Source organism: Metabacillus indicus LMG 22858, from assembly GCF_000708755.2.
In the GTDB taxonomy this organism is placed as follows: domain Bacteria; phylum Bacillota; class Bacilli; order Bacillales; family Bacillaceae; genus Bacillus_P; species Bacillus_P indicus.
Map to the genome: position 1 here is coordinate 288,358 of NZ_JGVU02000006.1, position 57,671 is coordinate 346,028.

The window sequence follows — 57,671 nt, forward strand, 5'->3', positions numbered from 1 at the left end:
TGTCCCGTTAATTCAATCATCCCGCTTCTCCTTTTTATAGAAAAATGACAAACAAAAAGGAGGCCATACCAATAGAAACACTCAAAACGTGTTTTCTACTGATACAGCCCCCTGCTATCTCATAACTATGGGCGCATCTTATATGTGGTTAATTCCAAGCCCCATTGCCTCATGCTCGGAGCCTTTCACCGGCGCACCGATGGTTCCGTACAATGCAATCGCAATCCATTCGCCTTCTGTTTCTGCCTCGTACGGTTTGCCTCTGACAACCGCAAACCTGAGACCGACTGTCCTGAGCACGCTTCCAAGCTGAACCTGGCCGCGCGTCACACCATGAAGCGCTTCCATAATCGCATGGTACAAAGCATGCGTTTCCCGGTATCCGTCGGGCGAAATCACGCCAGAACGCTTCGCTGCCGTTTCAATGGCCGCCACTACTTTCTGCGTCTCCATTGATCCTGTCTTGCCCAAGCAAAATTGAAATCCCTGTTCTTTCAGCTTTTCGCCGTACAGATGCTCCTCTTCTTCAAGCAGAACAAGCTGCATGGCATTTTTTCCGATACGGTGATCTGGCTGTATGCTCATAAGTCATTTCTCACTTCGTACTGAATTTTCTGATAAACTAGTGTCTATCGTTAGTTTATGATTGAATGAGAAAAGTGTCAAGGGGTTAATTGATGTCTGATCCAGTGCTGCTGAAACGGACCGAAAGAATGACTTTTGTGATCGCCCAGCTGCCCAGATGAACAAATAGGAGCAATGACAGCATCATCGCAGGGCTCAAATCCACTCCGAAAAGCAGAAGGGTAAAGAAAAAATAGATGGCAACCATCGTAAAGATCCATGCGATCGACCGTGATTTCTGTTCGATGAAATGAAACACTTCATCTACACCTCTTTTTTTCTTCGCAAAATAAAGACCAAGCCACCAGGCAACCAGACCCGCTGCCATTCCCCCGTATACCCCGATAAAAGCCCCAGCTGATTCCATCAAACCTCTCCCCCATCCTCAAAAATAAAAATCTCTTCAATTCTGCACGTAAACGAGTTTGCAATCTTAAACGCAAGTTCCAAAGACGGATTGTACTTGCCGGATTCAATCGCAATAATCGATTGTCTTGAAACACCAACCTGAACCGAAAGCTGTTCCTGAGTCATTCCTTTTTCTGCGCGCATTTCCCTGATTCTGTTCTTCATGTTCATCCACCTTGTAAAGGTTCCTTTACGTTAAGCTTACTTTACATGGAATAAAAAGTAAACTATTTTTTCGGCTGAAATCAAAAAGAAGAGAAGCATACGCCCCTCTTCCTGCTTACCATTGATCTGGTTACCTCAATCCGTATGCCTTAATCACATCCTGCGTGATTTTATTGCCCGCATCATCCCAGGCAGATGCCCTTAGTGACACATGTTTGCTGTTTTTTGGATTGTTGATTTTAGCGGTCCATTTATTCTCTGCTGTTTGCTCAAGCTTTACAGTCTTCCATGACTTTCCTTCATTGAAAGAAACTTCGAGCGAAGCACCTTCCAATTTTCCGTACCCTTCGACTCCGTCAATTTTTGCTGCAGAGAGTTCCAGATTCGTTGATGGAGCGGCCAATGCATCTCCGTTCATATCCGTTTCAACCTTGTAGTCAAGAGAATAGAACGGAAGCAGCGTACGGTAGTTCCCGCCTAATCCAGACCAGAAGGTCCACTCTGTGTGTGTGCTTACAGATGTATCCCATCGTTCCGGATCCCGCTTGGCATCTGTTACTAAACGGTATTGCTTTCTTTCTTCTGAAATGCCGCTGAATACATTTAAAGCCTGACTTGTTCCTTGTTTAATCAGGGTATCTCCCTGATATAGCTTGTGTGACTGATTTTTAACCGATTCATCAAATTCCGTTCCGCCTGTATGGCCTTTTCCTGAATCTGCCCAGGCAGGAATGTTTAACTGGAACGAGTTTCCGCTGCGGAAAGGTGTCCAATAGCCTTCACCCAGACGCGGGCGGACGACCGGCGAGAACCACTCTTCCTGAAGTCTTTCCCCTTTTTTATACGTCACAGCCGGCTGGCGTACTGCCCAAGGACTGTCTAACACTTCAGCCTGGTGATACCAGCGTGTTCCTTCAACAGCTGAGACCCATTCGGTCCGAACAGAAGGAAATTGCATTTTATACATGAAACCGACCGCTCTGAATGTATGCGGACGCAGATCATAGCGGAATTCTCCGCCAGAAGTTTCCTGGTCAGACTTATAGCGTGCATCAATTTTTACAAGTTCGCTATTCGAAGGAGCATAGGTCAGGTCCTTTGGAATGTTTTCACCATGAACGTCCGTTAAATCATAGACATATGGCGTGTTCGTTTCGCCTTCAACAAACAGCTTCAGGTTGCCTGAACGTGCAGCCTTAATCACTTTGTCTCCTTCGCTCTTGCTTATTCCGGCAACAGCAAGAGGAATGTTCGTGTAATCCGGATTGCCTGCATATACGCTGAACTCCGTATCTTCATAATTGACGATGATTAATAGCTTAGCTCCTGCTGCATGTGCCGCGGCAGCCTGCTCTGAAGGAGTGACATCCGCATTGCGGTCAACAACGACAGCCTTACCTTTTGCATTCAATCGCTCAAAATCAGTCTGGGATCCGCTGCCTGCATAAACCGTTGATAAGTTATATTTTCCATCGAGCAGCGTGCTGCCTGCTAAAGGAATATCATCAAGCACTTTATCTTTAAAGTGAATTTGAAGAAAAGGCTTGATTAAACGCCAGCGGGTCAGCATTTCAAATTCTCCGTTTTTCACTTTCTTTGTTGGAGCAGCATACAGTTTATCAATCCATACCGGCGCCAAGTACACGTGGTTCATCGTTTTGCCGTCAAGAGAGCGGTAATATTCCAGGCGCTGATAGCTTGGCTCTGTCTCTTTTGGCACATTCACTTTTATTTCGTTTGCTTTCCTTGCGTCAAATTCTACGGTTTTAGGTCCATCCAGTACAAATTCAGGGTTTCCGACTAATGCAACCCCGTGGTGGTCTGTAGTTGCATCTACTTCCATCATGGACATAGCGGAGTAAGTTCCAGGGCGCAGACGGAATTCTGCTTCTCCATTTACAGCGACGAACTCTGGAATCATGTCCTTGTTAACGAGACCAACGTATGCAAGGGCAGGATTGCCGCTGCGGTCTTTAGCTGTCATTTTTAACGTGTATTTTTCCTCTTCTTTCACCGTGCCGAGTGAAGTATGAGCCACTTGTTTGCCGTTTTCAAGTGCCGTCAAATGACCTTCATACCGGGCTCCGGCTTCACCAAGCTGCGGATTAAGCGTGAGGGAAACGGTTTTAGTGCCTCCAGCCGGAACCACAATCTCGCTTTCAGATATCGCCAGCATGCCATCTGGTGCAGCGTTGCCGTTTGTATTTTTAAAATCACCCTGAAGAGTTAATGTAACCGCTGTGTCCGAATCATTTGTATACGTGACCGTTTTTTGTACAGGCTGTGCATCCGCGTTCGGCCATTTAAAGAAACCGAATGACAGAGAACCCGTTGCCCTTACTTTGCCTGCTGCTGCAGCCGGCAGATCCAGACGGCCTGTACCAATGTGATACGGAGAATATGGCAATTTTTTTGATGTGCTCATCAGTGCTTCTTTTAACTGAGTGCCGCTCCAGCCAGGATTCTTCTGCAAAAGAAGCGCGGCAGCACCTGCAACGTGCGGTGTAGCCATTGACGTTCCATTTAAACTTTTATAATAGCCTGTTCCGGCAGAAAGTCCTGAGCGCGCGGCAACGATGCCGACTCCCGGAGCTGATAAGTCAGGTTTTAGCGCCTTATCCCCATAGCGCGGTCCTTTAGATGAAAAACCTGCAATCTTATCAGACTTATCAACTGCTCCAATTGTTAGCGCAGCATCTGCAGCTCCAGGTGATCCAATCGCCCCTTCCGCTGAATAATTTCCTGCTGCGATGACAAACAGAGTTCCCTTTTCTTCACTGATCCGGTTGACTGCCTGTGCCATCGGGTCCGTTCCATCAGAAGGTTCAGAGCTTCCGAGACTCATATTCACGATCTTCGCGTTTTCAGCTGCCCATTCCATGCCGTCGATGATCCATGAATCAAGACCGCTTCCTGAGTCATCGAGCACTTTGCCAACTACTAAGCGAGCATCAGGGGCAACCCCTTTATTCTTCCCTTCAGAAGCAGCACCTGTTCCAAGAACGGTTGATGCAACATGTGTGCCATGGCCGTGTTTGTCGTCAACCTGCTGGCCTGGAACAAAGCTTTTTGACGTTTCAATCTGGCCCGAAAAATCTGGGTGAGCCGGATCAATACCCGTATCAAGCACAGCTACTTTTACGCCTTCCCCTGTATAGCCGGATTCCCATACTTGCGGAGCACCGATCTGCGGCACGCTTTGTGCAAGAGATGCTTCTACTTTTCCATCCAGCCAGATTTTTTCAATTCCCTGTTCAAAAACAGCTGTTTCCGGTTTTGCTTTTGCTGAAGCTGCTGTCTCAGGGGTGATATCCTCCCAGAATGTTTCTGCCTCTTTTTTCGAAGCAGACAGTGCAGCTCCGTTTATACTTTCAAGAGTACGAACTTTTTTAGCTCCTTTTGGGTCTGATTTTACTTGAGCTGCCCGTGCTTTCGTCTCTTCATATTCCACGATTACGGGAAGAGAAGTGAGGCTTTTGTCGTCATAGCCATTTTCAATTAGTTCCGTTACGTTAAATAAATCCTTGTCCAATTTGTCAGCTGCCAAGTAAGGCATGGCCGAATTTGGAATCACGTACGTATCTTCACCGATGGTCAGAACTTGCGCTCCTGCACCGCTTCGATCGGCAGGCTCAACATTAATGGCGCTTTTGCCGTTTCCAATCTCTTGAACGGTCACCACGTCTCCTGTAATGAGAGTGATCTTGCGCTCGCCTTTCCCCGTTGTCTCATGAACGATGGCAGATTGATCCTTTTTTTCAGCACTTGGCTGATCAACAGCTTTGACGCTGCTGAACGTTGAGGACAGCATAACGGCAGATACAGATGTTGCGATTAGCGACTTTAAAACAGATTTTTTCACCAAACATCCCCCTAAAAAATTTAAATTGGTCCACTGCGCTCATCTGGATGCAATACACTTGAAAGAATGCGATCTCATAAGATGATTTGAATATGTTACTAGAATTGTATATTGCCGGAATGGAAGGTACAATCGGGGTTATTAAGCAGATATAGAGACCTATCTCGTATAAAAAATGAGAGGGATTTGAATAAAAACAGGAGGTATCTGATTCTAAATATCTAGTAAACGGGGTTTAAAATTGGGGTTTTTGTTTAATCGACCTTTTTTTACACATGAAAAAAGGAATCTCCTCTGACTGGAGATTCCTTACGTTTCGTATTTTAAAGAGGAGATGATGCTGCCGCTTCTTTTTCTTTTAATAAAAGGCGGAACGTCTCCTGGTCTGAACCTGCAGGAAGCTCGTATGAATCTTTATACGTTTCACTTCCCTTGCCGGTCACAAGAATCCAGTCACCCGCTTCAGCCATTTCCCATGCTTTTTGTATCGCAAGTGTCCGGTCAGGAATGACAAGGTCCTCTTTTTTTCCGCAGTCGGCAAAATATGTTTTTAATTCCTCTGTCATTTCGGCCGGGTCGACACCATTCAAGTCGTCATATGTCAAAATTGAGCAGTCACTCTTCGCTGATGAGATTTCCATCATTTCCGCCCGTTTGCTTTCATCGCGTCCGCCTCTGAATCCAAACACATGATAGATTCGCTTTGCTCCGCAGTCTCTTGCGGTTTTCAAAATGTATTCAAACGCATCTGCCGTATGGGCATAATCAATGACAGCTGTGGCGCCTTCGGGATGATCGTACATTTCAAAACGCCCGGGTACATCTTTAAACGTTCTGAAGCCTTCAATCAGCTTCGCCCGGTCCACGCCAATTTTACGCCCTGCCATATACGCCATAGAAGCGTTATAGATATTATGAAGACCCGGAATGCTCATAGAAAAATGAAGCTTTTCGCCCTTTTCTGTCACTTCAAAATCAGAGCAGTGAACGTCATTTTCAGATGTGAACTGAAGGTCATCACTTTTCGAAGAACCAAATGTGGATACCTCAATATTCCGCTCCCGCAGTATGCCGGTGAGCTTTTGACCCCATTCATCATGCGTGCTGACAATGGCCTGTCCGCCCTGCTTCAGTTTTGAAAACAGCTGCTGCTTAACTTCAAAATATTCCTCTATCGTATTGTGATAATCGAGATGTTCATGAGCAAGGTTCGTAAAAAGACCAAGATCAAATTCGATGCCCTCGAGCCTTTTTTGCGAAAGCCCGTGAGAGGAAACCTCCATGATGACAACCTCGTCTTTGCTTTCAGCCAATAACCGCTGCAGCTCAAGCGCATCCGGGGTCGTATTCTTGGAACTGTATGCCTGTCCATTGATGACATTGTGAACCGTGCCGAAAAGCGCACATGAATACCCTGCGTGCTGCAAAATATGTCTCAGCATGAAAGAAGTGGTCGTCTTTCCGTTGGTGCCTGTAATGCCGATCATGATGTGTTTCCTTGAGGGATAGTCATAAAAATGCGCCGCCAGATTGGCAAGTGAGTCTCTGCTGTTTTCCACCCTTATATACGGCACAGGCAAACCTGTCAGGTCTTTTTCTCCAACAACAGCCGCAGCCCCTCTTCTGATTGCATCCTCTATATAATCATGGCCATCCCGTGCATAGCCTGAGATCGCTGTAAATAAGCAGCCTTCCTTGACTTTGGCTGAGTTTGCTTCAATTCCCGTAATTTCACAAGCTCCCAGATCATCCTGATGAAAAATGGAATGACCGGTCTGCTCAAGCAAAGTTAGTAAATTCATCGTTGATCTCCTTATTTCATGGCATCCGTTCTGTTATGTTGCATCAAAAAGAGCATTGTTATCAATTATGCGTTTTGTGATACCATATTTGTTCGAAACCATTCCGTTTTTTTGAGGGAAGCGGAGGATGAAAATGTTGGATATTGTCGAAACAGGTCGTAAGGCGCGGACTTCAGGGTCAATTTTAGGCTGAAGGGTTCATGTATGATTGGCACTAACGGACAAAATGGAGCTAACTGTCCAAATCAGAGTTCTAACAAGCGGAAACTACTGTCTAACAATCCAAACTACTGCTCTAACAAGCGAATTTGCCATTCTAACAGTCCAACCTCGCATCCTTACAATCCAAACAGAAAAAACGGCTCCATCCAAGGAGCCGCCAACAAAAGGGGGATCTATATTAACTATTCACAACCTCTTTTTGAGAAAGCTTCACCTTTTCAGTGACCTTCTCTCCCTGCCGGTAGAATTCTACGTCTATTTCATCCCCGATCGCCGTTTGTGAATAGAGGAATTTGCGCAGTTCACCTGAGCTTTTGATCTTCGTGCCGTTCATGGCAACGATAACGTCTCCTTCTTTCATGCCTGCTTCAGATGCAGGAGAACCCGGGCTGACACCCTGTACAAACACACCTTCTGTCACATCGTTTGGAAGCTTTAGCGTATTTGTGCGGTACTGCTCCGGCACCTGGCTCAGATCAATCAGGCCGACCCCAAGAAACGGGCGGTCAACTTTTCCCTTTTCAAGTAGTTCATCCACAATCGGCTGCAGGTCATTGCTTGGAATCGCAAAGCCGATGCCTTCAACACCGTCCTGCGTAATCTTCAGGCTGTTGATGCCGATGACCTGACCGTTCATATTCAGCAAAGGGCCTCCACTGTTTCCCGGGTTAATCGCAGCATCCGTCTGGATGACGCTCAAATCCCAATTTCCTTCAGACGTTTCAATCGGTACAGTCCGGTCTGTTCCGCTGATGATTCCTTCTGTCACTGTGCGGGAGAAATCAAGGCCGAGCGGATTACCGATCGCTACAACCCGTTCACCTGCGCGAAGCTTGCCTGAATCCCCGAACTGCGCGACAGCTTTTGCATATTTGCTGTCAATTTTCAACACAGCCGTATCTGTCAGCGGATCCGCACCTACCAGTTCAGCTTCTGATTTCTCGCCGTCCGAGTACGTTATTTCAATGCTGCTTGCGCCTTCAATGACGTGATTATTTGTAATGATGTAAGCCGTGTTCCCGTCTTTTTTGAAAATAACCCCGGAGCCGGTACCTGCTTCAGCGCTCTGCGTGCCGCCTCCAAAGCTGCGCTGCTGCTGTTTATTGGAAATACCGACAATCGCAGGGGACAGGTTTTCAACCATATCAGCAATATTATTCGTTGAACTGAGCGGCTGCGTATTTACCTCATTCGTGCTGTTTTCCTGAGCGGTGTTGGAATCAACAGAATAAGAAGGCTGATTGCTGCCGGTCTCTTCTTCAAAATACGGCTGAACACCAAGAACAAGCGCCCCGCCCACTACACCGCTGATAACCGATGAAAGAATGCCTCGCATTCTGGACGGCTTCTTCTGCGGCTGTACGTATCTGTTGGTCTCCCGTGATTCCTGCTCCATTGCCTCTTTCCGTTCCGTATCATCGTAATATCCCATCTTCATTCCTCCCGGTGAATTTCTTTGTTGACTCTACTATAAGAAATCTTTTTGGGAGAAAGATGAGAGAAATGTGGGAAATTGTAAGAAAAGCGAAATCGCTCGTTTAGCTCCGGGAGCCAGATAAGAATCCGGCGGAAAAGTCCGGGTTTGACTTTTTTGACGGATTTGTTCTGGCAGAGGAGTTGAGCGATGGAGCTGGACACCACGAAAAGCGGAATCAGCCGTTTAGCTCCGATAGGCAGATAAGAAATCACCCGAAAAGTCCGGGCCCCGCCTTTTTGGGGGATTTTGTCTGACAGAGGAGTTGGCTGATTGAGCTAGACACCACGAAAAGCGGAGCCGACCGTTTAGCCCTGACAGGCAGAAAAGAAATCACCCGAAAAGTCCGGGTTTGACTTTTTGGGGGATTTTGTTCTGACGGAAGGGCTGGGAGGCGAAGCTAGACATCAAAAAAATGATTTCCCCTGCTCCCCCATAGTATAATGACCAATAAGAGGAGGGTGAATCAGAATGACATATTCGATTTTCCTTGTTGAAGATGAACAGAATCTCAATGATTTACTGACAAAATACCTTGAAAAAGAAGGATACAGCGTGACTGCTTTTACAGACGGAGAAAGCGCGCGTGCGGCAATAGACAGAACGCCTCACTTGTGGGTGCTCGATATTATGGTTCCCGGTGTAGACGGATATCAGCTTATCAAAGAGATCAAAGCGGCTTCACCGGATACCCCGGTTATTTTCATATCCGCACGGGATACGGATATTGACAGGGTGCTCGGCCTTGAGCTCGGAAGCGATGATTACATATCAAAGCCGTTTCTCCCGAGGGAGCTCGTCATCCGGGTTCAGAAACTCTTGACCCGTTTGTATGAATCCGCCCCGGCGAAAAATACGGTGACGCTGCCGCCATACACAATTGACGAAAGCATCCGTTCTGTTTCGCTTGACGGGCAAAATCTGAACTTAACATCAAAGGAATTTGACCTGCTTTTACTGTTCCTGCATAACAAAGGACAGGCCTTTTCACGCGAGCAGATGATTGAGCACATTTGGGGAAGTGATTATTTCGGGACGGACCGGGTCGTGGATGACCTTGTCCGGAGACTAAGAAAGAAAATGCCGGACTTGAAAATTGAAACCATTTACGGGTACGGATACAGGATGCTGACTGCCTGATGAAAAACAAATCCCTCGCCTTTCAGATCTGGATTGTTATTTCAGGCATCCTTTTATTAATTTCGCTTGTTTTAATGATCATTTTTCCGACAACCCTGAGAAACTTTTTTACAAATGAAATCTACAATACGATTGAAAACGAACAGCACATCCTGACCGAATACCGCCTGCAGGGGGATATGGATATGGACCCGCTGAATCCAAACGGCGAGAAGCTGTCTCCGGACCGCTCGGTTCAGCACATTATCCTTCCTGAAAATGCTCCTTTCTTTTATAACGAAAAAAAGCTTCCGCTCCGCTTTTTGCAGGAGACACAGTCTCTTGCAGCGAGACAGGAAGCCATTACGGAGGAATATTCACGCGTCATAGGCGATGAACGGCTCTTTTTTGTCATCAAAAAAGTCTCGCTCGACGGGCAGCCCGCCTTTTTGCTTTCCTATGCATGGGACTCCTACAGAAACGACCTTGTGCTGACCCTGTTCAAACAGCTTGTCCTTGTCATGATCATCGTCTTTCTGTTCAGCTGGCTTCCATCTATATGGCTTGCAAAATACCTGTCGCGCCCGCTTGTTTCACTCGAGAAGGATGTCAAACGGATATCCAATGAAGACTGGCATGAGCCTGTCATTCTTGAGCGCAGCGATGAAATCGGAAAGCTTGGTTCTTCCATTGAACAAATGCGTCAGAGGCTTGTGAAAAAAGATGAAGCCCAGCGCACGCTTCTTCAAAACATTTCCCATGATTTGAAGACTCCTGTCATGGTCATCAGAGGCTATGCAAAATCCGTCAATGACGGCATCTATCCGAAGGGCGACCTGACAAGCACGATGGAAGTCATTGAAGAAGAATCAGAACGGCTTGAGAAAAAAATCAAAGACCTCCTTTACATCACAAAACTTGATTACCTCTCATCCCGGAATGCTTCAAAGGAAAAACTGTACTTGAACCGGATTGTCCAGGAGGTCATCGAACGCATCAGATGGAGCAGGCAGGAACTCGATTACAGCATCCAGCTTGAAGAAGCCGTCATACACGGAGACCAGGAGCTGTGGATGAAACTTCTTGAAAACCTGTTTGAAAATCAGCTGAGATATGCAGATACAATCATAGGTGCCAAGCTTACCCGGGAAGGCTCTGACTACCTGCTGAAAATCTGGAACGACGGCCCTCCGATTGAGGAGGATATTCTTGTGCACCTGTTCGAACCGTTCCACAAAGGAAGCAACGGAGAATTCGGCCTCGGTCTGAACATCGTCAAGCGCATTGCAGAGCTGCACGGAGGAAAAGTCTGGGCAGTCAATGAACATGGTTTGAGTACGTTTTATGTGAAGATTCCGGTGTGATAATCTGCAATTTATAAAAGCCCATGAGAAACGAAGCAAACCATTTCACACATGATATGGTTTGCTTTTTCATTACAAAATGAACGATTTGCTCAGAGCACTATGTTAACATGGAAATATCAGTTAATTAATTGGAGGGATGACAGATGGCTGAAATCATTTACCATGTTGCTATTTCACTGGACAACTTTATTGCAGATCAAGGGATGATAGATGGAAATATTGATAAATCTCTCTTTTTATTCGAAGGGGATCATGTCCCGGATTTTTTATCAGATATTCAGCAATACGATGCAGTGTTAATGGGCGGAAAAACATATGAGTTTGGGTTTCAATTCGGCGCTAAACCGGGTGAACCCGGCTATAAAGGCATAAAACACTATATCTTCTCGAACTCCATACAATTTGAGTCGAACGAGGAAGTCGAACTGATTAAAGAAGATGCTATAGAATTTATTGAAAATCTTAAACAAAAAGAAAACGGGAAGATATGGCTATGCGGCGGCGGCGCGTTGGCTGGTTCCTTGCTTAAACATAAACTCATAAATCGATTAGTACTTAAGGTTAATCCAATTATGGTCGGTGAAGGCATCTCTCTGTTTGGTAGTGAGAAGCCAGTTTACAAATTAGAATTAGTGGACATAAAACAATATTCCAGCGGAGTCTTTAAAGCTGCTTACGATATTATATATCCTTGATATTCATAAAAGAGCAGACCATCAGCTAAGCTAATTGGTCTGCTCTTTTATTTGATCTTTATATTGCTGAGCACTCTGCAGCTGAACCCGGCAGACATTTAAAAACCATTTAGCAGAATCCGTTGGTAGTACGGATGAGCTAATTAACATCTCCCAAATAAACCTTCTCCGGCTTTTCCCCAAGATGAAGCTTCATAATCTCATCTCTCACCGTGACGGGATACAGCCTGTAATCCCTCAATGCTTCTACAGGTAGCCATTCCACTCCAACCTGACCGTCATCCGGCACCGTTCCCGCTGCAGGTTCAGGCTGCCCCTGTTTGATGGTGCAGAGAAACATCATATCCAGCTGATGAAATCCCTGATCATCAAATCCGTGGTTTCCGCCGACATAATCCCTGACAAATACCAGCTCGTGAATGTCTACTTCTACCCCTATTTCTTCAAGACATTCCCTGCGCAGGTTTTCGTGCAGATTCTCACCCTGTTCCTGTCCGCCGCCAGGCAGAATGTAATAATACCCCTGATCATCCTCTTTTTTGATGGCAACAAGGTTTCCATCCTTTAGTATGATAGCTTTTGAAGCTGTCCGAACCATAGTGAAATCCCCCTTGGAAAATAATAGCTTTTTTATTATAGAGGACTTTCCTGAATTCGAACAGGTATTTTAATAGCCTGTCGGCCAATTGGCAAGCCTGCGCTCGCTTTTCGTTCCGTTTTTGTATGAAGCGTATTCCAGCGCCTTGCACAAATATTTCCTTGTATCTCTTGGATCAATGACATCATCGAGGTAGTGTTTGGAAGCTGCTTTATAGGGAGAACTGTCAAAAGCCCACTGCTCGAGCAGCTTTTTCCGTGCCTCTGTCTGATTGGTTTCTTCCTGCAGCTGTCTTCCAAACACAACATTAACCCCAACTTCAGGACCAGTGAAATTAATCTCGGCTGTCGGCCAGGCAAAAACGAAATCCGCTCCCATTGAAGGACCGCACATGTTTCCGTATGCTGCCCCGACACTTTTTCTGATGACAACTGAAATCTTAGGTACAGTGGACTGTGCAAGAGCCTGGTTCCAGATCATTATTTTAGTCGGCATTTTTTCGCGCTCAGCATCCTGGCTTATTCTGAATCCGGGAGTATCGTGCAGGAAAATCAGCGGAATATGGTAAGAATCACATAAACATATAAAATCAATGGCTTTATCGCACTCTTTCGGGCCAGCTGCACCCGCAAATTTCTTTGGCTGGTTGGCCACAATGCCCGCCGTTCTCCCTCCCATTCTCACAAAAGCCGTGATCAGGCCTTCCCCGTACGCCGCTTTATACTCAAACATCTCCCCTTCATCAGCGATGTCTTTAATCATCTCTTTCATATCATAGACTCTGTTTTTCTGTTTCGGAAGAATGTCAAGAACCCTTTCAAGCTTTCTGTACGGATCGTCATCTGTTTCTTTAAACATGGGTTCCTCCCCGCTATTCAGCGGCATATAGCTGAAGAATTTTTTCATCTGCAGGATGCATTCTTCTTCTGTATCGCCAAAAGAGTCTGACTGGCCTGTGTGATCCGCATGAACCCTCCATCCTCCAAGCTCTTCCGTTTCTACCTTTTGCCCGGTAGCCATAGAAAGCATTCTCGGACCTGCAATCGCCATGCAGGTCCCTTTCAGCATAGTGACGAAGTCAGATGAAACGGCCATCCATGTTGGGCCGCCGAAGCTGTCGCCTAGAATTGCCGTCATCAATGGAACCTGCCTCGAATGAGTCAGCATTTCCTGCGGGAAAAGCTTGTCGCTGATTCCGTCAGACCCCATTCCATCAGGCATTCTGAGTCCTCCGCCTTCGTTCAGGTTAAAAAGAGGAAGGCCCCTTTTCAAAGCATATTCATGTACTTTTTTAGATTTGCGGATATGGACGGCCCCCTCTGTACCGGCAAAAACGGTTTTATCACCGGCCATTACAACGGCAGGCCGTCCGTCGACTTTTGCAAGACCTGTAATCAGACCGTCTCCGTAGCTTTTTTCAGCTGCGCCTTCCTTGTCTGAATGATTCAGCATTCCGAGCTCAAGAAAACTGTCATCATCTGCAAGCAGGGCAATTCTTTCTCTCGCCGTGTAAAATCCGCTGCTGTGCTGGCGGTCTATTTTGTCCTGTCCTCCTCCAAGGAGTGCTTTTTGTTTTCTTTTGTGCAAGTCAAGTACTGCATCATCCACCTCGTTTGCATGTGTTTTCATTTCGCTGCCTCCCTCGTTGTTTTTAATTCCCTTCTCAACACTTTGCCTGAGCTTGTGGCAGGCAGGGCATCCAGAAATTCAACTTCTCCTGGTGATTTATAGATGGCCATATGCGCTTTTGCCCATGTTAAAATTTCCTTCTCGGTTACCTTGCCCTTATATTCAGGAGCAAGCACAATAAAAGCCTTGACGCGTTCTCCCTTTTCTTCATCGGGCATTCCGATTGCCGCACTTTGCATAACTGCGGGATGCTCGTTCAGCAGCGCCTCGACATCTTCAGGAAACACACTGTAGCCTGACGTTTTTATCATCTCTTTCAATCGCCCGTAAAAGTAAAGATAGCCATCCGGATCCAGCATTCCGATATCCCCTGTCCTCACATAGCCGTTAACAATTGTTTTCAGTGTTTCATCCGGTCTGTTCAAGTATCCTTTAAAAATTCCCGGATTGCGGACCGCGATTTCTCCGCGCTGTCCCTGGTCGCACGGCTGACCGGTTTCAGAATCCACGATAAGAATGTGATTTTGATAGACCGGTATTCCGCAGCTTCCAAACTTAATCTTATCCTTCGGCATGAAAGTATCGCATGTATGAGTTTCGCTCAGTCCGTATGATGCCTCATGCATCAGGCATCCTTTTGTAAACTCTCTCCATTTGTCAGCAAGGTTCTCTGTTACGGCCGTTCCAAAACTTGTCGCCGGATTATGCTTTAAGGAAGATAAATCTCTGTCTTTTGCTCCAGGTGTCTTCAAAATCGCCGCATTCATGGGGGCAATGCTGTACCAGACAGTCACTTTATAGGTTTCAATTGCTTCAGCGGCCGTTTCTGGGTCGAACCTTGTCAGGAGGATGCACGTGTTTCCTGTATAAACAGGAATGTTTACTCCCATGACCATCCCTGCGATATGGCAGAGAGGGGCTGCGGCAAGAGAAACATCCTGTTCCCCCATCTCATTTGCCTGAGCTGTTGCCGCCGTTTTATAAAGGGAACTTCCGCATGTGAGCAGGGCTCCTTTTGGTCTTCCTGTTGTTCCCGAAGTAAAAACCATCAGACCTTCGCCTTCCCATAAATCAATAGGAGCACTCTCTTCCAGCGGGTCCTCATACTGAAAAATATCCTGAATATCCTTGGCGGACGAGTCTTTTTGTTTTTGTCTTTCCAAATCGGAAGGGAGCTTAAAGATTGGAGCATTAGGCAGAAAATCCCCGTAGTGAGCCGTTACAGCCAATAGGTCGGTCTTATTTGATTCTGCGGCTGCTTTTACTCTTTGAAACAGCTCATCTCCTGCAATAACTGCTTTCATGCCTGACTCTTTCAGAAAATAAGACAGTTCGGATTCTTTGTACATCGGATTAAGAGGAACTGCCACACCGCCAATTTTTTGAATGGCGTAGTGGGCGATGATATACTGCGGACAATTTTGCATATACAGCCCAACAGCATCCCCCTGCCCAATTCCATTGCGGCTCAGATATGCTGATAATTGGCAGGTTTTTTTGTAGAGCTCTCTCCACGTAATCTTATTTCCATAGTAAATATAGGCTGCCGAGTCAGGCTTTTCTTCAGCGTGTCTCTTCATGTACTCATGAAGCGGCTTTTCTCCCTGTTGATAGATAAGCGTTTCAGAAAGATAATCTGGCCAATAAGCTGTCATCTTCATTCCCCATTTCATTGAGATCTTCAGACTGACCGGTTAGTATGTTATTCTCTTATTATACAAATAGATCGTTGTCAGAGAAATGATTATGTTAAATTTTTCTATAATCATGCTAAAATAAAAAGAAAACAACAGGAGGCTACACCACTTGAAACTTCCAGTCTGCACATCCTGCCGCTATTCCTTCTCCTGGAAGGAAACGCTTATAACATCACTGAAATTCACCCGAATCCTAACCTGCCCTAAATGCGGCACAAAACTGTATCCGACTCCGAAATCACGTACAAAAGGAACGCTGCTTATCGCCGGTCCGATTATTGCTGCAAGCGTGATCTGCACAATGTTTGGTGCAGCTACAGGTGTGAGAATAGGCGCCATCGTTGCTGCCGGACTTTTATCTGTTCTTTTATCGCCTTATTACTATGAATATATTGAAGAGGACAAGCCGCTTTGGTAGAGGCAGAGTTTTCTGGCAAAAGCCGTGTGACTTCCTTCGGCAGGCAGCTGCTGCTGCTCGTTTTGCAGATTCTTCTTTCCATCGCGGTTCTTATTCTTATAGGCTCACTTCCGGTATTTATTAATGGCTTTCAATTTGATCCAGCCGGCTACGCGGAAAAGACAGCAGAAATCGCCATGCAACTGCTCATGCTGCATGAAATGACATATGAAGGAGTGCCCATGGTGCCGATCATCGCGGAACGCGCCGGTATTACCATCCCGATCTTCCTCGGAGGCGTTGCGGCGGCATTCTTTTTTTCGTTTGTCACAGCATACGCTGCCCTTATGCTGATGCGAAAAAACCTGAAAAAAATCACTAAACTGCTGGGAATCCTGGAAGCCGTTCCGGATGTCATGATTTTCGTCCTTCTGCAGATAGGCGTCATTGCCTTTTTAAAAGCTACAGGCATCAAGCTTGCCCAGTTTGCAACAACAGGCTCTGAAAATCAGGCCGTCCTCCTTCCCATATTGTGCATCGCCCTGCCAGTCTCTTTTTTCCTTTCAAAAATGCTTATTCAGTACATAACGGAAGAGTTAGATAAGAGCTACATAGAACTGGTTCGCTCGATGGGTTTTTCCTATTCTTATATTCTGAACATGCATGTAATGAGAAACATTGCAGGCGCATTGTTCGGTTCGGCAAAAACAGTGTTCTGGTCCATGCTGTCTACCATGGCTGTTGTTGAATATCTGTTTAACTTAAACGGGTTATTGAGTTTTGTGTTCATTGCTTCGACACCTGAGGTTTTTACACTCAGCTGTATCACTCTTTTTATTCCGCTTTTCATTTTATACAGGGTTTTTGAGAGAATCAGCAGCTCTATCAGAAAGGAAACTCAGTAAATGATTGTCCAATTATTAAAGAAAAAGAGATTTCTGATCAGTTTTCTTTTTCTGTCTGCCCTTCTGCTTTTAAGTATTGGAAATACACTCATTAATGACGGCGAGATCCAGCAGATCAGATATGTAAAAGATTCGGATGGCGGAGTAAAACACGCTCCGCCCTACGCTCCTCTTGAAGTATTTCTGCTGGGCTCAGACCGTTTCGGATTCGATCTTCTTCACATGATAGTGGAAGGAGCAAAGTATACAATTGGCATGACCATTCTGATTGCGCTTTTGAGGATGATTTGCTCCCTGATTTTCAGTTACTTCATCTGCTCCATGAAGCCTTTCTTTTTTAAGCTCATCAAGACTCTAAGCGAACCCTTTTCAGTCGTTCCGCAGACCATCTTTGCCTTTTTTCTTCTGCATAGTGTCCTGTGGATGCCTCCGGAAGGATTTCAGTCCACGATGTTTGAAAGAGTTGCTTTTCATACGGCTGTTCTTGTTCTGATTGCTGTCCCGTCCCTTTCGATGCAGCTTTCAGGAGAAATTCGGATGACCTTGGATGAGAGCTTTATCGAAGCCTCAAAAACGCTTGGCGGAAGAAAATCACACCTTTTCATGAAACACATCATTCCTGTCCTCTATGAACGCTGGATGCTTCTTTTTGGCCAGCAGCTCATTCAGGTGCTTCTTCTTCTTGCACATTTAGGGGTCTTTAAACTTTTTTTTGGAGGAACCGTTGTCTCGTATGGAATGGGTGGTGATCCGCCGCGGACCTTTTCCTATGAGTGGTCCGGTATGATTGGAGACAGCCTCGGCTACTTGTATGTTCAGCAATGGATTGCCCTTGTTCCCATATCTTTTTTCGCTGTCACGGCCATCTGCTTTTCTTTGATGAATGATGCATTAAAAGAGGTTATTTTTAACGGAGACCCGAAGAGGGCACCTGACACAAGTGCTGAAGTAACGCCCGCCAGCAAGTCAGGGAGCGGCCCCTTTCACATTATTCAATAGCGAAATACCCAAAGGATTTACTTTGGGTATTTGTTTTTTAACGAGGAAGAAGAAAAAAATACTCTCTTTAAAATCCTTTAAAAAATGCATTGAGAACAAAAATCAAAACAAAAAAGAGAATAATAAAGAACGCCTCTGCCGTGTGTTTCTTTTCCGCTTTCTTTTGATTGATAATCTCTTTATATTTCTTATCTATGAGCCTTTTTTTATCGTTCCTTAGCATAAATTTCTCCTTCATTCCCGTGGGAGGAAACTGGTCTGAAAGTTTTTTCTTAGATAACGGCCTAACCTTCTTCTATGAATTCTTTCTTTCCTGATACCTCGGAATCAGCAAAAATCCCGCTATGAAACTAACAAACGAAGCGATTCTCACAGTATCGTACAGTTCGTGGTTTTGAAACCACAGAACATTGATTGCCATAACAATAGCACCAAGTAAAATAAGGACAGCTCCGATAAATCTCCTGGACATCATTTTCCATCTCCCTTCAGAAGTGATTATACACCAAGAGTAATATTTTTCCATAAAAAAATACCGCTCTATTAGCGAGCGGCACACCTGTCTATTCTCCTCTAGGTCCAATCATATCAAGCGGATTCACATATTCATCAAATTCGGATGCGGTCAGAAGATTCAGCTTTACGGCTGCTTCTTTAAGCGTTATTCCCTCTTTATGGGCTTCCTTGGCAATTTTCGCTGCATTTGCATATCCGATATGAGGGTTCAAGGCCGTGACAAGCATCAGAGATTCATTCAGATTCTTCTCAATGACTGCTAAATTTGGCTTTATGCCGATGGCACAGTGGTCGTTAAATGAGTGGATTGAATCTGATAAAAGCCTGACAGACTGCAGAAAATTATAAATGATCACCGGTTTGAACACGTTGAGTTCAAAGTTTCCCTGACTTGCAGCAAAGCCGATTGCTGCATCGTTTCCCATCACTTGAGCGGCGACCATGGTAATGGCTTCGCTTTGAGTCGGATTGACCTTTCCGGGCATGATGGAGCTTCCTGGTTCATTTTCAGGAATGGTAATTTCGCCGATTCCGCACCGTGGTCCGCTTGAAAGCCACCTGACGTCGTTTGCAATCTTCATTAAATCGGCTGCGAGCCCCTTAAGCGCACCATGCACAAACACGATTTCATCATGGCTTGTGAGGGCGTGGAACTTATTTTCCGACGTCTGGAATTTCGTCGCAGTATAGAGGCTTATTTCCTCAGCCACAAGCCTTCCGAAATCCGGATGCGCATTAATACCCGTCCCTACCGCCGTTCCTCCGATGGCGAGGTCGCGCATCTTTTCAACAGAAAGCCTGATCATGTCCTTGGACTTGTGAAGCATGTGAACCCAGCCGCTGATTTCCTGGCCAAGAGTAAGCGGTGTAGCATCCTGCAGATGGGTTCTACCAATCTTCACGACATCTTCATTTTCCTTTGATTTATTCAGGAGTGTCAGATAGAGTTTATCAATGGCGGGAATAAGAGAATCAAAAACAGCAAGCACTCCTGCGACGTGCATCGCGGTAGGGAATGTGTCATTGGAGCTCTGCCCCATATTCACATCATCATTTGGATGAACGGTCTCATCCGTTTCTCTCAGCAATTCGTTTGCCCTGTTCGCGATGACTTCATTGACGTTCATGTTGCTCTGGGTACCGCTGCCGGTCTGCCAGACAACAAGCGGAAAATGTCCGTCCAGCCTGCGGGCCAGAATATCGTCACACACCTGTACAATTGCCTGCTCTTTCGCGTCGCTCAGCATGCCAAGGCTGCTGTTCACCTTAGCAGCACTTCTCTTTAGAATCGCAAACGCATCAATCATCTCGATCGGCATGCGCTCTGTCCCAATCTTAAAGTTTTCTTTGCTCCGCTGCGTTTGGGCACCCCAAAACTTATCAGCAGGAACCTTGATCTCACCCATTGTGTCTTTTTCAATACGAAAATCCATGCTTCCACCTCCGTCTCTTTTTCTTTACCCTTTTTATTCAAGAAATGTTCATATAAACCTTTCATTCTCCCCATTTTCCTGCTGGATTTTTTGATAAAATAAAGAAGCAGAGGAAAATCTGCTCATATTAAAAGACCCGTATATCAAGCTTAAACCGGTTAATCAAACGTTTGTTTAAAAATAAATGAGGTGAAAAAATGGGAGATATCGCTGTTATTGCTGCTGCTTTGCTTCTGTTGGTTTTTTCATTGGACTCTCTTGCAAAAATAAAACAATCCGAGAAAAAAGAAGAAGGTATTCTTAAAATCTATCTCGGATTTCTTATTCTCGCTTCAATCTCTGTTATCCCTTATAAACTATGGCAGCTAGCCGGAAGCCACCATACTCCGGACGGAATGCTGCTAACAGCGGGTTCGGCTCTTGCAGTCGTCGTTTTCATCGGACGCTTTTACTCCCGCAGAGTGAAGAGTCATAGTCATGCCTGAACATTCAATACAATAGAAAGCGGGGCACTACGCCCCGCTTTTTTTAATATTCGCAAACAAATTCCCCTGGCTGTCCGCTTCCGCATAAAGCACATCCTTGCTCGCTGTTTTATACTGGGCCATCAGCTCATTGATCAGCCATTCTTTGGTTTGCTGTACAGACGCCAGGGCATGCTCCTTGATGTCGCCGTCAATGATGACCGCATAGGAGAGAGCATCCTGCTCCGGCTTGAGATTCAGGTCTTCAGGCGTAACCGGCCTTGCGTCAACTTTCGGAAGCACAGACAAATCCCCGCTCGGCTCCAAGATGGCGTACTCGACATCCTCCACCTTGAAATACCCCTGCACTCTCAGCATGGATAACAGAGAATAAATGCTCATTCGGTTCTTTTTCAGCTGCTGACGGTCAATCTGCCCGTTTGAGATGACAATGGCCGGTTCTGCATTCATTCCGTAAAACATCTTTGATAGGGATACTTTAGAAATCAGGATAATACTGATGCCAAGGATCACCATTCCAAACGCTGTTTTGAACGTATCAATGGATACGAGCGGCTGTGCCCCCACATTTGAAAGAATAAATAGAATCGCTATTTCATAAGGTGTCAGCTGTGCAATTGATTTTTTCCCGATAAAATTGGTTACGAGCCACGTCCCGGCAATGACAATCACAGAGCGGATAATATAAATTGATAAATCTGTTAAGAAATCGCCCATAACATCCTCCTAGAACCTTGGCGTAACAGAGGTCAGATTTTCAAACAGCATCATAGAAGTTTCGCCCTCCCTGATGGCTGATTTCAAGTCTTCTTCCTTGATCGCACCCTTCAGCTGTTTCAAAGATATATTGAGGAGAGCCTGGTTTGTTCCTCCGCTTTTAATTGAAATAATCACCTTGCCGCGCTCCCACATGTTTTCCACGTTCTCTGCTTTTTCCGCAGCCCTTGCCCAGTCGCCTTCTCTTGATGATTTCATGACAGCGTGCAGCTCATCGTAAAACGACTCTTGCTTCTGAAAAAAAACAGCCTGCTGCCAGGCAAACAGCCCGATATAAGAAACAAACAAAATGGCAAACAGGCTGATTGAAATCCGTCTTTGCGACATACTTGCCCCACCTTCTTTTCTTTACATTTTGGACATGTTTGGGCCCGTGTAATCAGAGAGCACATTAAAACTGTTCCTGCTGAAAAAAATTAGGTACTTTTTATATAGAAAAGTGATCTTTTTTTAATCAAATGACGTTTTACCTTTTATAAAGGTAAAGGATGGGATGATATGAAAAAACGAAATGTGAAAATCATCATGTCGATTGTGCTGATACCTAGCCTTGTCTTTGTCATGGTCAAGGGAGGCGAAGCCCTTTTTACAAGATCGACTGGAAGCACGCCGGTAAAAGCCAGTTATGAGGAAGAAGACCTTGAAGTGGCGACATTCGCAGGAGGATGCTTCTGGTGCATGGAACCGCCGTTTGAAAAGCTTGACGGGGTAGAGGACGTCATCTCCGGATATACGGGCGGTGAAGAGGAGAATCCTTCGTACAACGACGTTTCATCAGGTCAGACAGGACATGTTGAATCCGTCCAGGTTGTGTATGACCCGAAAACCATTTCCTATAAGGAGCTTCTGGACGTTTACTGGAGACAGGTAGACCCGACTGATGCGGACGGTCAGTTTGTGGACCGCGGAAAGCAGTATTCGACCGCCATCTTCTTCCACAGCGAAGAGCAGAAAAAAGAAGCGGAGTCATCCAAAACCGCGCTTGGCGAGTCGGGACGGTTTGATAAAGAAATTGTCACACCAATACTCCCTGCCAAAACCTTTTATATGGCAGAAGAGTATCATCAGGATTATTACAAAAAGAATGAAATCAGATATAAATACTACCGGGACAATTCAGGTAGGGATCAGTTTCTTGAAAAGGTCTGGGGGAAAAATGACGCCCAGGCTCCTGCTGATTCCGCCTACTCCAGGCCAACGGATAAGGAGCTGAAAGAAAGCCTTACAGATATCCAGTATGAAGTAACGCAAAAAGACGGCACCGAAGAAGCCTATAACAACGAATACTGGGACTTGAAGGACGACGGCATCTATGTGGACATCGTCTCAGGAGAACCTCTTTTCAGCTCAAAAGACAAGTATGATTCTAAAACCGGCTGGCCGAGCTTTACGAAGCCGCTTGTGAAAGGGAACATCATTGAGAAAGAAGACCGCAGCTTCTTCACGGTGCGGACAGAGGTCCGGAGCAAATACGGCGATTCGCATCTCGGCCATGTTTTTGACGACGGTCCGGAACCGATAGGCCTGAGATACTGCATCAATTCCGCCGCTCTAAGGTTTGTTCCCGTAGAGGATCTTGAGCAGGAAGGGTACAGTGAATTTGCAGATTTGTTTAAGTGAAAAAACTCAAAAAAACTTCAGCCCGCGGGCTGAAGTTTTATTTTTTTTAAAGGACGGTCACTTTCGTTCCTTTTCCGACTTCACTTTCCATTTTAAATTCGCCATTGTGCTCTGTAATGATTTTATTGCTGATTGTAAGCCCGAGGCCTATTCCCTTTTCTTTGGTCGTAAAGAACGGCGTCCCCAGCTTTTTCAGTCTTTTTTCATCGATGCCTGCCCCGTTATCTTCGAACGTAAGCTTATAAAGAGCGCCGTCTATGCTGCACCCGCGGATCTTCAAAGTGCCTCCATCAGACATGGCTTCAATGGCATTTTTCATGACATTGATAAACACTTGTTTCATTTGGTTTCGTTCACATTCAATGAGCGATTCCTCCGCATCAAATGCCGTTTCAATACGAACATCTCTCAAAGCTGCTTCCGGATTAAGCAGAATAACGGTATCCTTCACAAGCTGCACGAGATTTGTCCGCTCTTTCAGATGAATGGCCTGCGGTCTTGCAAGGGCCATAAACTCATTCACAATCTGTTCAATCCGGCTTAATTCATCGATAATGACATTCTGGTACGTCTGATCTTCTTCATCTCTGTTCTTTTCAGTCAAAAGTTTAAAGAAGCCTTTTATCGAGGTCAGGGGATTCCGGATTTCGTGGGCGACTCCTGCTGCAAGCTCCCCGAGGACCGTCAGCTTTTCATAATTTTTAATGTATTCTTCTACTTTCCGTTTTTCCGTAATGTCCCTTGAAATAAACACAATGCTTTCCGGTTCGCCTTTTTGGTTCATGACAGCCATCCCTCTGCCTTCAAAGAGCATGGCTTGTCCGGATCGGCTGATTTTATGATAAGGAAGAGTGACGGGCTCCTTTGTCGTAAAGACGGTGGACATAATGTCCTGCGTCTGCTCATGATCACTCTCCATAATATACTTAAAGACATTTTCACCAATCATGGCCTCAGGTTCATAGCCAAGGATTTTCCTGTAGGAAGGCGAAGCATACTTATATTTCCCCTCCAGGTCAACCACACAAATCAAATCATTGCTGTGTTCGAGAATAATCCTGTATTTGCTCTCGCTTTTTCTCAGCCGCTCTTCTGTCATCTTTCTCTGTGTAATATTTCTTGAAACGACTATGGCGTGTTTAAGCTCGTCTTGCTCCTGTACTGGAATTCCGTGTGATTCAAGCCAGATATAGGTTTGATCCTTGCAAAGATAGCGGTACTCAACCGTCATCTGCCTGTTTTCTGTCACCATCGTATAAAATTGCCCGGCAATCTGTTCCCTGTCCTCAGGATGGACGAATTTAAACGGACTGGATCCGATGACCTCTTCTGCCCCGTAGCCGAGCACTTCTTTAAAGGACGGCGAAACATATGTGAAAAGCCCCTCTTCATCAAGCAGTCCGACAATATCTCGCATGTTCTCCGTAATCAGACGAAATCGCTTAATTGTTTCTTCATGCTCTTTTTCAAGCAGTTTCTTCTCCGTTATATCCCGGATAATGACCTGGGTTGCCTGAGTATCCCCCCATACATTCGGGAGCGACGTTACTTCAACATATATAGGATGACCTGTCTTCGTATACCACAGCTGCTCCATCGCAGGCGGTGTATACCCGCACTTTGTATCCAGAATTCTCTGCTCGATGTTCTCTCTGTATTGGGGATCTATCGAATCCCATATGGGCTTTCCTATTAGCTCTTCCCTGCTGCCGTAATGAAGCATCGAAGCAGCAGAAGGATTAACGTACGTCCAATTCCGGTCTTCATGTATCAAAAAAGCAGTTGGAGAATTCTCAAGCTGATTTGTATATGCTTCCCTCAGCGCATCAAGCTTCTCCTGAGATAGGACCTTCCCGCCGCAGTCTTGCTCAAGGTTCTTCATCTGTGTCCATCCCCTCCACTTCTCTCTTTCCTATCCTTAATATATCAAAAATTCTAAAATTAAGGAACGAAAAGCGGAGCTGATGGGCAGCTTCGGGAGTGACGCCACTTTTTCACTATTCCCTCTGGACTTGTGGCACCACTAGACGGAGTGATACCACTTTTCACTCTTCCACCATCGGACTTGTGGCACCACTAGCCCGAGTGATACCACTTTTCACTTCTCCACCATCGGACTTGTGGCACCACTAGACGGAGTGATACCACTTTTCACTCTTCCACCATCGGACTTGTGGCACCACTAGGCAGAGTAATGCCACTTTTCACCTTCCCCCCCCCAGACTTGTGGCACCACTAGACGGAGTGATACCACTTTTCACTCTTCCACCATCGGACTTGTGGCACCACTAGGCAGAGTAATGCCACTTTTCACCTTTCCCCCCCAGACTTGTGGCACCACTAAGCGGAGTCACGCCACTTTCCTCACTTCCACCCCTGGACTTGTGGCACCATTCGGCGAAGTGTCGCCACTTTTCACTCTTCCACCCCTGGACTTGTGGCACCATTCGGCGAAGTGTCGCCACTTTTCACTCTTCCATCCCTGGACTTGTGGCACCATTCGGCGAAGTGTCGCCACTTTTCACCTTTCACCGCCCCGGACTTGTCGCATCACTTAGCAGGAGTAACACCACCATCAAAAAAACAGGGCCCGAAAGGCGAGGTATCCCGCCTGTCAGTCCCCTGCTAATTAATAATCCCATGATGCACAATCTCAACCGACACGTCCGGTTCGATCGAAATTTCAGGATAGTCTTTGTCCCAGTCAAGTTCCTTCCACAATTCCGGATGATAGGCAATGAGTTCCCTGCCGATTCCGAGATAATCGCAGTTTGCTTCCTGGATGATGGAAATGGCTTCTTCCACATTTTGCTGAAGCTTTTTCTCGATCCCTTTTTGAAGATTTTCAAGGACATTTTTTTCATATAAGCGGTCATGCGGGAATTCCATAATATCGAGCTCTGCTTTGAAAGGAAGCTTGACCTTAACTTTATTCAAGCCATCCTTCTCTATTTTCAGCTTGCCTTTTGAATGAGAGATTTCGTAGGATACCGTCAGCTGCTCATCTTTAAACGGAATCGTATCATTAATCATCATCGCTTTGTTTCGTTTATTGCTCAATGCAAGCAGCAGTTTCGTCTGATCTGTATTTACTGTAACTCCGGTAAATTTATCTTTATGGAAAAGGGCGGCACCTGCAACTTCTGCTGCCTGGTTGCTTTCATTAAGCTTCATATAAGGAAGCATCAAGCCTTTTCCTTCATCAAATAGAATGGTGCAGATGGATTGGATGGTTTCAGTCGGAACAGTTGATTCGATTTCCATTGTTTTGATTAATCCGGAAAGGTTTTCGCCAATCAGCTCATCTCCCACCTTCTGAAGTTCCAATATGGCCTTCGGGTCCTTCTCCACAACAATAAACTTTCCATTAAGCGGACTTTCAGGCGTGCGGTAGAGAACATCTGCGAATTGAAGCAGTCCCTTTTTGGCCAGGTCATCCTGCAGGAGGAAGATCTTGTTTTTTGCCGTCATTAAAAAGCCTGAAGCCTCTTGATTCAGTTTGATTTTTGCATCGCGGGATGATTTTGCAACTACCGAATATGTTTTATTGACCGGTCTTTGCTCCTTAGTTGTATACGTATGGATGGACGTGGTGACCAATACCTCATCTTCCGACTTTACCTGAAAAGCGGTCGCGGACATAAAAACTGTATTTTTTAAAAGTTTTTGGTCCCAGCACCCGCTTAGCAGCGTCACCGACAGCCCGGCTAAAAACAGCGGTTTAAGCTTGTTCATTTTCATTTTTCGCTTTCCCCTTTCTGACAAATGATAGTAGGAAGAGGATGAGAGGAATTGTAAACACAAAAACCAGCGATGACATGTTCACAATGTCCGCAAGCTTTTCTGTGAGCTGATCACTTTTAGCGGGAGTTAACGCAAGCAAAGTGACAGCAATAACGACGACAGGCACAAACGGACGGTGGTTCTTTTTCCCGGAAACGTTCTGCATGCCCTTGCTTGCAATGTAAATATACATTAGTCCTGATGTGATGACCGAAACAACCCAAATAGCGAGAAACACCAAATCTACTCGTTCAATGACAGAGTATGTAATAGCCTTCAGCAGATAAAGCGTTGGCTCAGGTACGATTGGCATCTCTTTTGGACTGAAAAAGATAAGGCTTGTAAACGTAATGTACGAATAGAACAGAGTGACAATCAGGTTGCTCAGGGACACCATCTTCAGGCTCTGAGCAGGCTTCCCTTCTACATATGGATAGAGAAAGAGCAGAATTTCAAATCCCATGTAGGACATAATCGCTTCTTTGCTGCCAAGCAGAATATTGACAATTCCGCTTTCTCCAACGGGAAATACATAGCGGATATCCACCGTTTTATAGGCATTGAGGGTCAAAAGAAACAAGAAAATAAGCAAAGTAGAGACAAGCACATAAAACCTGGCTAATTTTCGTATATTCTCCTTTGCAAAATAGAGGGCCACTGCAGATAGCAGCAAAATCAGCACCCAGGCAGGCGTAAAGTGATAAATCCATCTTTTTAGAACGTTGACATACAACACAGCAATCAAACTAGACAGGAATATATAGAAAATGATGTAGCCGTAATTTAAGAAGGTTCCCAAGTGTTTGCCGAGGAGCCGTTTATTGATGTCAAATAGACTGTGTGAGGGAAATTTCTTCACAAGCAGCCAAAAGAACAGAATAACAATCTGTGCGGCTGCACCGGCTATTAATGCAGATATCCACCCATCCTTGCCTGCAGTCTTATAAAGGTTATAAGGCAGGGAAAGAACACCGATTCCAATCTGGGTCTGAAGGACAAGGAACAGAAGCTGCTTGTGCGTAATAGTATGCTTCATTTCTTTTGTCCCGCCCATTTCCTCATTGACTTTTGGCGCCTGATTCTTTGCGGCAGCGTGTCCCTCGGCCGATCATTCATATACCAGTGGTGCATGCGCAGAACGGAATCTTTCATGTTATCAAACTGCATAGGTACAAGAGGGTAAAAATAGGGTGTTCCAAATGATTCAAGAAGACTTAAATGCATAATGATCAGGACAAAAATAAAGACAATCCCCAAATACCCAAAAATCGCTGCCCCGAACATCATCGGAAAGCTCAAAAGCCGGAGCGCTGTGCTCATATCATTCGAAGGAACAACAAAAGCTGCTATGGCTGTGAGGGCGATGACAATAATCATCATATTGGATACGAGATTTGCTTCAACAATTGCTGTCCCGATAACTAAACCGCCTACAACACCGATTGTCTGGGAGATAGATGTAGGCAGACGCAAAGCTGCTTCTCTCAGCAGTTCCAGAATGATAACCATGAGCAAAGCTTCAGCGAGAGGCGGAAGCGGAACATTCTCAAGGGAGCTTTTAACCGTCAGAATCAAATCATTTGGAATCAGCTCATAGTGAAATGAAATCGTTGCGATATACAATGCCGGTAGACTTATCGCAATGAAAAAGCCCAATATGCGGATCAGCCGGTAAAAAGACCCGTACAGCGAGCGGCTGTTATAGTCTTCGGGAGATTGGAAAAATGAAAAGAAATTAACAGGTGTTATAAGGGCTGAAGCACTTCCTGTAGGCAAAATCGCCACTCTTCCTTCCAGTAAATTTGACACAATTTTATCCGGCCGTTCTGTATTTAAAAGCTGCGGAAAAAAAGAGAACGGATTTTCTTCAAGTGACTCTTCAATGATTCCTGGAGAGTCCAGGGCATCTGTTTCAATTGTCTTAAGGCGTGTAATCACATCTTTAACTAATTTCTGATTTGTCAGGTGATTCATGTACACAACCGCTACTCTTGTTCTTGAAACACTTCCAATTTGCACATATTTCACAACTACACTTCCATCTAAAATCCGCTGCCTGACCAGATTCAGATTAATATCCAGATTTTCTGTCAGCCCTTCATGAGACCCTCTGATGACCTTTTCATTTTGAGGCTGCTGCACAGATCGTGCCTGACTGATGCCGGCATCTATGCAATAAATGATGTCTGTTTCTTCAATTAACAGCAGGCACGCACCTTTACATAAATAGTGAATCGCTTCGTGAATATCTTTGGTTTTTGTAATAGAGGCAATTGCAACTGCGTCTTCTACTTCACCGGATTTCGCCTGCTGCAGCGGACCAATGACATCCTGGTTGATTTTCTCAGATTGCATCATCGGAACAAAATAAAGGAGCAGTGCCTGCTTTCCCTGAAACTGTATTCTCCTTTGTCCAAGATCATCAGTGTGGTCGAGATGGGTAAGAATCTTAGCGATATTAACGTTAAAATGAGGAGAAACGGGAATGTTGACATCAGCCGGCGACACAACATTCTGCGGCTGCGGCTTCTTTTTTTCCGATTCCTTCTTCTTCATTTTTAAAAACGAAAACATTCTCTTCTCCCCTTTCTCCTAGATGTATGAGATTAGTTTCTATGTCAGCTGGCAAAAGTATGCATTTTATATCTTCACTTGTGAACCTGTTGCTTTAAGAATAGAAAAAAGGCGTCCGAATGTTTTCGGAGCGCCTTTATAAATTATGAGTGGATCGCCTGCAAACCAGCCTGATTCAGGAAGTTCCAAGGCTTGTTATAGTGAGGCTGGAAGAAGAAGTCGACAAAGCCAAGCTCATCAATAGTCATGCTGTTTTGTATGCAGACAGACAGTGTGTTGATCGATTGTGTCAGGTCTGCTTTGGACATCACCTGTGCACCGACAATTCTCCGTGTCTCTTCTTCATAGACAACTTTCAGCGTAACAGGTTCGTAGGTTGGCATGAATTCCGGACGATCGTTTTCTAAAATTGTGATACTTTTCACATTCATGTCTGCAAGAGAAGCAGCCGTTTCCGTCATCCCGGTTGATGCAATGTTCTGATCATAGATTTTAATGCCTGAGGTACCCTGTGTTCCCATATATTTAATCGTCTTTTTAACGAGGTTTCTTGCAGCAAGAGTTCCCATTCGAACAGCGTTGGTTGCAAGCGGGATATAGGCGTGCTTTCCAGTCGGGTTGTAGCGAATCGCACAGCTGTCACCGGCTGCAAAGATATCTTCATTGCTTGACTGCATATATTCATTCACGATAATGGCCCCGTTATCAAGCATTTCGACCTGTCCTTTGAGCAATTCTGTATTAGGCTTGAAACCGATGCAGAGAACAACCAGATCCGATTCATACTCACCATGGGTTGTCACAACCTTTGTCACTTTCCCGTTTTCGCCTTTAAATTGTTTGACGGTTTCCCCAAGAGCAAGTGTAACTCCGCGGTTTTCAAACTCCGTTTCAACAACTTCTGTGTATTCCGCGTCGAGGTATTTGCTCAAGACTCTGTCTTCGCTGTCAATCAGCGTTACTTCTTTTCCGTAGGATTCGAACGCTTCTACAAGTTCAATGCCGATATAGCCTGCGCCGACAACGGTAATTTTTTTCGTTTCTTTTGCTTTATCAATAATGGTATTGGCATGCTGATAATTTTTTGAAAGGACGATGTTTTCCAGATTGATGCCCTCAATCGGCGGAATAATCGGCCAGGATCCTGTCGTCATAATTAATTTGTCATACGTGTCGACAACTTCTTCGCCCGTTTCCAGGTTTTGTGCCGTCAATGTTTTTGCTTTAGAATCAATGGCCGTGACAGCATGTCTCATTTTCATCGCTGCCCCCATTTTTTCAAGTTCTCCGGGTGATGAATAGAAAAGCCCCTGTGCATCTTCAACGACTCCGCCTACATATAGGGCAATGCCGCAAGAGAGAAATGATACATTATCGTTTTTCTCATAAACCGTTATTTCTGCATCCGGATAAAGCTTTGCCATATTTGAAACAGCTGCCGTTCCAGCATGTGTACATCCGATAACTGCGATTTTCATAAAGCAATTCCTCCCTGAGAGTAACTTGTTAGTTTGTGAAGTTTTTCACATGATATTGTGAAGGAATTCACATATCCTTTATGACCCTATTATATCTCCGCTCCTTTCGAAATGCAAGAGATATTGTGAAGTTTTTCACAAATACTTTTGGAAATATTTTCTTATATTCTATGCACAAATCAAAAGTCATGGTAAAATTTTTACAATACTCAGAAAATGGATGTGTTTATATGCAAGCAGCTTTGGCCATCAGCAGGCATATCCTGCTGTTTTTCGTTATTGTCATCATCCTTATTTTAACCGTTCTACTGCCGAGGGATGTTGAGATCGGTGCAGAAGGGAAGCCTCAGACTGTCGTCTTCGAATACGAATTTACATGGGCTTTATATTCTGAAAATCTCACCGGTTTTTTCTTAGATATAATCCGTGAAAAATCGTTCGGCTTAACAAAGTATGAACGCTCAGCTGAGGATGAAGCCGTTCTTTATTTTTCAAGAAGTCTGAAAGTGATTGTTTTCGCTTTTTTTCTCAGTCTCTCGCTTGGCATCTTAAAAGGCATATATGATGCAAAACGCGGAGGGCCTCTTCGGCTTGTTTTCGGTAAAGGGTTTACGTGGCTGCTGCAGTCTGTGCCTGATTTCTTTCTGTTTCTTTCCCTGCAGTGGATTCTGCTGATTTATTTCAGGGACTATGTGGATCTTTTCGGGTACGAAAGCTGGTACAGTTTTATCTACCCCGCTTTGCTCGTGTCTATATATCCGGCACTGTACATAAGCAGAATTACAGCGGCTTCGATTCTTGATCAGGAAGGAATGCCGTATATTGCGGTTGCCCGCTCAAAAGGACTGCCTTCCGCCATGATTACCTTCAAGCATATGCTAAAAAACAGTCTCGTCCCGATTTTAACAAACATGGGCTCCCTGATGATTTATCTTCTGTCCAATCTGCTGATCGTGGAGTACCTTACGGATTATAAAGGAGCGGCCTACCGGCTTTTCGAAGCTTTTCATGTCACGCCTGTTTTAAGCGCAGGACTGAATACAGCGATTGAACCAAATGTCATTATTTTATTTGGCATCTGCTTTATGTTCATGGTTCTCACTGTTCAGATTCTGAGCGAAACAGCAAAAAGATGGATTGATCCAAGGGAGGGAAGCGCATGAGGAATATCCCTCTATTATCCGGCCTCTTCATGCTCGCAGTCCTTGTTGCTGTCGCATGGCTGGGTCCGGTGATTCCGTCTGTGAAGGAGGGGATCATTGAACAGAGAATGGTTTTTAAAGAGAGCGGAGCGTTTGAAAGGGCGCCCTTTCCTCCATCGCTGCAGCATTTGTTTGGGACAGATGAAGACGGACGGGATCTGTTAAGCCTTGTCATCATGGGTGCAAAGGAGACGCTGATGCTCGTTCTTGTCATCAGCATCATCAGGTATGGAGCGGCTATTTTGCTTGCGCTGCTCAGTTTGCCTGAAAAAAGTCCCGCCCGGGCACTTATCTACAGTCTGAACGGATTTGCAGCAAGCCTTCCGATCGTGTTCGCTGCCATTCTCTTTATCACGATGCCTGTCTTTACCTTCAGCCCCCACCGTGTTTATTGGATTGTCCTGATTCTCTCCCTTTCAGACGTCGGCCGGGTCGCCTATGTGTTTCAGCAGGCCATGAAGTCCATCTCGCATACGCAATATGTAGAAGCCGGAGTAACAATCGGAAACAGTCCGTTTGGCCTGTTTTCCCGCCACTATTTTCCGAATTTGCTGCCTGATGCTGTTACCCACTTTTTTATGGATTTGGGAAAGGTAACTCTTCTCCTCGGCCAGCTCGGCATCCTGTCCATTTTCGTTACGCAGGCATTTGTGCAGCTGAACTACGGGTACGGAGAATTGCAGAATACAAGTCTGAATTGGCCGATTCTGCTTGGCATGGCGAAGTCTGATATTATCAGTGGATTTTGGATTCCTTTTTTCCCTGCGCTTGCTCTGACCTATTTAATTTTAACGTTTAATCTTATTGGGGAAGGCTTGAGAAAGCATTTCAGCAGGATCTAATACTAAAAAAGGTGAGATCATGAGAGATCTCACCCTTTTTGCAGTCTTACCGGTTTTTTTTTGGATAGTAGGTGAAACCGGGAAATTTTACGACCGGCCATTTTTCTTTGCGGAGCGATTTCATTAATTCCCGTGAGGCATTCACATTCTGCTGCACGACCTCTTTAGGCGTCAGGGCCATCCATTGATTAAGTGACACGTCTTCAAACTTGCTGCTTTTAAACATCTCCAGAAACCAAAGACTCTGGTCGCCCGTATTCTGGATATAATGTCCAAAAGCAAATGGCACATAGCCCACATCCCCTGCCCGGTAATCAAATGTCCGCGCTGTTCCATTCCCTGCAAAAACCGTCATTCTGCCTGTTCCTGAGATATAATACTGCCATTCATCGTTATTCGGATGCCAGTGCAGTTCCCTCATTCCGCCAGGTTTGATTTCTACAAGTGCTGCAGCGACTTTCTCTGAGACAGGAAAGTTTGATGAATCAACAATTCTGACGGTGCCGCCGGGAAATTCAAGGGGCTTTTGCTGATAAAGCCGGTGTGTAAAGCTCTTTGGGACGTTGCCATAAGGATCTGCCACCTGCTGGCTCTCAAGAGATCCCGGAATATCACCCTGGAATATGTACAGCTCCTTTTCAGGAATTCCAGCCAATGTACTTTCAGGTATCCCGAAATTTGCCGACAGCACATCTTTTGGAGTATGCGCAAACCAATCAGAAATGGACAATGTGTTTAAGTCAGAAAACGTCCCGTCATCAAAAACAAGCAAAAATTCGCAGCCCTCTTCAAGTCCTTGAATGGAGTGCGGGATTCCGGGAGGGAAATACCACAAATCTCCTTCTCCTACATCTGCAATAAAATTTTTTCCGTTTTGATCGACCGCTGTTATGCGCGCACGTCCCACAAGCATCATCGCCCATTCTGTCTGCTGATGCCAATGCAGCTCACGGATGCCGCCGGGGGTCAGAGCCATATTTACTCCAGCAAGAGTCGTTGCAATCGGAAGCTGCCTGACCGAGATTTCTCTTGACCAGCCTCCATGATTTAATTGCATATGGGTATCTGAGAACGAAAATTTGAGGTTGGGAATGGTTCCGGCATCCGTTGCCGGCGGAACAAGCAGATCCGGATTTTCAAGGTCCCGCATCACGTTGCGGGGACCATAATCCCACCAGCCTGCCCCGTCTTTTCTTATCGGCTGAGGAATCTTTCCATTTTCGGACTGACCGCGTGCATCTCTGTTCATTAAGATCATCCTCTTTTCCTGGTAGGCTTATCTAAACATCCTATGCATTCCGGATGAGAAATTTGATCGTTAAATAAACGAATGGCTTTCCTTCTTTTATAAAAAAGAAATGCCGGACACGCTATGTCCGGCAGAAACTTAAGCTCTTATTCATCTGTTTAAATCGACACATCCCGCTTCGTAAAAGCTGCCCACGACGCCAAAAGGAAAACGAGCAAATAGACAAACAGAACGGTCATTGAAAAACTAAGTGTCATTCCTTCAAACAGCGGCCGGTTTCCTTCCAGGTGCTGCTTAAGGTTCGTGTTTGCAAACAAGATATATTTTCCCCAGTTCATTCCGTAGTGAGCCATCAGCTGCACCATGATTTTGCCTGAAAACGTCAGGACGATGGAAAGCCCGATGGCAAGAGAGCTGTTTCTGAATACAGAGGAAATCATAAAGGCAAAACCCGATATCAGAACGATTTCAATAAAAGCTGTCAAATAGTGCAGACCAATGCTTTCTGCCATCAGTTTGTCATCAGGCGCAACGGATGCACCAAAGAAAACAACCCCAAGAATGACAGAGAAAAGAAAGTAAGCCAGCAGGAAATAGACGCCGAAAAGCAGGGCCGTCAAAAATTTTGCCGCAAGGATCTTCGAACGGTTTTTCGGACGGATTAAAAGAAACTTGATGGTGCCCCAATTAAATTCGTTTGCCACAATGGCACCTGCAATCACCAGCGCGAAAAATGGCAGGACAAACAAAGTGCCGGTTGAAAACGAGAGATAGCCAACGACGTTTTCGCCCACTCCCGCTCCTGTGAACATCTGCTTTGAAACGGCGGCAAGCAGGAAACTGATCACAGCAAGCGCTATAAAAAGCGCAGCTGTGCTTTTCTGATAGAGCAGTTTTTGGTGTTCCATTTTCAACAGATTAAACATCCGGCATGCCTCCAGTAAGTTCAATAAATGTTTCCTCCAGTGATTTGGAGAGAGGCAGGATGGCAAACACATCAATTTGTTCTTTTATCAGCATTTTATTTATGATTGGGATCTCTTCTTTTTTAGCAAGAAGAACGATCTCGCTGTTTTCAGCAGCAGCTGAGTATTCCGGAAGAAGTTCCGCCGCACGGGTTGCATCGGACACTTCAAACTTTACCGTCAGAAGCTCTCCCTCCCTGCGGCCGATTTCCTGAACAGCAAGAATTTCACCATCTTGTATGATGGCGGCACGCGAGCACATCTCCTCAACTTCTTTCAGCAGATGTGAAGCAATCACGACGGCCGTTCCCTCTTTTGTGCAGAGTTCTTTCAAATACGTCCTTAGCTCTCTGATTCCCGCAGGATCAAGCCCGTTTGTCGGCTCATCCAGAATCAGCAATTTCGGTTTATGTAAAATAGCCTGCGCGATCCCGAGGCGCTGCCTCATTCCGAGGGAATAGGTCTCAACTCTATCGTGAATGGCAGGACCAAGCTTCACGAGCGATACTGCTTCTTTTATTCTGTCTTCATCTATGTTTTCATGCATACAGGCAAAGTGTGTCAGGTTTTGAAATCCTGTCATGAATGGATAAAATTCAGGATTTTCGACGATTGCCCCGGCATGCTTCATCGCTTCTTCAAAATGTGTCTTAATGGAATAGCCACTGACAGATATTTCTCCTTCGTCCTTTTTCACGAGACCAAGAACAGATCGGATCAGTGTTGTCTTCCCGGAGCCATTCGGGCCCAGCAGACCAAATAATTCTCCTTCGTATACAGTCAGGTTTACATTATAAAGCAGCTGTTTATCCCCGATTGCCTTGTTCAGGGCCTTCACGCTTAGTACGGCTTTTCTCACGGAGCATTCCTCCTCTCCCACCAAGTATATACTTGTTTATCTAATTACGAAATGCAAAAAATGAAACGAAAAAGAGCTGCCGATTTGAAAGAGCAGCCCGACTTGATTCTATGTATTTTTCGGCAGACCAGGCGGCTGGAAATAAGGCGGAACCTTCAGCCAGCTTCTTTGAATCATTAAGCTTTTCAGCCTTATACTGTACTGGATTATGGCCGTCATAAAAGTAAGGAAAAGGGTAGAAACATCATTTCTGACAGACTCCGATAAGGAAGTACCGCAAAACGTGATATAGGTAGCTGTCTTCACGCTCAGAAAATTTGCGATTTCATTGTCTGTAAATCTGACACCGAACGGTACATCAAGCGGCTCGGACTTCGGTTTTTCTTCTGACGTCGGCGGAAGAGGCACTCCTTCTCCGGCCAAAAATTCTTTCAGCTTCAAAACCGTATCTTCTGTCGATGTCTTGGCTTCTTCAATCATTTTAATCAGCTCTTCGTCTGTTGTTGTATTCAGAAATACACCATAAAAAACGACGGCTTCCTCCATCAATGTAAGAAGCGTCCAGAGCGCCATCACTTCTCCCACATGCAGAGGAGCTTTCGGCTCACCATCAGCAGAGAGCTTGATCATACTTTTAATGGTTTCGATTACCTTTATCATAAAACACCTCCATATCTATAATTGCCCTTTTTCATTTGAAATATAAGGGGCAGACGGACTGGACAGCGTGCAAAGAAAGATACTGGCTCCATATAAAAAGGACCGTGCCCCGTCAAAAAATTGACAGCTGCACGGCCCCTGCTCGGTCTCTGCTAAGCTCTGCTCTATTTCGCTTTTAAGCGTCTATGCTTTTAAGTGATAAAGTAACTGTTTCTATCTTATCCTGCTTCTTGATCAACGTCAAGGGTTTATTTTACCAGCTGCTTTTTAATAGAAAAAAACTCCGCACTCGGCGAAGTCACATTTGATCATTTGTTTTTTCTGATTCAGCCGTCAATGCATTCCTGTTTTCCTGAACCTTGGAGCTGTAAGTAAAGTCCCCGTAGCAGTATGGATACCTGAAGTTGGACTTGTCCCCTCCGCAATTGTACAGATCCGGCTGTTTTTTCACCTGAATCATTGAAAATTGCTTCGCGAGCTCTTCCGTGTGCATTCCGCCGTTTTTCACCACAAAGTCAATATAGCCGAGGCCCATATTATAAGCCTGCACGATGGTCATTTCATCTACCTTGCGCTCCTGGCCGTACTTCAGGCTTCTTTGAAAATACTCCACACCCTGCCTGATGCTTTCTTCCGGATCGGTTATGGCATTTCGCGGCAGACCGGCTGACTCTGAAGCCTGCATGGGGTCTCCCCCTCTGCCTTTGCTTTCCTGCTGCATAAGTGCCAGAACGAGCGGCGTATATTCTTCAAGCTGATAGGACGCAAGCTCCTGTTCAATGAGGGGCTCGTACTTTATGACTTCTTCAAACGCATTCTGCTGCATCACCGCCGGCTGTCTTTCTGCGGAATAAAACACGGTCAGCGCAAAAAAACCGGCAAACACAAGCAGCAGAAAGCCTATACTGGTTTTTATGAATTTCATCTCATCCTGCTCCGTTCTCTCATGCCCTTTGCCTACTATTATAATAAATCTGGCAATCTCTTCAACTAAGAACATGCGCCAGCTTCTCATCTTTTTAAGAATAAGGTAGAATGTACGAAAGCGAAACAGGCTGAAGACTATCAGCTTGTCGGGCCCTGGCCCTAGATGAAACTTTTGCCGGTCTGTTTTCGTCTATTCTATGAAACTTCTATTCCAAGTGAGGGATTACCATGTTTGAAATAAAACCAATACAAGCTGAACATACATATGCCTTGAGGCAAAAAGTACTGATGCCCGACTCCTCCGTAGAAGAGTGCGGCTATCAAAAAGATTTTGATGAAGATACGCTTCACCTCGGTGCATTTAAAGAGGAAGACCTGATCGGAACAGCATCCTTCTTTAAAGAAACACATGAAAAAATAAAAGGGAAACGCGCTTACAGACTGCGAGGCCTGGCAATAGATCCGGAGCACCGGAACCAGCTCCGTGGTCAGACATTGCTGTTGCTTGCTGAAAACAAATTATCACAGCTCGAAGCAGACACGCTGTGGTGCACAACTCTTGTCAACAACGTTGAATACTACCAGCATCTCGGCTTTAAAGAAACCGACTTCCGTTTCCATGTTCCTTCGAAGGGATTGAATGTGCTGATGGTGAAGGGGCTTTAAAGCGTAGGCGATACATGGAACAGCAGGCCACAGTGGGCCTGCTGTTTTTTTTGAACTTTTTGGAACGCTGATTCAGGACTTTGTGCTGTTAATCTGTTCTGGAGCACTTTCCTTTGTTCTCGGGCTGCACTTTCTGTTGCTAACTTCTCTTTAGCGCATTTTCCTTTGTCATCGGGCTGCACTATCTGCTGTTAACTCCGTTTTAGTGCATTTTCTTCCAGTCACGCGCTCCTCTTTCTGTTGTTAACTCCGTTTTAGCGCACTTTCCTTTATCTTAGCGCTGCACTTTCTGTTGCTAACTCCGTTTTAGCGCATTTCCCTCTAGTCACGCGCTCCTCTTTCTGCTGCTAACTCCGTTTCAACAAAAAAACACCCGCAGCTGCACCAGCCGCGGGCCTTCCTTTACTTCACTTCTTTATTCACAAGGACAAGCTGCTTTGTTCCGGCTCCTGATTCAAGCCACTCGGCTGCAGCACGGGCAAGGTTCTTTTCAATGATCCTGTCAGCAGCCGTCGGGCGGGAACTCATGCATTGGGATTCGTCGTAGATAAGCTCTTTGAAATCAAGCTCCATCTTTTCTCCCAAGTAAGCACCCAGCTTCTGCGGCGCAACCGACTCATTGATGATTAAAAAGGAATAGGTGATCCCTTTTTCATCTTTTTGCTTTAAGTAATCAGCGGCATGCTGCCAGGATGATTGATCTGCGGCAACCACATATCCGTCAACAGCTGCGGCTGCCTCCTTCATCAGGTCAGATACCTCATGCCCGGGCAGCTGCACGCAGCAGACTCTCTGTTTCAAGTATAAAAGAGAGCTGATTGTATCTTTTACTTTCAGTACATTCGTCACGACTTCATTCAGTGCCGTATCATATCCAAGAGCATGATACCCGAGGTATGAGACCGGCAAAAAGAGCACGTTCGTTTTTGCCTGTGAAAGCAGCTGCACTGCTTGATCTGATCCTCCGAGGACGAGAACAGCATCATAGGTTTCCATTACAGGCAAGAAGTCATATTTATTCTCTGCAACCGTTTTTTCCGGGATGGAGCGGATCCATTCTCCAAGCGGCTCTGCCTGCAGCGTTCCACTGTGCCATTCAAGTACGGATGCTTCCGTGTTTTTTTCCGCAGCAAATGCTTTAATGGCAGCTAAAATCATTCGTGTTTCATTAATGGTATCAATTCCGAAAACAGCGATGCGCATGTGATCCCTCTTTCATCTTGGAAGTTAAATGTGCTTTTGCTGAAAGGCAGCGATGCTTGCATATTCTTCCTTCAGCAGCCTCGAAAGACGTATATAAATCGGTGCCAGTTCCTGATAAACGGCAGCGTTTTCGGGAATTGGCTTATGATGATGAGCAGCCCCCACCATGTCAGAGACAACATCAAGGGAAGATACATGCCCAAGGCCGTACAAGCCCAGAATAGCAGCTCCAAGGCATGAGCTTTCAAAGCTCTCCGGTACAGAAACCTCCTGGTTGAAAATATCGGCCATCATCTGGCGCCAAAGTTCAGACCTGGCGAATCCGCCTGTCGCCTGAATGCTTGCCGGCTCTCCGATCAATTCTTCGAGCGCGAGAAGAACAGTATACAGGTTGAAAATAATTCCTTCAAGTACAGAGCGTATCATGTGTTCTTTTTTATGGTGAAGAGAGAGGCCGAAGAATGATCCTCTTGCGTTTGCATCCCAAAGAGGCGCCCGCTCGCCTGCCAGATACGGATGAAAAAGCAGGCCGTCTGATCCGGGCTTTACTCGTGCCGCAATTTCTGTGAGTACTTCATACGGATCTCTTCCAAGCTGCTTTGCCAATTCTGTTTCTTCATGACCGAGCTGATCTCTAAGCCACCTGAAAATCATTCCTCCGTTATTGACCGGCCCCCCGATGACCCATTTGTCTTCAGTCAATGCGTAACAGAACGTTCTGCCCTTAGGATCTGTAACGGGCTTATCCGTCACGGTGCGGATAGCGCCGCTTGTTCCGATCGTCACAGCTGCAGCTCCCGGCTGAACGGCGTTTACGCCAAGGTTGGAAAGCACGCCGTCACTTGCTCCGACGACAAAAGGCGTATCACCATGAAGCCCCATAAGAGACGCATACTGAGCATCGAGTCCAGTCAGGGAAACCGTCGTGCCGACCGGCTCAGACAGGTGCTCTGCAGTAATTCCGGCAACTTCAAGAGCCTCCCTGTCCCAATTAAGCTCACGAAGATTGAACAGACCCGTAGCTGAAGCAATGGAATAGTCAACCACGTACCGCTTAAAGAGCTTGTAGAAAACATATTCTTTTATCGAGATAAACTTAAAGGTTTTCAGGAACAGCTCAGGACGGTCATGTCTGATCCAGGTGATTTTGGATAGCGGAGACATTGGATGCAGAGGGGTTCCCGTTCGAAGATAAATCTCATGCCCGTTCATTTCATCCTTAATTTTCTCCGTCCATTTTGCACTTCGGTTATCTGCCCATGTTATGCAATTTGTAAGAGGATTTCCCTCCGAGTCAACGGGAATGACGCTGTGCATCGCAGAACTGAACGAAACGAACAGAATATCCGATGGATGAACATTCCCACCTGAAATCACTTCACGGATGGTTGTTACAACCGCCTGAAAAATTTCTTCCGGATCCTGTTCTGCCGTCTCAGGGTCCGGGGAGTGCAGCGGATATTCAATCCCATGCGTAAAAACAATGGTTCCATCTGTTTTAAATAGAACGGACTTTGTACTTGTCGTTCCTATATCCGTGCCGATCATATATTTTTCTCTCACGTTTATTCCTCCCCTGCATTTCGTACGTACAGCGTTTTCATTTTACCTAAATGAAAAAGAAGATGCTTCTAAATAAGCCTCTTCCCTTTCCATTTATGCACGTAAACGCGTTAATCTTTATTTACAACAGCGTGGCCGCCAAATTCATTGCGCAAAGCTGCTACTACTTTTCCAGAGAACGTATCCTCATCAAGAGAACGGTATCTCATCATTAGAGAAAGGGCGATGATTGGCGTTGCCGTTTGAAGGTCAAGCGCTTCTTCAACTGTCCATTTCCCTTCGCCTGATGAGTGCATAACTCCTTTAATACCGTCAAGTTTCGAATCCTTGGAGAACGCATTCTGAGTAAGCTCCATCAGCCATGAGCGGATAACAGATCCGTTGTTCCAGACTCTTGCCACTTGCTCATAGTCAAAATCAAACGGGCTTTTCTCAAGCACTTCAAAGCCTTCTGCGATTGCCTGCATCATGCCGTATTCTACGCCGTTATGAACCATTTTCAAATAGTGGCCGCTTCCCGTTTCACCGGCATACAAGTAGCCATTTTCAACACAGATGTCTATGAACAGCTGCTCGATTGATGCGAAAACCTCTTTGTCTCCGCCGATCATTGTGCATGCGCCGCTGCGTGCGCCTTCCATGCCGCCGCTTGTGCCGACATCAAAGAAATGAACACCCTGTTCTTTCATTTCCTTCCCGCGCTTAACGGATTCTTTATAGTTTGAATTTCCGCCGTCAATGACAAGATCGCCTGGCTCAAGCAAACCTTTCAGCTCAGACAGTACATTTTCTGTAATCACACCTGCTGGAACCATCATCCAGATCTTTCTTGGCGCCTCAAGCTTTGAAACTAGTTCCTCAATGGAAGAAGCACCTTCTGCACCCATATTTGAAAGTTTGGCTACTGCTTCTGAATCAATATCAAAAGCAACAACCTCATGTTTATGATCCATTAAATTAAGTGAAAGATTATAACCCATCTTTCCAAGGCCAATTAAACCTACCTGCATCTTTGAAAACTCCTTTTTATCACATGTTATGTCCTATCCCTATTATACGAATTTTTTTTCGTTTAGCAATCGCTTCCAAGAAATTTTTTTTCACATTTCCTTTGTGCTATACTTTTTTTAGTACATGTAAGCGAGGTCATTTTATATGGGGCAAAATTGTCTAGGTAGCATCCGTTCTCATTATGCAAGGTTGAGTGAAAAAGAAAAAAAGATTGCTGATTTTATTTTGGAAAACCCCAAGGAAATTATTCATAGTACGATAAATGAAACAGCTGACCGGCTCGGTGTTGCAGAAGCGACCGTTTTCCGCTTTTGCAAGCGCATTGATTTTAAAGGCTATCAGGCGATGAAAATCGCTCTGGCTTCAGAGATTATGAGTCCGATCCAGCAAATACATGAGGAAATTAATGAAAACGATAATGAAAAAGCGGTTGCTGAAAAAGTGTTTCAATCCAACATCCGCACCCTTGAAAACACCCTGCAGATTTTAGATTTTTCATCTATTGAGAAAGCTGCCCGCATCCTTGCAGGCGCGAACCGCGTAGATTTTTACGGAACGGGGGGCTCTGCCATCATTGCGATGGATGCCTATCATAAATTTATCCGCACCGGCATTTCCGCCTATGCGTTTATTGATTCGCATTTTCAGCTGATGTCAGCCTCGCAGCTGACGAACAATGATGCAGCAGTCATCATTTCCCATTCAGGGACCAATAAAGACACGATTAAAATCATGAATACAGCGAGAAAGAACGGAGCAAAAACCATCGGGATCACAAGCTTCCCCAAATCCCCTGTCGGCCAGAATTCAGATGTTGCGCTGTTTACAAGCTCTGAAGAAACCGAATACAGGTCTGAAGCTCTCGCATCGAGAATCGGCCAGCTCAGTTTGATTGATGCGCTCTATGTAAACATGATGATTCAAAATAAAGAAAAGGCGAATCTGTCTCTTGAAAAAATCCGGAGTGCGATTTCTGAAACGAGAGTATAGCGGAAGGCGGAATACTCTGCATCGCGAAAATACACCGGAAACAGCACTGAAATAAGCAGCCTATTCCAGCACCGTTTCTGCGGTGTTTTTTTTTTTGCATAGTAAAATCTAAATGAGATCGAAGAGGCAATAGACGTATAGATTAATAGATTCATAGCACTCACTTTATACAGGTTAAATTTGACAATACCAGCATGGTATTTTACATTGTGAATAATTGGGAGAATGAAAGGGAGGCGAAAAAGATGGGATTTTTTCAGCGAATGTTCAAAAAAGTAGAGGATGTTAATCGCGGAGAAGCAGCAGCCGCTGAGCTGGAATCGGAAATGGTGCTGATCACAGAAGAGGATGCCTACGATTTTTGGATTCAAATGGCCCAAAATATTCTCGTAAATGCTGTCAACGCAACAGGTTCGACAGTAGATCGCGCCTTTGTCATTCTCGATTTTCGCACTGAGCCGTCGTTTGAGCTGTTTTATCAGCAAAACGGCTCACTTTTAATGTGGGATCAGCTCGAGAACATGACGATTACAGAAAAAATCCGGACACAGCTTCTGCCGCAGGCGCCTGACGCAGCGAATGCGATAAATGAAAACTTCATCGCAGCAGGACACGTCCCAATTGCGTATGCAGAGCTTCAGTTTGAATGGGCTACGAAAGCGTGGTTTTCCCACATCATATGGGCGGACGGCGAGCACGCTGATATTTCAAGGGATGAGCTTCTACAAAACTGGTTTGCCCGCATGGAAAAAGAAACCGAGAATGTGCCGCTCGACAGTGACCATAAGCTTTCTTGGTATCCGGAATGAAAGTGAACTCCACCACAATCAAAGCCCTCAGACGTCTGCCTGAGGGCTTTTCATTTTCAATGTATCCATAACCGTCAGACTGACAGTTTCTTTCCCCCTGACATAGCTCAGAGCATAAAGGACGGATGCAAGAAAAATCGATATTACTAAATAAATCATCCAGTAGATTGCCGTGCCGGCATACGAGATGCCGAGCACAAACGCAGCTGAAAACCAGAGCATAAGATGAAGAAGATGCTGCAGCTTATACCTTTTTTTCTCTAAAACAGCCGTAAAAAAGGACGCGCAGTATAAAGCAGCTATTGCGGCATAAATACCTGATACGATGATAACAGCAAACAGCATAACCGATCATTCCTTTCCTTACTGACTATTTTCGCACAGGCTGCAGAATCAATAAAGCAAGAACTTTCGTTACCCAGGTAACTAAAAGCTATGATATAATTACCTAGGTAACTATTTAAAAGGAGAACCAACACATGACCGCCGAACAGAACCTTTTTCACGCCATTCAGCAGCTGTCGAGGAAGCTGACAAACCGTTTAAATGAAACGCTCCAGCCTTTTGGCCTTTATAGCGCTCAATGGACCGTGCTATTTACCCTCAAAAAATCAGGAACTCTTACACAGACTGAGCTCTGTGACTATTTATCGATCGAAGCTCCTCCTATGACACGTACCATCCAGCGCCTCGTGAAACAGGGATATGTTATGCAGCTTCAGGGAGCTGATAAACGGACGAAGCACATCAAACTGACTGACAAAGCCATCCAGGATTATGAAAAATGGGAATCAGCAGTAGCTGAAATGGAGAAGGACCTTCTTTCGGGCATGCCGGAAAGCACTCAGGAGCCCCTCAGGACTTATATTCAGCAGTGGCTTCTCCACATAAGAAGCACAGAAAGGAAATGACCCGATGAACGAACAAAAACTATGGACCCGGAACTTTTTGTCCATTTCTATAAGCAGCTTTTTTCTTTTTTTGACGTTTTACTACCTGCTCGTGACCCTGCCCATTTATGCCATTCACGATTTAAACGGAGTACCTGCACAAGCCGGACTGATTGTGACCATTTTTCTGGTCGCAGCCATTGTAATCCGGCCATTTGCGGGAAAATGGATTGAACGGCACGGAAAACGGAAAGTGCTCCTTTCCTCCCTTTTGATTTTTTTAATAGGATCCCTGCTTTATTCTTCGATAAACTCAATGAACGGGCTCTTTGCGCTCAGGTTCCTGCACGGAATCGGCTTCGGAATGGCCACAACGGCTGCAGGAGCGATTGTGGCTGATATCATTCCTGAATCAAGGCGCGGAGAAGGGATGGGCTATTACGCCATGTCGATGAACCTTGCGATGGTCATAGGGCCGTTCCTTGGCTTAACCGCAATGGACCAATGGGGCACGGGAATTATGTTCAGCATCTGCATCTTTACAGCTGTTTTCTCCTTAGTGTCAGGATTGCTTATGACTCTTCCAAAGGATGCTGCGGATGGAAGCAAAGTCGTTCCGGCTGCCGGCCGCACAGGAATAAAGGGACTGTTTGAGCCCTCAGCCATCTCAATAGCGCTGGTTGCCGGGCTATTCGCTCTTGTATATGCATCCATCCTTTCCTTTGTCTCTGTCTATGCAAGGGAGATCGGCCTGATGCAGGCAGCCAGCTACTTCTTTGTTGTCTATGCTGTGGTCATGCTCATCGCACGGCCTTTTACAGGAAAATGGTTTGACCGCTATGGAGCAAATGTCATTATCTACCCTGCCATCCTGATTTTTGCGGCCGGAATGGTGCTTTTGAGTTTAGCCGGCACATCTGTGAGCTTTCTCATCGCTGCAGGCTTAATCGGCCTCGGATGGGGCACTCTGTTTCCAAGCTTCCAGACGATCGCCATCCAGTCCGCCGAGCCGAAAAAAAGAGGCCTTGCCACGGCGACTTTCTTATCCATTTTTGATATCGGGATTGGTGCAGGTTCATTTATTGTCGGTGTTCTGACAGCGAAGATTTCGTTTAGCACCTTGTATTTTGCCAGTTCGTTCTTCATTTTGGGATGCCTTGCTGTTTATTACTTGCTGCATGGGAGAAAGGAAGCTGCTTTGCATGCGGCAGCAATGGTAGAGACGGAAAAGCAAAGTGCATGAAAAGTCATTTTGATAAAGACCATAAAAGAGCCGGCTCACATAGAGCCGGCTCTTCAGTTTTCCAGCAAGTAGTTAATTCTCTTCTCCAAAAGCCCTTCTCCGCCATATCCCATCAGGACGTTAACGATTTCTCCGTCCCTGTTGATAAAATAGGTTGTCGGCACAGCCGCTACCCTGAATAGTGAAGCTGCTTCTCCCGTTTTATCCAGCAGGACAGGAAACGTAAAGCCATAATCTTTCGCAAACATATAGGCGCCTTCTTCTGAATCCTGGGCTGTTAGATTCACGGCGTATATTTTTACTTTCCCTTCATACTTCTTTGAAAGCATGACTAGCTCCGGAGCTTCCTGTTTGCACGGACCGCACCAGGAAGCCCAGAAATTGAGAACAATGGGCTGATCGTAAGGCGGTTTTAATAGATGCTCCTGCCCTTTCATATCTTTGAGTTTGATTTCAGGAGCAAGCGGATCTTTTGCAAGTGCAGGATGGTGGAATGCTAAGCAAAAACACAAAGAAAGCAGTAATACGATTATTTTTTCCAACGTATTTCCTCCCTTTTTAAAGCTAGCATTCTCCTTATCAAAAGGGCATATTCCTAAAAAGACAAGCGTACACATGAGATAGGATGGTTTTCTGAAAGGAGCGGCTGGTTTTGCTTTCTAAAACAAGTTCAGCAGTGGTGACTTTTCTTTTTTTAACTCTGTTTATCGCGATGATGGCCTATTTGGATACACCCCAGGCAAAAAGTGATGAAACTGTAACGTTTCCAATAGCTGCTGAAGAAGAGGATCAGGAGACAGCAGCTTGGGAATCGCAGCTTGTCACTGTTTATGAGGACAAAAAGATCGGGACGAAATGGGAAGACGGCTACCGTGTAGAAACGTATCAGGAATTTGAGGTAGTGAAAGACTCAGACGGGAAAACAGTAGATGTCAGGCCGACGGGGAATTACAGTTATTTGAAGTATAAAGGTGATGAGGAATAAGAAAAGGGCGTCCCGGCAGCTGGCCGGAACACCCTTTTTTGTTTGGGCAATAGACTGTTGGAACAGCATGAAATATTGAGTGCTCCATTAGTTCACAGCATTTATTTTTTGATGGCACTTATCATGATTTTGAGTACAATCAAAAACCGGAATCCATTTCTTGATGGCACCTATCATGCTTTTGAGTACCACCAAACTCAGAAACCCTTCTCTTGATGGCACTTATCTCGCTTACAGGTACCACCAAACTCAGAAATCCGTCTCTTGATGGCACTTATCCCGCTTACGAGTACCACCAAACTCAGAGATCCTTCTCTTGATGGCACTTATCTCGCTTACAAGTGCCACCAACCCCAGAAATCCTTCTCTTGATGGCACTTATCTCGCTTACAAGTGCCACCAAACTCAGAAACCCTTCTTTTGATGGCACTTATTCCGCATACAGGTACCACCAAACTCAGATATCCTTCTCTTGATGGCACTTATCTCGCTTACAAGTACCACCAAACTCAGAATTCCTTCTCTTGATGGCACTTATCCCGCTTACAAGTACCACCAAACTCAGAATTCCTTCTCTTGATGGCACTTATCCCGCTTACAAGTTCCACCAAACTCAGATATCCTTCTCTTGATGGTACTTATCTTTCTTACAAGTTCCACCAAACTCAGATATCCTTCTCTTTATGGCACTTACCTCGCTTACAAGTACCACCAAACTCAGATATCCTTCTCTTGATGGCACCATTCAAACCGCAAATCATTTCCCTCCGGTAAACGATATCCCCTTAATAAAGTACCGGTTAAAGAACGCATAAATCAGCAGAACCGGAAGCGTGAACACCATAGATGCGGCCATAATGTAATTCCAGTAGCTGACGTACTGACCCTTAAAGGTATTAAGTCCGAGCGGAAGGGTGAACATTTCAATGTCGGTCATGACGATCAGCGGTCTCATAAAGTCGTTCCATGAGCCCATGAACACGAAGATGGCCTGTGCTGCAAGGGCTGGTCTTGCGAGCGGAAGCACAATTTTAAAGAACGTGCCGAGTCTGCTGAGTCCGTCCATTTCTGCGGCTTCTTCAAGTTCTTTCGGAAAGTTGATGAAAAATTGTCTCATCATGAAAATGAATGTAGCATTGATCATCGCAGGGACAATCATGCCCTGATAGGAATTGAGCCAGCCAAGCTCTTTCAAAATCAGGTAGTTCGGGATCATTGTGACCTGAGCCGGAATCATCAGGACAGCCAGAATCATGATGAACAGAGCTTTTTTCCCCGGGAAACTGAGTCTTGCCAGCGCATAGCCTGCCATGGAGTTGAACAGGAGATTGAGTGCCGTTCCAACCACTGCAATCAGCACGCTGTTAAACATCCATCTTGGAAAGAGCTCCTGCTCGATGAAGATTTGTTTGTAATTATCGAGTGTAAAGTTTTTTGGAATAAAACTTAAGGTGCCGCTTACGATTTCCTGGAGTGTTTTAAAGGATGAAGACAGCGCCCACAGGAAAGGCACAAGTGTTGTGATGGCATAGAGAATCAAGATCGCATAGACAATGATCCGTCCGGCTCCAAGCTTTTTCTTCATGTTTCTCCCTCCTTAATATAGCGACTCTTCTTTTGAAAATTTTCTCTGAATCAGTGTGGCCACGAGGATGACGATGGCGAGCATGAGCACAAGCGCTGCTGCGTAGCCCATCGTTCCAAGATTTTTGAACGCATATTGATAGACTAATAGAACGACCGTCAGTGTGGAGTTGTCAGGTCCCCCTGATCCTCCTGAAAAAATATACGACTGGTCGAACAGCTGAAATGTTCCAATCAGACCCATGATGGCGACGAATGATGTAACAGGACGCAGCTGCGGGACAGTGATCTTCAAGAATTTCTGAATGGTATTTGCCCCGTCCAGTTCAGCGGCTTCATATAAGGAGTCCGGTATATCCTGCAGGGCTGCCAGGTAAATGACCATGAAAAACGGTGCAGTTGACCAGATATTCATGATCATAATCGCATTAAGCGCAATGTTCGGATCCCCGAGAAAGTTATATGTCGGAAGTCCGATAGCATCTAGCACGTTATTGATCAGCCCGTTTTTGTTGTACATCCACATAAAGATCAGCGTCAGTACGGCTGATGAAGTCAATGTCGGCAGGAAGTACACAATCCGGAAAAAAGTCTGTCCTTTCATGCCGGCATTTAGAGTAGCAGCCAAAATCAGAGCGAGGATCGTCTGGCAAGGCACCACAATGACAACGTACTTGAACGTATTCCAAAGGGCAATTTGCGCCCTCGTATCATCCAGAATGCGCGCGAAGTTTTCAAAGGCTACAAAATCATAGCTTGTTGTTCCAAGCAGCTGAACCTTATGGAACGACATGAATATGACGTAAAAAATCGGACCGATTATAAACAGCAGCAGGACAAAAAGTGCAGGCGACATGAAGAAGTAGCCCTGCCCCGCTTCTCTTACTGTTCGTTTTGAAAGGTATTTCATTTGCTGGCCACGCTCCCTGTGCAACGGATTGCTGCACAGCCTCTTTCCATTGAAGCCATAACTTCAGCAGAAAGAAGCCGTGCAGATTTTTTAAAGGGAGAAAGGAAGATCACGCTTCCCATTCTCCCGATTCAGCAGTTTATTTTGAGTCAATCTCGCTGTTTGCCTGTTTTTCCGCTTCTTTCAAAGCCTCTTCAAGCGGCCGGTCTCCAAGGAAAGCACTCAAAAACTGGTTGTTGAAGTTGTTCATGATGATTGGCAGATTAGAACCCTCTGACCAGACAGTCGCATAGGATGCCCCGGCAACAAGAGGTCCTCTTAGTTCGTCTTGATCATAGCCAAGCTTTTCAGCCACTGATTTACGTGTAGGCAGTGCATAGCCTTTACTTGTCCACGTTTCCATTCCTTCTTTTCCTGTCAGATAAGAAAGCAGTTCCCATGAAGCTTCTTTCTTTTCAGAAGCAGCATTCATGACATAAGCAACACTGTAAGCCATAGTTGATTTTTCACCATTGATGGAAGGCAGCTCTGCTGTTCCGTATTCTACATCCGGGAATGTATCAGCAAGAAACGGAATCGCCCAGTTTCCTTCAATGACCATAGCAGCTTTCTGCTGGCCGAATACTTCTCCGCCCCAAGTTGCGCCGACCTCTTTAGGTTCAACGGCCGACTTGTCGACATTGTGCATATCAATGACAGGTTTTAATGCTTCTGCCACTTCATCTGATGCAAAGTTTGCCTGGCCGTCTTTTACCACATCTCCGCCGAGGGACTCAGCCACCCAGAACTGGCGTGCAAGCTCAGGTGCAACCCCGAAACCGTACTGTCCGTCTTTTGTAAGCTTTTTAGCTGCCTCGCGGAATTCATCCCACGTCTGCGGTACTTCTACACCCGCATCAGCAAGCATTTTTTTGTTGTAAAATAACGCTAGAGTCGAGTAATCTTTTGGAAAACCGTACGTTTTGTCATCCGCAATAAACGCTTCAAGCAACGGCTTTTCAAAATCCTCTACATCGAAATCTTCTGTTACATACTCATCAAGAGGTTCAATTACGCCCGTTTCGATTAACGCAGGAGCTTCAAAAGCATCCAGGTAAAACACGTCCGGACCCTCTCCGCCAATTAGACGGGTTTTAATGACATCCATGTATTGCTCCGTAATAACCTCAAGTTTCACATCAATGTTCGGATGCTTCTCTTCAAAGTCAGCAATGGTCTGCTTTAAAAGCTTTTCTTCCGTCGGATTTCCTCCCCATCCGGCAAGTGTCACTTCTGTCTTTTCTCCGTCTGCCCCTTCTTTAGAAGCTCCGTCTGAACTGCACCCTGAGAGCACACCCGCCATCAGCATTGAAGCAATTCCAAGTCCCGCCATCCATTTTCTTGATTTCATGTCCTTTACCCCTTCCAATTTTTATGATCTAAAGGGGGTTCCCCCCCAGAAGATAATGGGTTATTTCTGTGCGAGCTGCTTAGATGTGTTAAGTTGAAATCCTGTCGTATTGTTAAGCACTTCGATTTTGTAATCTGTTCCGCTGCGTTTGATCGAAAGAGACAGTTTTCCCTTTCCGATTGCGAGATCATGTACTTCAAGTGAATTCATTGTTGGGAGCAGAACAGGTGAAAGCGTGATTTCTTCCTTTATGCTGTCCGGAAATAACCCGAGCAGAGATTGAATAAACACAAGCGGTGTTCCGGCTGCCCAGGCCTGAGGCGAGCAGGCAACAGGATATTTTACCGCCTTGCCTCCCTCGCTGCTGTAACCGCAGAACAGTTCAGGCAGACGGTCATATTCAAAGTGTGATGCCGCTTCGATCAAACCGTTTATGACTTTGGCTGTTTCCTGATGGAAGCCCGTTTTGCTCATTCCAAGCAGTGACATGCTGTTGTCATGAGGCCAGATGCTGCCGTCATGATAGCTCATCGGATTGTAGCCGGCTTCGCCTTCCGCCATTGTCCTAATGCCGTAGCCTGAGAACATTTTCGGCGACACAAGCATGTCTGTTACTGATTTTGCCCGGGTGTCGCTGAGCATGCCTGAAAACAGAACGTGACCGGGATTTGACGTAATCGTTCCTACCTGGTCTTTCTTTTCATCAAGAGCGATGGCATAGAACTGAACATCCTCCATCCAGAACGCTTCTTCAAATCTCTCTTTTAAAGCTGATGCCTGTCTGCGGAGAAGTTTTGCTTTTTCAGAAAGATTCATTTTTTCATAGATATCAGCAAGCCCTGTTTTCGCCTGATAGACGTAGCCCTGTACTTCTGAGAGAGCAATCGGCGTTTTCGCATACTCCCCGTCACGGTGAACAACTGAATCACCTGAATCCTTCCAGCCTTGATTGGCTATGCCCTTGCTTGACTCCTGATGATATTCAACAAACAGATCATCATCGCGGTCTCCGTATTCATTGATCCACATTAAAGCGTTCTCAATTGTCGTCTCAAGCGATTCAGCAAGTTCGAAATCTCCCGTCCATTTCACATATTCCGATAAGAGGATTAAAAACAGCGGTGTAGCGTCAACCGTTCCGTAATATGGGGTAAACGGGATTTGCCCTGTCGCTGCAAGCTCTCCAAACCGGATTTCATGCATGATTTTACCCGGCTGCTCATCTCTCCAAGGATCCAGATTCTTCCCTTGGTAGTGCGCCATTGTAAGAAGGGTGCCTTTTGCAATCTCTGCCTGGAAAGGAAGGATCTGAAGTGCGGCAATCAGGCTGTCACGTCCAAATGGAACGCCAAACCAAGGAAGTCCTGCTACCGGGAAAGGTCCAAACCCAACGTCTGTCAAAAGCACTCTCATATCATTCAGCCCGCGGTCAACCAGACGCTGCAGCGGTGCAAAATCAGTTTTCACTGTCGCTGTGCCGTCATTCCATTTTTCATATGAAGCTTCAAGCTTTTGAAGAGCGTCTTCTTTTTTCACCATCTTATTTCCGCTGATGTCGCCAATTTTCGGCTGTACGGCAAGTGTCACCGAATCTGATTCCCCGTGTGCCAGTTCAAATTCGAAAACAATGGTTCCGTCCTCTTCAGCGCGTATCGCTTGTTTATCCCAGGTAATGACCGTGCTGCGGTTTACATGGTCTGCGCCTTCATAGTGAAACGAAAGGGTGTTTTCCTCAACCTTTTGTCCGGTTCTTTTGCCAAGATCGCCGTTTTGGAATCCGCGGACAACAAACATGTCGAGAAAATCAACATCTGCATGCACACTGATTTCAAATTTTACCGGTTTCGGAAAGTAATTTTTCACTTTCACTTCCTCGTACAGCACATCATCGTAGATAAAACGGGAGCGCTCCATTTCAACGGATTCTCTCCACAGAATCAGCTCGCCGTCTTTTTCCATATGGGGATTCGTTAATAGAATGCTTGATTTGTAGTTTTTATCCGCTTCAGATGAGAGAAGGATAGGATCTTCGCCGTTGATTTTCAAGTCCAGTTTGCTCAGGAAGCGTGTGTCCTTTGTGTAAAGCCCTAAGCCGTACGGATGGTTTTCAGGTATATTCCCGCTTGTGTCTGTCAGCAGAAACAGGTCGTTTTCTTTAATCACTCTGTAATCCATGAATGTCCTCCTTGATGGTTCCGAAACGTTTTGGATTTCATGCAGCACTTCCCGAAACGTTTCGGTTTTTAGCAGTACCACGTAAGTGGCTTTTATTTTGCAGACTCTCTTATGATTAATTCTGTTTCAAGTGTAATAACTTGTGCATCGCTTTTTTCTTCAAGCATATCTATGAGTGCATTCGCTGCTTTGTAGCCGAGGTCAAACTTGTTCTGGGCAATGGTCGTCAGAGGAGGTGATGAATAGGCTGCAAGCAGAATGTTGTCGTACCCGATGACAGAAAGCTGTTCGGGCACGGAAAGTCCCACTGCTTTTGCACTTTTTATCACGCCGAGCGCCATAAGATCGCTTGCGCAAAAAATGGCTGTCAGTTCAGGGTGTTCTTTTAAAAGCATCGTTCCTGCTTCCTCTGCTTTTTCCTCCGTAAAGTCACCGCTCGCGATATACTGCCCGTTTACTTGAAGTCCAGCTTCCTGCAGGGCTTCCATATAGCCTTTAAGCCTTTGTTTACTGACATAAGCCTGATCATGGCCATTCACCAAGCCGATGTTTTTATGGCCGGATTGAATGAGATGCCGGACTGCCCGTTTTGCCCCGAGAACGTTGTCAGTTGTGACATAGCCCACGCTCTTTGATGAAATCGGGATATCAATCAGCATACACGGAATGTCGCTTTCTACAACTTCCTTTAAATAAGGGTCATCGATTTTCATCCCTTGAAGAATGACTCCGTCAACTCTTCGTTCCCTGCACAGCTGCGAGTACGTTTTCTCCCGCTGCTTTGTCGTTGTTGTACTGAAAAGCACCAGATCATAATCACGTTCTGAAATGCATTCATTTACGCCCGAGAGAACCTCAAAAGTGAAATTGTCTTTGGAGCTGACACGGTTCATGCCGGATACAAGCATCCCGATGGTTCTGGACTTTTTCATGACAAGTCCCCTAGCCAGTGTGTTCGGGCTGTAATTGAGCTGTTTGGCAATATCCATTATCTTTCGTCTTGTCTTTTCATTCACATCGGAATAGCCGTTCAGTGCCCGTGATACAGTCGTTACCGACACGCCTGCCGCTTTCGCAATGTCTTTTATCGTAGTCAAAATACTTTCCTCCAAAACGTTTCGGATGCCTTTGATAGTCATCTTACCCGATTATGATAACGTTTGCAAATGTTTTTTCTCTGAAATTTTTTTCAGGTTCTCCAATTGAATATCAGGTTTATAGTTACTAGCACTGTCAATTGATTAGGCACGTACATATAGTAGGAAGACTACTCTAAAGGAGAATATGAACCTATGAACAATCGGATGATAAATGGTCATTTTGATGGGGGCTCCCTGTTGCCGTGGACCTGCACAAATGCATCACCTGCAGCACCTTCTGCTGCCAAACTTCATGGCGGAACCGTCAACAGCAGCATCTCACAGTATGTAAAAGTTAATCCCGGAGAGACGCTCGAACTTCTTGTTGCCTTATCAGATGTTAGAGCTCCGCTTACAATTTCTGTTGTTTATTACAGCGCTTCGTACGCTTTCCTTGGTTACGGCCTTATCAAAAACATTCCCTTTAATGCCGGCAATAAAGGAACGATGAACGTTCGTGAAACCGTCTCTGCAGCACCAGCAGGTACAGCCCAGGCACTGATCTTAATCAACAAGCTGCCTCAGGCGGGCTCTTCAGATATCATTGTAACTGGCGTTGAACTGTTTTCAGGCGCAGAGGAAGAACCGATGGTTGTGGATATTTTCAAACTGATTCAGTTCAGGGCAATCAGTCATTAATAAAGAGCTGAAGGGATGCTTTCAGAATGAAAGAAAGGGATGAACCATCCCTTTCTTTTTATACATATCTTAAGCCAATCCTATTATTGAATGTCTGATTCTTATTTTTAAAAACAAAAAAGTTGTTTGCGAAGTCTATGGTCAGCTCGTGATCATAGGCTTCTTCAAAATCATGATCAACCAGGATGCTGAGTTTTTCCACTTCCAGTATTTTTTCATAGTCTGCCGGATCGCGTTTAGGGACAACTTTCATTTCATAAAGGGTATTGACGATGTCACAGCTGCCGCGGTCAAACGAGAGCTGAAGCATTTTGTCATCCGGTATGCTTTTAAGCTGCTCCTTCGCCCGGTCGGTTACAGTCATTAACATTACTCTTCCTCCTTCGGAACCAGGATTTCAATGTGCCGTTTTAAGTTGCCCACTTTCACAGGCAGCTTATCCCCTTCATCCCCGTCAACATTTGCAATCATTTCGTATGTAGAGGAAACATCTACCTCGGGAACTTTTAAATAAACAACCTGCTCGCTCTCTGCCAGATCCCCTGTCATCACTTTTGGGAGCAGCAGAAGAAATTGAGGCAAGGCCATATCTTTTATGATCAAGACGTGCAGTTTGCCGTCGTTGACCTTTGCTTCTGGCGCAATGGTTTCAAACCCGCCCACAGAATTCGTCAGGGCGATCAGCATGAGCAGCGCCTCTCCCTCCCACACGCCCTCTTCATGCTTGACGCGGAGTTCAAATGGCTGCTTTTCTTTCATTTTTTTTACCCCTTCGACAATGTAGGCGAGCGGACCAAGCTTTGTTTTTTGCTCAACAGGCGTGGAAAAGGACGCTTCAGCGAGAGCGCCGACAGCTACAATGTTGATAAAATAGCGGTCGTTTATTTTGCCTACATCTGTCCATCTAGAATGCTGCTTCTTCATCAAGCTGATTGCAGCTTCCGGATCTAGCGGGATATTCAGCGCCCTCGCAAAATCATTGACCGTACCAAGAGGGATAAGGCCGAACAGCGGTCTGTGCTCCTGTTCAGCTATTCCGTTGATCGCTTCATTAATTGTTCCGTCGCCGCCCATTGCCGCAATAAAATCAAGCCTCCGTTCGCAGGCTTCGCGTGCAAAATCTCTGGCGTCCCCTTCCCCCTCTGTTTCACGCAATTCCGTTTCATAGCCCATCTTTTTCATTGTTTCCAGGGCATATTCCGTGTATTCGGCCCCTTTTTCCTTGCCTGAAGATGGATTAACAATCAGCATCGCCTGCTTCAAACCCGATTCCCCCTTGAGTGTGTTCTTTTCTATGGCTTTACCCTTATTCTGTATTATTTGAACCTGTTAGATTGATGGATTGCTGTTTTTTTCTATAAAAAGAAAAAGCACTGCCAAGTCACATGGCAATGCTTTTAACCAGCAGCAATCCGTTCATAAATATCCCGAAGGTTCCGGCAGCCCTCTTTTTTCACATCTTCAATGTACCCGCACCAGAGTTTGGCTGTCATGATGGCATCTCCAAGGGCATGGTGCCGGTCAGTGACAGGAATTGACCGGTGTTCGCACAGGTCTTCGAGTCTGACAAAATCCGTGTGGGGTTCAGCAATCCGCTGAAGAAAGGAAGTATCGACGATCCGGTGCTTGAAGGGTGCCCGGAAATGCTTCCAGCTTGCGTGCTGCATGAACTTTTTTTCATGAGCTGAGTGATGCGCTACAAGCGTATCCCCTTTCACAAATTTAAAAAATTGAATGAGCGCTTCCTCAAGGGCCGGTGCCCCTTCCAATTCCGCTTCTGTAATACCCGTCAGCGTGCTGATTTCATCAGGAAGGCCGTTTTCGTGCCTGACAAGTGTATAAAACCGCTTTTCTTCGAGCATCTCGCTTCCCTTCACTTTCACCGCACCAATTGAAATGATTTCATTTCCCTGTTCAGGAAAAAAGCCTGTCGTTTCAATATCAAACACGACAGCGGAAAACTCTTCTAAAGGAACAGACATCACTTCCTCCGCCTTCATTTCCCGCTGGAGCTGCCTCAAAAAGGCAATCTGCTGGGAATTTTGCCCGCCCTGTGCCGTTCCGAAAACACTCGTCTGAAACTTGCCGTGCACTTCCCTGATAAAATGAATAAACGGATTGGATTTCATGAATGAACACCCTTTTCAATGATCACTTGAACGTAGTGATGCAGTTTCTTCCCGTTCTTCAGAATCGTTTTCAGCTCTTTCTTTTCCGCACGGGTAAGGTCCTGTACAGGCAGATAATGCACATCATCATACTCTTTAATTCTCTTTAAATTCGACATCCTGAACTGAAGCAATCTCAGAAAACTGTCTTTATAGATTTCAAGTTCATTTTTATATTCACCCTGCCGGGAAAGGCTGTTTATCCGCTCAAGGGTGGAGGATTCCATAATCCCTTCTTTAATGGCAAGAATTCTGACCGCATTGACATATGGAAGAAATGCCGCCTGTTTAATGTTCAAGCACCCCTGATAATGGCCGCTGCTTTCTGTAAAAATCTGTCCGAGCGGTCCGACAGACGGTTTGATGTGCATGATGGTATCCAAAAACCTTTGCAGAAGCTTTGGCGTTTTCTTTTGATAACTGTCTACTCTCCGCTTTAAGCGGACAAGCAGCTTATCCTCCCCCGCCATCGTTCTTGCATCAATGAAGATCTGCAGGTATCTCATCGATTCAAAGCTGACATCTTCCATCCATTTGTCGAGCTGTCCTTCATATCCTTCTGCTGACTTGCACCATAAAGGATTTGAGCTCATCACTCTCCCTTCGCAATAAGGGTAGCCTGCAGCATGAAGTCCGTCCGATAGTTCTTTTCCGAGAGCCAGAAAGTATTCCTCTTCAGCTGCACCGCTTTTTTCATACACCATTCCATGATCCTGATCGCTTACGGCCCCCTGCTCAAATCTCCCTGCACTCCCCATGACAAACCATGCATAGGGCGAAGGAGGATCCCCTTTCTCCTCCTTCACAATCTGCAGAGACCGTTCGAAAACCGTCCGCATTACCCGGTCATGAAACACATTCAGCGAATGCGCATCAGACATATGATTCTGAATCTCTTTCTCTCTCCACTCCTTGATTGACCCGTAGCTATCTCCCATGAACCGCACGTCCCTTTCGCTCCATTACGAGCTGA

General features: G+C 45.5%; 56 protein-coding genes (2 of these 56 only partly in view). 17 read left to right on the plus strand and 39 right to left on the minus strand.

The genetic code is table 11. The features are described 5' to 3' along the window. From hutH to AZ46_RS15955, 7 genes are all read right to left on the minus strand, one after another. Positions 1-20, minus strand: partial view of a histidine ammonia-lyase gene (hutH, locus tag AZ46_RS15925; protein WP_051827381.1) — the beginning only. 1,513 nt of this gene lie to the left of the window's left edge; 20 of the gene's 1,533 nt are visible here — the first part of the coding sequence; its start codon is at positions 18-20; the stop codon falls past the left edge of the window. Between the two features lie 118 nt (positions 21-138). After that, entirely contained in the window at positions 139-585 is a 447-nt protein-coding gene (gene hutP, locus AZ46_RS15930; RefSeq protein ID WP_029284403.1) for a hut operon transcriptional regulator HutP, read from the minus strand. Between the two features lie 85 nt (positions 586-670). After that, the gene (locus AZ46_RS15935) at positions 671-991 is read right to left on the minus strand and encodes a hypothetical protein (protein ID WP_051827382.1); all 321 of its coding nucleotides are present in this window, start codon (positions 989-991) and stop codon (positions 671-673) included. Next, complete coding sequence (locus tag AZ46_RS15940; RefSeq protein WP_029284407.1) at positions 991-1,197, minus strand: helix-turn-helix transcriptional regulator; 207 nt, start codon at positions 1,195-1,197, stop codon at positions 991-993. The genes AZ46_RS15935 and AZ46_RS15940 overlap by 1 nt, the downstream gene beginning before the upstream one ends. 130 nt (positions 1,198-1,327) lie before the next feature. Next, positions 1,328-5,059 (minus strand): S8 family peptidase, encoded by a 3,732-nt coding sequence (locus tag AZ46_RS15945; protein ID WP_035319421.1) that lies wholly within the window; start codon positions 5,057-5,059, stop codon positions 1,328-1,330. A 323-nt stretch (positions 5,060-5,382) separates the two neighbouring features. Further along, entirely contained in the window at positions 5,383-6,861 is a 1,479-nt protein-coding gene (locus AZ46_RS15950; protein WP_029284411.1) for a UDP-N-acetylmuramoyl-L-alanyl-D-glutamate--2,6-diaminopimelate ligase, read from the minus strand. Positions 6,862-7,261: 400 nt separating this feature from the next. Beyond that, the gene (locus AZ46_RS15955; RefSeq protein ID WP_051865598.1) at positions 7,262-8,515 is read right to left on the minus strand and encodes a S1C family serine protease; all 1,254 of its coding nucleotides are present in this window, start codon (positions 8,513-8,515) and stop codon (positions 7,262-7,264) included. A gap of 513 nt (positions 8,516-9,028) precedes the next feature. Between AZ46_RS15955 and AZ46_RS15960 the strand changes: the two genes are divergently transcribed. The 3 genes from AZ46_RS15960 to AZ46_RS15970 all read left to right on the plus strand — a co-directional run bounded on the left by AZ46_RS15960 (position 9,029) and on the right by AZ46_RS15970 (position 11,738). After that, positions 9,029-9,697: a response regulator transcription factor gene (locus AZ46_RS15960; RefSeq protein ID WP_029284415.1), complete on the plus strand. Its 669-nt coding sequence runs from the start codon at positions 9,029-9,031 to the stop codon at positions 9,695-9,697. Then, the gene (locus AZ46_RS15965; RefSeq protein ID WP_029284417.1) at positions 9,697-11,040 is read left to right on the plus strand and encodes a sensor histidine kinase; all 1,344 of its coding nucleotides are present in this window, start codon (positions 9,697-9,699) and stop codon (positions 11,038-11,040) included. Before AZ46_RS15960 ends, AZ46_RS15965 begins: the two co-directional genes overlap by 1 nt. A gap of 146 nt (positions 11,041-11,186) precedes the next feature. Beyond that, positions 11,187-11,738 (plus strand): dihydrofolate reductase family protein, encoded by a 552-nt coding sequence (locus AZ46_RS15970; protein WP_029284419.1) that lies wholly within the window; start codon positions 11,187-11,189, stop codon positions 11,736-11,738. A 139-nt stretch (positions 11,739-11,877) separates the two neighbouring features. Here AZ46_RS15970 and AZ46_RS15975 read toward each other — a convergent pair whose 3' ends face one another. From AZ46_RS15975 to AZ46_RS15985, 3 genes are all read right to left on the minus strand, one after another. Beyond that, the gene (locus AZ46_RS15975) at positions 11,878-12,336 is read right to left on the minus strand and encodes an NUDIX domain-containing protein (RefSeq protein ID WP_029284421.1); all 459 of its coding nucleotides are present in this window, start codon (positions 12,334-12,336) and stop codon (positions 11,878-11,880) included. A 69-nt stretch (positions 12,337-12,405) separates the two neighbouring features. Continuing rightward, the gene (locus AZ46_RS15980) at positions 12,406-13,965 is read right to left on the minus strand and encodes an acyl-CoA carboxylase subunit beta (RefSeq protein WP_029284423.1); all 1,560 of its coding nucleotides are present in this window, start codon (positions 13,963-13,965) and stop codon (positions 12,406-12,408) included. Then, on the minus strand, positions 13,962-15,626 hold the full coding sequence (locus tag AZ46_RS15985) for an AMP-binding protein (protein WP_029284425.1): 1,665 nt from the start codon (positions 15,624-15,626) through the stop codon (positions 13,962-13,964). The genes AZ46_RS15980 and AZ46_RS15985 overlap by 4 nt, the downstream gene beginning before the upstream one ends. A gap of 145 nt (positions 15,627-15,771) precedes the next feature. On the opposite strand from AZ46_RS15985, the gene AZ46_RS15990 reads away from it, so the two are divergent. The 3 genes from AZ46_RS15990 to AZ46_RS16000 are packed head-to-tail and all read left to right on the plus strand — an operon-like array spanning position 15,772 to position 17,963. Beyond that, the gene (locus tag AZ46_RS15990; RefSeq protein ID WP_035207246.1) at positions 15,772-16,080 is read left to right on the plus strand and encodes a TIGR04104 family putative zinc finger protein; all 309 of its coding nucleotides are present in this window, start codon (positions 15,772-15,774) and stop codon (positions 16,078-16,080) included. Continuing rightward, positions 16,074-16,964: an ABC transporter permease subunit gene (locus AZ46_RS15995; protein ID WP_029284427.1), complete on the plus strand. Its 891-nt coding sequence runs from the start codon at positions 16,074-16,076 to the stop codon at positions 16,962-16,964. Before AZ46_RS15990 ends, AZ46_RS15995 begins: the two co-directional genes overlap by 7 nt. Beyond that, on the plus strand, positions 16,965-17,963 hold the full coding sequence (locus tag AZ46_RS16000) for a hypothetical protein (protein ID WP_051865601.1): 999 nt from the start codon (positions 16,965-16,967) through the stop codon (positions 17,961-17,963). Between the two features lie 295 nt (positions 17,964-18,258). On the opposite strand, the gene AZ46_RS22000 is transcribed toward AZ46_RS16000, so the two are convergent. Both AZ46_RS22000 and fumC read right to left on the minus strand, forming a co-directional pair. Continuing rightward, entirely contained in the window at positions 18,259-18,435 is a 177-nt protein-coding gene (locus AZ46_RS22000) for a hypothetical protein (RefSeq protein WP_158001644.1), read from the minus strand. 91 nt (positions 18,436-18,526) lie between these two features. Continuing rightward, on the minus strand, positions 18,527-19,912 hold the full coding sequence (fumC, locus tag AZ46_RS16010; RefSeq protein WP_029284433.1) for a class II fumarate hydratase: 1,386 nt from the start codon (positions 19,910-19,912) through the stop codon (positions 18,527-18,529). A 197-nt stretch (positions 19,913-20,109) separates the two neighbouring features. On the opposite strand from fumC, the gene AZ46_RS16015 reads away from it, so the two are divergent. Further along, complete coding sequence (locus AZ46_RS16015) at positions 20,110-20,397, plus strand: hypothetical protein (protein ID WP_029284435.1); 288 nt, start codon at positions 20,110-20,112, stop codon at positions 20,395-20,397. Positions 20,398-20,424: 27 nt separating this feature from the next. Here the strand turns inward: AZ46_RS16015 and AZ46_RS16020 are convergent, their stop codons facing one another. Beyond that, the gene (locus AZ46_RS16020; RefSeq protein ID WP_029284436.1) at positions 20,425-21,114 is read right to left on the minus strand and encodes a DUF421 domain-containing protein; all 690 of its coding nucleotides are present in this window, start codon (positions 21,112-21,114) and stop codon (positions 20,425-20,427) included. 9 nt (positions 21,115-21,123) lie between these two features. Further along, positions 21,124-21,501, minus strand: a complete 378-nt coding sequence (locus tag AZ46_RS16025; protein WP_029284438.1) for a DUF4363 family protein — start codon at positions 21,499-21,501, stop codon at positions 21,124-21,126. 171 nt (positions 21,502-21,672) lie between these two features. Here AZ46_RS16025 and msrB point away from each other — a divergent pair, with 171 nt between their 5' ends. Beyond that, entirely contained in the window at positions 21,673-22,794 is a 1,122-nt protein-coding gene (msrB, locus tag AZ46_RS16030; protein ID WP_029284440.1) for a peptide-methionine (R)-S-oxide reductase MsrB, read from the plus strand. 46 nt (positions 22,795-22,840) lie between these two features. Here the strand turns inward: msrB and AZ46_RS16035 are convergent, their stop codons facing one another. The 5 genes from AZ46_RS16035 to AZ46_RS16055 form a co-directional block, all read right to left on the minus strand. After that, a complete protein-coding gene (locus AZ46_RS16035) occupies positions 22,841-24,676 on the minus strand; it encodes a PAS domain S-box protein (RefSeq protein WP_029284442.1) in 1,836 nt (611 codons plus the stop codon). 743 nt (positions 24,677-25,419) lie between these two features. Beyond that, complete coding sequence (locus AZ46_RS16040) at positions 25,420-26,535, minus strand: Ger(x)C family spore germination protein (protein ID WP_029284444.1); 1,116 nt, start codon at positions 26,533-26,535, stop codon at positions 25,420-25,422. Next, the gene (locus tag AZ46_RS16045) at positions 26,516-27,613 is read right to left on the minus strand and encodes a GerAB/ArcD/ProY family transporter (RefSeq protein ID WP_158001645.1); all 1,098 of its coding nucleotides are present in this window, start codon (positions 27,611-27,613) and stop codon (positions 26,516-26,518) included. Before AZ46_RS16045 ends, AZ46_RS16040 begins: the two co-directional genes overlap by 20 nt. Next, a complete protein-coding gene (locus AZ46_RS16050; protein WP_051865604.1) occupies positions 27,610-29,151 on the minus strand; it encodes a spore germination protein in 1,542 nt (513 codons plus the stop codon). The genes AZ46_RS16045 and AZ46_RS16050 overlap by 4 nt, the downstream gene beginning before the upstream one ends. A 143-nt stretch (positions 29,152-29,294) precedes the next feature. Beyond that, on the minus strand, positions 29,295-30,629 hold the full coding sequence (locus tag AZ46_RS16055) for an FAD-dependent oxidoreductase (protein WP_029284450.1): 1,335 nt from the start codon (positions 30,627-30,629) through the stop codon (positions 29,295-29,297). Positions 30,630-30,859: 230 nt separating this feature from the next. Here AZ46_RS16055 and AZ46_RS16060 point away from each other — a divergent pair, with 230 nt between their 5' ends. After that, positions 30,860-31,792 carry an ABC transporter permease subunit gene (locus tag AZ46_RS16060; RefSeq protein ID WP_029284452.1) on the plus strand — a complete coding sequence of 311 codons (933 nt, stop codon included), beginning with the start codon at positions 30,860-30,862 and terminating at the stop codon, positions 31,790-31,792. Continuing rightward, entirely contained in the window at positions 31,789-32,673 is an 885-nt protein-coding gene (locus AZ46_RS16065; RefSeq protein WP_029284454.1) for an ABC transporter permease subunit, read from the plus strand. Before AZ46_RS16060 ends, AZ46_RS16065 begins: the two co-directional genes overlap by 4 nt. A gap of 46 nt (positions 32,674-32,719) precedes the next feature. On the opposite strand, the gene AZ46_RS16070 is transcribed toward AZ46_RS16065, so the two are convergent. The 5 genes from AZ46_RS16070 to AZ46_RS16090 all read right to left on the minus strand — a co-directional run bounded on the left by AZ46_RS16070 (position 32,720) and on the right by AZ46_RS16090 (position 37,406). Further along, positions 32,720-33,922 carry an oxalate decarboxylase family bicupin gene (locus AZ46_RS16070; protein WP_029284456.1) on the minus strand — a complete coding sequence of 401 codons (1,203 nt, stop codon included), beginning with the start codon at positions 33,920-33,922 and terminating at the stop codon, positions 32,720-32,722. Positions 33,923-34,080: 158 nt separating this feature from the next. Further along, positions 34,081-34,848: an ABC transporter permease gene (locus AZ46_RS16075; RefSeq protein WP_029284458.1), complete on the minus strand. Its 768-nt coding sequence runs from the start codon at positions 34,846-34,848 to the stop codon at positions 34,081-34,083. Further along, entirely contained in the window at positions 34,841-35,746 is a 906-nt protein-coding gene (locus AZ46_RS16080) for an ABC transporter ATP-binding protein (RefSeq protein WP_029284460.1), read from the minus strand. The genes AZ46_RS16075 and AZ46_RS16080 overlap by 8 nt, the downstream gene beginning before the upstream one ends. 108 nt (positions 35,747-35,854) lie before the next feature. Then, positions 35,855-36,406, minus strand: coding sequence for a DUF3231 family protein (locus tag AZ46_RS16085; protein WP_029284462.1), 552 nt, complete (start codon positions 36,404-36,406; stop codon positions 35,855-35,857). A 298-nt stretch (positions 36,407-36,704) separates the two neighbouring features. Beyond that, positions 36,705-37,406 carry a lysozyme family protein gene (locus AZ46_RS16090; protein ID WP_051865608.1) on the minus strand — a complete coding sequence of 234 codons (702 nt, stop codon included), beginning with the start codon at positions 37,404-37,406 and terminating at the stop codon, positions 36,705-36,707. A 155-nt stretch (positions 37,407-37,561) separates the two neighbouring features. Here AZ46_RS16090 and AZ46_RS16095 point away from each other — a divergent pair, with 155 nt between their 5' ends. Beyond that, on the plus strand, positions 37,562-37,999 hold the full coding sequence (locus AZ46_RS16095) for a GNAT family N-acetyltransferase (protein WP_029284466.1): 438 nt from the start codon (positions 37,562-37,564) through the stop codon (positions 37,997-37,999). 402 nt (positions 38,000-38,401) lie between these two features. On the opposite strand, the gene AZ46_RS16105 is transcribed toward AZ46_RS16095, so the two are convergent. The 3 genes from AZ46_RS16105 to gnd form a co-directional block, all read right to left on the minus strand. Next, on the minus strand, positions 38,402-39,202 hold the full coding sequence (locus tag AZ46_RS16105) for a 6-phosphofructokinase (protein WP_029284470.1): 801 nt from the start codon (positions 39,200-39,202) through the stop codon (positions 38,402-38,404). Positions 39,203-39,226: 24 nt separating this feature from the next. Beyond that, positions 39,227-40,750: a gluconokinase gene (gntK, locus tag AZ46_RS16110; RefSeq protein ID WP_029284472.1), complete on the minus strand. Its 1,524-nt coding sequence runs from the start codon at positions 40,748-40,750 to the stop codon at positions 39,227-39,229. Positions 40,751-40,875: 125 nt separating this feature from the next. Beyond that, complete coding sequence (gnd, locus tag AZ46_RS16115; RefSeq protein WP_029284474.1) at positions 40,876-41,775, minus strand: phosphogluconate dehydrogenase (NAD(+)-dependent, decarboxylating); 900 nt, start codon at positions 41,773-41,775, stop codon at positions 40,876-40,878. A 145-nt stretch (positions 41,776-41,920) separates the two neighbouring features. On the opposite strand from gnd, the gene AZ46_RS16120 reads away from it, so the two are divergent. Together AZ46_RS16120 and AZ46_RS16125 are read left to right on the plus strand one after the other, a co-directional pair. Next, positions 41,921-42,766 (plus strand): MurR/RpiR family transcriptional regulator, encoded by an 846-nt coding sequence (locus tag AZ46_RS16120; protein WP_029284476.1) that lies wholly within the window; start codon positions 41,921-41,923, stop codon positions 42,764-42,766. 245 nt (positions 42,767-43,011) lie between these two features. Further along, complete coding sequence (locus AZ46_RS16125; protein WP_029284478.1) at positions 43,012-43,575, plus strand: hypothetical protein; 564 nt, start codon at positions 43,012-43,014, stop codon at positions 43,573-43,575. Between the two features lie 27 nt (positions 43,576-43,602). Here AZ46_RS16125 and AZ46_RS16130 read toward each other — a convergent pair whose 3' ends face one another. After that, complete coding sequence (locus AZ46_RS16130; RefSeq protein WP_029284480.1) at positions 43,603-43,920, minus strand: hypothetical protein; 318 nt, start codon at positions 43,918-43,920, stop codon at positions 43,603-43,605. A 134-nt stretch (positions 43,921-44,054) separates the two neighbouring features. On the opposite strand from AZ46_RS16130, the gene AZ46_RS16135 reads away from it, so the two are divergent. Next, positions 44,055-44,486 (plus strand): MarR family winged helix-turn-helix transcriptional regulator, encoded by a 432-nt coding sequence (locus AZ46_RS16135; protein WP_035319422.1) that lies wholly within the window; start codon positions 44,055-44,057, stop codon positions 44,484-44,486. 4 nt (positions 44,487-44,490) lie between these two features. Continuing rightward, entirely contained in the window at positions 44,491-45,708 is a 1,218-nt protein-coding gene (locus AZ46_RS16140) for an MFS transporter (RefSeq protein WP_029284484.1), read from the plus strand. Positions 45,709-45,761: 53 nt separating this feature from the next. Here AZ46_RS16140 and AZ46_RS16145 read toward each other — a convergent pair whose 3' ends face one another. Next, the gene (locus tag AZ46_RS16145; RefSeq protein ID WP_051827314.1) at positions 45,762-46,250 is read right to left on the minus strand and encodes a TlpA family protein disulfide reductase; all 489 of its coding nucleotides are present in this window, start codon (positions 46,248-46,250) and stop codon (positions 45,762-45,764) included. A gap of 110 nt (positions 46,251-46,360) precedes the next feature. Between AZ46_RS16145 and AZ46_RS16150 the strand changes: the two genes are divergently transcribed. Then, a complete protein-coding gene (locus AZ46_RS16150; protein ID WP_029284488.1) occupies positions 46,361-46,693 on the plus strand; it encodes a hypothetical protein in 333 nt (110 codons plus the stop codon). A 757-nt stretch (positions 46,694-47,450) separates the two neighbouring features. On the opposite strand, the gene AZ46_RS16155 is transcribed toward AZ46_RS16150, so the two are convergent. The 5 genes from AZ46_RS16155 to AZ46_RS16175 all read right to left on the minus strand — a co-directional run bounded on the left by AZ46_RS16155 (position 47,451) and on the right by AZ46_RS16175 (position 53,849). Then, on the minus strand, positions 47,451-48,278 hold the full coding sequence (locus AZ46_RS16155; RefSeq protein WP_029284490.1) for a carbohydrate ABC transporter permease: 828 nt from the start codon (positions 48,276-48,278) through the stop codon (positions 47,451-47,453). 12 nt (positions 48,279-48,290) lie between these two features. Beyond that, complete coding sequence (locus AZ46_RS16160) at positions 48,291-49,187, minus strand: carbohydrate ABC transporter permease (protein ID WP_029284492.1); 897 nt, start codon at positions 49,185-49,187, stop codon at positions 48,291-48,293. A 139-nt stretch (positions 49,188-49,326) separates the two neighbouring features. Then, on the minus strand, positions 49,327-50,577 hold the full coding sequence (locus AZ46_RS16165; protein ID WP_029284494.1) for an ABC transporter substrate-binding protein: 1,251 nt from the start codon (positions 50,575-50,577) through the stop codon (positions 49,327-49,329). Between the two features lie 60 nt (positions 50,578-50,637). Next, positions 50,638-52,752, minus strand: a complete 2,115-nt coding sequence (locus AZ46_RS16170; RefSeq protein ID WP_029284496.1) for an amylo-alpha-1,6-glucosidase — start codon at positions 52,750-52,752, stop codon at positions 50,638-50,640. A gap of 92 nt (positions 52,753-52,844) precedes the next feature. Beyond that, entirely contained in the window at positions 52,845-53,849 is a 1,005-nt protein-coding gene (locus tag AZ46_RS16175; RefSeq protein ID WP_029284498.1) for a LacI family DNA-binding transcriptional regulator, read from the minus strand. Positions 53,850-54,044: 195 nt separating this feature from the next. Here AZ46_RS16175 and AZ46_RS16180 point away from each other — a divergent pair, with 195 nt between their 5' ends. Next, on the plus strand, positions 54,045-54,530 hold the full coding sequence (locus AZ46_RS16180; protein ID WP_029284500.1) for an NTTRR-F1 domain: 486 nt from the start codon (positions 54,045-54,047) through the stop codon (positions 54,528-54,530). Positions 54,531-54,588: 58 nt separating this feature from the next. Here the strand turns inward: AZ46_RS16180 and AZ46_RS16185 are convergent, their stop codons facing one another. The 5 genes from AZ46_RS16185 to AZ46_RS16205 form a co-directional block, all read right to left on the minus strand. Continuing rightward, positions 54,589-54,900 (minus strand): iron-sulfur cluster biosynthesis family protein, encoded by a 312-nt coding sequence (locus AZ46_RS16185; RefSeq protein ID WP_029284502.1) that lies wholly within the window; start codon positions 54,898-54,900, stop codon positions 54,589-54,591. Further along, positions 54,900-55,793: a diacylglycerol/lipid kinase family protein gene (locus AZ46_RS16190; RefSeq protein WP_029284504.1), complete on the minus strand. Its 894-nt coding sequence runs from the start codon at positions 55,791-55,793 to the stop codon at positions 54,900-54,902. Before AZ46_RS16190 ends, AZ46_RS16185 begins: the two co-directional genes overlap by 1 nt. A 134-nt stretch (positions 55,794-55,927) precedes the next feature. Continuing rightward, complete coding sequence (locus tag AZ46_RS16195) at positions 55,928-56,659, minus strand: exonuclease domain-containing protein (protein WP_029284506.1); 732 nt, start codon at positions 56,657-56,659, stop codon at positions 55,928-55,930. Further along, positions 56,656-57,636: a DUF294 nucleotidyltransferase-like domain-containing protein gene (locus AZ46_RS16200; RefSeq protein WP_029284508.1), complete on the minus strand. Its 981-nt coding sequence runs from the start codon at positions 57,634-57,636 to the stop codon at positions 56,656-56,658. The genes AZ46_RS16195 and AZ46_RS16200 overlap by 4 nt, the downstream gene beginning before the upstream one ends. Before the next feature lie 24 nt (positions 57,637-57,660). Continuing rightward, a protein-coding gene (locus AZ46_RS16205; protein WP_029284510.1) for an ammonium transporter crosses the window boundary here: on the minus strand, positions 57,661-57,671 show its end. The gene runs 1,255 nt beyond the window's last position; only the last 11 of its 1,266 coding nucleotides appear in the window; the start codon falls outside the window, past its right edge; it ends in the stop codon at positions 57,661-57,663.

Bases quoted from the DNA above. Each gene is read 5' to 3' on its own strand.
- hutP (WP_029284403.1), bottom strand. From the start codon at position 585: ATGAGCATACAGCCAGATCACCGTATCGGAAAAAATGCCATGCAGCTT.
- AZ46_RS15935 (WP_051827382.1), bottom strand. From the start codon at position 991: ATGGAATCAGCTGGGGCTTTTATCGGGGTATACGGGGGAATGGCAGCG.
- AZ46_RS15940 (WP_029284407.1), bottom strand. From the start codon at position 1,197: ATGAAGAACAGAATCAGGGAAATGCGCGCAGAAAAAGGAATGACTCAG.
- AZ46_RS15950 (WP_029284411.1), bottom strand. From the start codon at position 6,861: ATGAATTTACTAACTTTGCTTGAGCAGACCGGTCATTCCATTTTTCAT.
- AZ46_RS15955 (WP_051865598.1), bottom strand. From the start codon at position 8,515: ATGGGATATTACGATGATACGGAACGGAAAGAGGCAATGGAGCAGGAA.
- AZ46_RS15960 (WP_029284415.1), top strand. From the start codon at position 9,029: ATGACATATTCGATTTTCCTTGTTGAAGATGAACAGAATCTCAATGAT.
- AZ46_RS15965 (WP_029284417.1), top strand. From the start codon at position 9,697: ATGAAAAACAAATCCCTCGCCTTTCAGATCTGGATTGTTATTTCAGGC.
- AZ46_RS15970 (WP_029284419.1), top strand. From the start codon at position 11,187: ATGGCTGAAATCATTTACCATGTTGCTATTTCACTGGACAACTTTATT.
- AZ46_RS15975 (WP_029284421.1), bottom strand. From the start codon at position 12,336: ATGGTTCGGACAGCTTCAAAAGCTATCATACTAAAGGATGGAAACCTT.
- AZ46_RS15980 (WP_029284423.1), bottom strand. From the start codon at position 13,965: ATGAAAACACATGCAAACGAGGTGGATGATGCAGTACTTGACTTGCAC.
- AZ46_RS15985 (WP_029284425.1), bottom strand. From the start codon at position 15,626: ATGAAGATGACAGCTTATTGGCCAGATTATCTTTCTGAAACGCTTATC.
- AZ46_RS16000 (WP_051865601.1), top strand. From the start codon at position 16,965: ATGATTGTCCAATTATTAAAGAAAAAGAGATTTCTGATCAGTTTTCTT.
- AZ46_RS22000 (WP_158001644.1), bottom strand. From the start codon at position 18,435: ATGTCCAGGAGATTTATCGGAGCTGTCCTTATTTTACTTGGTGCTATT.
- fumC (WP_029284433.1), bottom strand. From the start codon at position 19,912: ATGGATTTTCGTATTGAAAAAGACACAATGGGTGAGATCAAGGTTCCT.
- AZ46_RS16015 (WP_029284435.1), top strand. From the start codon at position 20,110: ATGGGAGATATCGCTGTTATTGCTGCTGCTTTGCTTCTGTTGGTTTTT.
- AZ46_RS16020 (WP_029284436.1), bottom strand. From the start codon at position 21,114: ATGGGCGATTTCTTAACAGATTTATCAATTTATATTATCCGCTCTGTG.
- AZ46_RS16025 (WP_029284438.1), bottom strand. From the start codon at position 21,501: ATGTCGCAAAGACGGATTTCAATCAGCCTGTTTGCCATTTTGTTTGTT.
- msrB (WP_029284440.1), top strand. From the start codon at position 21,673: ATGAAAAAACGAAATGTGAAAATCATCATGTCGATTGTGCTGATACCT.
- AZ46_RS16035 (WP_029284442.1), bottom strand. From the start codon at position 24,676: ATGAAGAACCTTGAGCAAGACTGCGGCGGGAAGGTCCTATCTCAGGAG.
- AZ46_RS16040 (WP_029284444.1), bottom strand. From the start codon at position 26,535: ATGAAAATGAACAAGCTTAAACCGCTGTTTTTAGCCGGGCTGTCGGTG.
- AZ46_RS16045 (WP_158001645.1), bottom strand. From the start codon at position 27,613: ATGAAGCATACTATTACGCACAAGCAGCTTCTGTTCCTTGTCCTTCAG.
- AZ46_RS16050 (WP_051865604.1), bottom strand. From the start codon at position 29,151: ATGTTTTCGTTTTTAAAAATGAAGAAGAAGGAATCGGAAAAAAAGAAG.
- AZ46_RS16055 (WP_029284450.1), bottom strand. From the start codon at position 30,629: ATGAAAATCGCAGTTATCGGATGTACACATGCTGGAACGGCAGCTGTT.
- AZ46_RS16060 (WP_029284452.1), top strand. From the start codon at position 30,860: ATGCAAGCAGCTTTGGCCATCAGCAGGCATATCCTGCTGTTTTTCGTT.
- AZ46_RS16065 (WP_029284454.1), top strand. From the start codon at position 31,789: ATGAGGAATATCCCTCTATTATCCGGCCTCTTCATGCTCGCAGTCCTT.
- AZ46_RS16070 (WP_029284456.1), bottom strand. From the start codon at position 33,922: ATGAACAGAGATGCACGCGGTCAGTCCGAAAATGGAAAGATTCCTCAG.
- AZ46_RS16075 (WP_029284458.1), bottom strand. From the start codon at position 34,848: ATGTTTAATCTGTTGAAAATGGAACACCAAAAACTGCTCTATCAGAAA.
- AZ46_RS16085 (WP_029284462.1), bottom strand. From the start codon at position 36,406: ATGATAAAGGTAATCGAAACCATTAAAAGTATGATCAAGCTCTCTGCT.
- AZ46_RS16090 (WP_051865608.1), bottom strand. From the start codon at position 37,406: ATGTTCTTAGTTGAAGAGATTGCCAGATTTATTATAATAGTAGGCAAA.
- AZ46_RS16095 (WP_029284466.1), top strand. From the start codon at position 37,562: ATGTTTGAAATAAAACCAATACAAGCTGAACATACATATGCCTTGAGG.
- AZ46_RS16105 (WP_029284470.1), bottom strand. From the start codon at position 39,202: ATGCGCATCGCTGTTTTCGGAATTGATACCATTAATGAAACACGAATG.
- gntK (WP_029284472.1), bottom strand. From the start codon at position 40,750: ATGATCGGCACGGATATAGGAACGACAAGTACAAAGTCCGTTCTATTT.
- gnd (WP_029284474.1), bottom strand. From the start codon at position 41,775: ATGCAGGTAGGTTTAATTGGCCTTGGAAAGATGGGTTATAATCTTTCA.
- AZ46_RS16120 (WP_029284476.1), top strand. From the start codon at position 41,921: ATGGGGCAAAATTGTCTAGGTAGCATCCGTTCTCATTATGCAAGGTTG.
- AZ46_RS16125 (WP_029284478.1), top strand. From the start codon at position 43,012: ATGGGATTTTTTCAGCGAATGTTCAAAAAAGTAGAGGATGTTAATCGC.
- AZ46_RS16130 (WP_029284480.1), bottom strand. From the start codon at position 43,920: ATGCTGTTTGCTGTTATCATCGTATCAGGTATTTATGCCGCAATAGCT.
- AZ46_RS16135 (WP_035319422.1), top strand. From the start codon at position 44,055: ATGACCGCCGAACAGAACCTTTTTCACGCCATTCAGCAGCTGTCGAGG.
- AZ46_RS16140 (WP_029284484.1), top strand. From the start codon at position 44,491: ATGAACGAACAAAAACTATGGACCCGGAACTTTTTGTCCATTTCTATA.
- AZ46_RS16155 (WP_029284490.1), bottom strand. From the start codon at position 48,278: ATGAAGAAAAAGCTTGGAGCCGGACGGATCATTGTCTATGCGATCTTG.
- AZ46_RS16160 (WP_029284492.1), bottom strand. From the start codon at position 49,187: ATGAAATACCTTTCAAAACGAACAGTAAGAGAAGCGGGGCAGGGCTAC.
- AZ46_RS16165 (WP_029284494.1), bottom strand. From the start codon at position 50,577: ATGAAATCAAGAAAATGGATGGCGGGACTTGGAATTGCTTCAATGCTG.
- AZ46_RS16170 (WP_029284496.1), bottom strand. From the start codon at position 52,752: ATGGATTACAGAGTGATTAAAGAAAACGACCTGTTTCTGCTGACAGAC.
- AZ46_RS16180 (WP_029284500.1), top strand. From the start codon at position 54,045: ATGAACAATCGGATGATAAATGGTCATTTTGATGGGGGCTCCCTGTTG.
- AZ46_RS16185 (WP_029284502.1), bottom strand. From the start codon at position 54,900: ATGTTAATGACTGTAACCGACCGGGCGAAGGAGCAGCTTAAAAGCATA.
- AZ46_RS16195 (WP_029284506.1), bottom strand. From the start codon at position 56,659: ATGAAATCCAATCCGTTTATTCATTTTATCAGGGAAGTGCACGGCAAG.
- AZ46_RS16200 (WP_029284508.1), bottom strand. From the start codon at position 57,636: ATGGGAGATAGCTACGGGTCAATCAAGGAGTGGAGAGAGAAAGAGATT.